Annotated in this window: 51 protein-coding genes (1 of these 51 running past the window's edge); 33 read left to right on the forward strand and 18 right to left on the reverse strand. The window is 43.2% G+C overall.

The window, feature by feature from the left end; translation table 11 throughout:
* The 8 genes from BZA03_RS20710 to BZA03_RS13820 all read left to right on the forward strand — a co-directional run.
* A partial coding sequence (locus BZA03_RS20710; protein WP_375342585.1) for an IS3 family transposase occupies positions 1 to 65 on the forward strand: 65 nt, incomplete at its 5' end.
* Between the two features lie 135 nt (positions 66 to 200).
* Complete coding sequence (locus BZA03_RS13790; RefSeq protein WP_014949455.1) at positions 201 to 1,061, forward strand: patatin family protein; 861 nt, start codon at positions 201 to 203, stop codon at positions 1,059 to 1,061.
* A gap of 786 nt (positions 1,062 to 1,847) precedes the next feature.
* Complete coding sequence (locus BZA03_RS13795) at positions 1,848 to 2,336, forward strand: RNA methyltransferase (RefSeq protein ID WP_258364645.1); 489 nt, start codon at positions 1,848 to 1,850, stop codon at positions 2,334 to 2,336.
* Between the two features lie 96 nt (positions 2,337 to 2,432).
* Entirely contained in the window at positions 2,433 to 3,329 is an 897-nt protein-coding gene (locus BZA03_RS13800) for a PEP-CTERM/exosortase system-associated acyltransferase (RefSeq protein ID WP_110289073.1), read from the forward strand.
* A gap of 122 nt (positions 3,330 to 3,451) precedes the next feature.
* Positions 3,452 to 5,404: an alpha-amylase family protein gene (locus tag BZA03_RS13805; RefSeq protein WP_110289074.1), complete on the forward strand. Its 1,953-nt coding sequence runs from the start codon at positions 3,452 to 3,454 to the stop codon at positions 5,402 to 5,404.
* A gap of 156 nt (positions 5,405 to 5,560) precedes the next feature.
* Positions 5,561 to 7,501, forward strand: a complete 1,941-nt coding sequence (locus tag BZA03_RS13810; protein WP_110289075.1) for a glycoside hydrolase family 13 protein — start codon at positions 5,561 to 5,563, stop codon at positions 7,499 to 7,501.
* Between the two features lie 38 nt (positions 7,502 to 7,539).
* Entirely contained in the window at positions 7,540 to 9,021 is a 1,482-nt protein-coding gene (locus BZA03_RS13815) for an MFS transporter (RefSeq protein ID WP_110289076.1), read from the forward strand.
* 1 nt (position 9,022) lies between these two features.
* On the forward strand, positions 9,023 to 10,720 hold the full coding sequence (locus BZA03_RS13820; RefSeq protein WP_110289077.1) for an alpha-amylase family glycosyl hydrolase: 1,698 nt from the start codon (positions 9,023 to 9,025) through the stop codon (positions 10,718 to 10,720).
* 88 nt (positions 10,721 to 10,808) lie between these two features.
* Here BZA03_RS13820 and BZA03_RS13825 read toward each other — a convergent pair whose 3' ends face one another.
* Entirely contained in the window at positions 10,809 to 11,831 is a 1,023-nt protein-coding gene (locus BZA03_RS13825; protein WP_039227862.1) for a LacI family DNA-binding transcriptional regulator, read from the reverse strand.
* 296 nt (positions 11,832 to 12,127) lie between these two features.
* Between BZA03_RS13825 and glnS the strand changes: the two genes are divergently transcribed.
* Positions 12,128 to 13,795, forward strand: coding sequence for a glutamine--tRNA ligase (glnS, locus tag BZA03_RS13830; RefSeq protein WP_110289078.1), 1,668 nt, complete (start codon positions 12,128 to 12,130; stop codon positions 13,793 to 13,795).
* Between the two features lie 95 nt (positions 13,796 to 13,890).
* Here the strand turns inward: glnS and BZA03_RS13835 are convergent, their stop codons facing one another.
* The gene (locus tag BZA03_RS13835) at positions 13,891 to 14,634 is read right to left on the reverse strand and encodes a YciK family oxidoreductase (protein ID WP_014949464.1); all 744 of its coding nucleotides are present in this window, start codon (positions 14,632 to 14,634) and stop codon (positions 13,891 to 13,893) included.
* Between the two features lie 320 nt (positions 14,635 to 14,954).
* Here BZA03_RS13835 and BZA03_RS13840 point away from each other — a divergent pair, with 320 nt between their 5' ends.
* From BZA03_RS13840 to BZA03_RS13855, 4 genes are all read left to right on the forward strand, one after another.
* Positions 14,955 to 17,552, forward strand: coding sequence for a VolA/Pla-1 family phospholipase (locus tag BZA03_RS13840; protein WP_110289079.1), 2,598 nt, complete (start codon positions 14,955 to 14,957; stop codon positions 17,550 to 17,552).
* A gap of 240 nt (positions 17,553 to 17,792) precedes the next feature.
* On the forward strand, positions 17,793 to 20,315 hold the full coding sequence (locus BZA03_RS13845; RefSeq protein ID WP_110289080.1) for an acylase: 2,523 nt from the start codon (positions 17,793 to 17,795) through the stop codon (positions 20,313 to 20,315).
* A gap of 120 nt (positions 20,316 to 20,435) precedes the next feature.
* Positions 20,436 to 21,482, forward strand: a complete 1,047-nt coding sequence (gene sohB / locus BZA03_RS13850; RefSeq protein ID WP_110289081.1) for a protease SohB — start codon at positions 20,436 to 20,438, stop codon at positions 21,480 to 21,482.
* A gap of 101 nt (positions 21,483 to 21,583) precedes the next feature.
* The gene (locus BZA03_RS13855) at positions 21,584 to 22,207 is read left to right on the forward strand and encodes a TetR/AcrR family transcriptional regulator (RefSeq protein WP_014949468.1); all 624 of its coding nucleotides are present in this window, start codon (positions 21,584 to 21,586) and stop codon (positions 22,205 to 22,207) included.
* A 176-nt stretch (positions 22,208 to 22,383) separates the two neighbouring features.
* Here BZA03_RS13855 and BZA03_RS13860 read toward each other — a convergent pair whose 3' ends face one another.
* Complete coding sequence (locus BZA03_RS13860; RefSeq protein WP_110289082.1) at positions 22,384 to 22,731, reverse strand: hypothetical protein; 348 nt, start codon at positions 22,729 to 22,731, stop codon at positions 22,384 to 22,386.
* Positions 22,732 to 22,961: 230 nt separating this feature from the next.
* On the opposite strand from BZA03_RS13860, the gene BZA03_RS13865 reads away from it, so the two are divergent.
* Both BZA03_RS13865 and BZA03_RS13870 read left to right on the forward strand, forming a co-directional pair.
* Positions 22,962 to 23,723, forward strand: a complete 762-nt coding sequence (locus BZA03_RS13865; protein WP_110289083.1) for a Nif3-like dinuclear metal center hexameric protein — start codon at positions 22,962 to 22,964, stop codon at positions 23,721 to 23,723.
* 15 nt (positions 23,724 to 23,738) lie between these two features.
* The gene (locus BZA03_RS13870; RefSeq protein WP_110289084.1) at positions 23,739 to 24,485 is read left to right on the forward strand and encodes a methyltransferase; all 747 of its coding nucleotides are present in this window, start codon (positions 23,739 to 23,741) and stop codon (positions 24,483 to 24,485) included.
* A 94-nt stretch (positions 24,486 to 24,579) separates the two neighbouring features.
* Here the strand turns inward: BZA03_RS13870 and BZA03_RS13875 are convergent, their stop codons facing one another.
* Together BZA03_RS13875 and BZA03_RS13880 are read right to left on the reverse strand one after the other, a co-directional pair.
* Positions 24,580 to 25,620: a 2-hydroxyacid dehydrogenase gene (locus BZA03_RS13875; protein WP_110289085.1), complete on the reverse strand. Its 1,041-nt coding sequence runs from the start codon at positions 25,618 to 25,620 to the stop codon at positions 24,580 to 24,582.
* Between the two features lie 174 nt (positions 25,621 to 25,794).
* Complete coding sequence (locus BZA03_RS13880; protein WP_061094989.1) at positions 25,795 to 26,280, reverse strand: glutathione peroxidase; 486 nt, start codon at positions 26,278 to 26,280, stop codon at positions 25,795 to 25,797.
* An 88-nt stretch (positions 26,281 to 26,368) separates the two neighbouring features.
* Between BZA03_RS13880 and BZA03_RS13885 the strand changes: the two genes are divergently transcribed.
* Positions 26,369 to 27,244, forward strand: coding sequence for an NAD(P)-dependent oxidoreductase (locus tag BZA03_RS13885; RefSeq protein ID WP_110289086.1), 876 nt, complete (start codon positions 26,369 to 26,371; stop codon positions 27,242 to 27,244).
* Between the two features lie 145 nt (positions 27,245 to 27,389).
* Here BZA03_RS13885 and BZA03_RS13890 read toward each other — a convergent pair whose 3' ends face one another.
* The gene (locus tag BZA03_RS13890; protein WP_110289183.1) at positions 27,390 to 28,973 is read right to left on the reverse strand and encodes a response regulator; all 1,584 of its coding nucleotides are present in this window, start codon (positions 28,971 to 28,973) and stop codon (positions 27,390 to 27,392) included.
* 258 nt (positions 28,974 to 29,231) lie between these two features.
* On the opposite strand from BZA03_RS13890, the gene BZA03_RS13895 reads away from it, so the two are divergent.
* The 3 genes from BZA03_RS13895 to BZA03_RS13905 all read left to right on the forward strand — a co-directional run bounded on the left by BZA03_RS13895 (position 29,232) and on the right by BZA03_RS13905 (position 32,561).
* The gene (locus BZA03_RS13895; protein WP_110289087.1) at positions 29,232 to 30,386 is read left to right on the forward strand and encodes an acyl-CoA dehydrogenase family protein; all 1,155 of its coding nucleotides are present in this window, start codon (positions 29,232 to 29,234) and stop codon (positions 30,384 to 30,386) included.
* A gap of 59 nt (positions 30,387 to 30,445) precedes the next feature.
* On the forward strand, positions 30,446 to 31,576 hold the full coding sequence (locus BZA03_RS13900; protein WP_110289088.1) for an enoyl-CoA hydratase/isomerase family protein: 1,131 nt from the start codon (positions 30,446 to 30,448) through the stop codon (positions 31,574 to 31,576).
* A gap of 136 nt (positions 31,577 to 31,712) precedes the next feature.
* Positions 31,713 to 32,561 carry a putative RNA methyltransferase gene (locus tag BZA03_RS13905; protein ID WP_110289089.1) on the forward strand — a complete coding sequence of 283 codons (849 nt, stop codon included), beginning with the start codon at positions 31,713 to 31,715 and terminating at the stop codon, positions 32,559 to 32,561.
* 345 nt (positions 32,562 to 32,906) lie between these two features.
* On the opposite strand, the gene BZA03_RS13910 is transcribed toward BZA03_RS13905, so the two are convergent.
* On the reverse strand, positions 32,907 to 34,433 hold the full coding sequence (locus BZA03_RS13910) for a DUF3413 domain-containing protein (RefSeq protein WP_110289090.1): 1,527 nt from the start codon (positions 34,431 to 34,433) through the stop codon (positions 32,907 to 32,909).
* Positions 34,434 to 34,441: 8 nt separating this feature from the next.
* Complete coding sequence (locus tag BZA03_RS13915) at positions 34,442 to 34,660, reverse strand: DUF1414 domain-containing protein (RefSeq protein ID WP_014949499.1); 219 nt, start codon at positions 34,658 to 34,660, stop codon at positions 34,442 to 34,444.
* A 159-nt stretch (positions 34,661 to 34,819) separates the two neighbouring features.
* Here BZA03_RS13915 and yejK point away from each other — a divergent pair, with 159 nt between their 5' ends.
* The 3 genes from yejK to BZA03_RS13930 all read left to right on the forward strand — a co-directional run bounded on the left by yejK (position 34,820) and on the right by BZA03_RS13930 (position 37,815).
* A complete protein-coding gene (gene yejK / locus BZA03_RS13920) occupies positions 34,820 to 35,926 on the forward strand; it encodes a nucleoid-associated protein YejK (protein WP_110289091.1) in 1,107 nt (368 codons plus the stop codon).
* Positions 35,927 to 35,992: 66 nt separating this feature from the next.
* Positions 35,993 to 36,868, forward strand: a complete 876-nt coding sequence (locus tag BZA03_RS13925) for a 6-carboxytetrahydropterin synthase (RefSeq protein ID WP_110289092.1) — start codon at positions 35,993 to 35,995, stop codon at positions 36,866 to 36,868.
* Positions 36,869 to 36,906: 38 nt separating this feature from the next.
* Complete coding sequence (locus tag BZA03_RS13930; RefSeq protein WP_110289093.1) at positions 36,907 to 37,815, forward strand: M23 family metallopeptidase; 909 nt, start codon at positions 36,907 to 36,909, stop codon at positions 37,813 to 37,815.
* Positions 37,816 to 37,911: 96 nt separating this feature from the next.
* On the opposite strand, the gene BZA03_RS13935 is transcribed toward BZA03_RS13930, so the two are convergent.
* Positions 37,912 to 39,738, reverse strand: a complete 1,827-nt coding sequence (locus BZA03_RS13935; RefSeq protein ID WP_110289094.1) for a M61 family metallopeptidase — start codon at positions 39,736 to 39,738, stop codon at positions 37,912 to 37,914.
* Positions 39,739 to 39,930: 192 nt separating this feature from the next.
* Here BZA03_RS13935 and BZA03_RS13940 point away from each other — a divergent pair, with 192 nt between their 5' ends.
* From BZA03_RS13940 to BZA03_RS13955, 4 genes are all read left to right on the forward strand, one after another.
* Positions 39,931 to 40,614 (forward strand): PilZ domain-containing protein, encoded by a 684-nt coding sequence (locus tag BZA03_RS13940; protein ID WP_014949504.1) that lies wholly within the window; start codon positions 39,931 to 39,933, stop codon positions 40,612 to 40,614.
* 60 nt (positions 40,615 to 40,674) lie between these two features.
* Entirely contained in the window at positions 40,675 to 41,136 is a 462-nt protein-coding gene (locus tag BZA03_RS13945) for a DUF962 domain-containing protein (RefSeq protein ID WP_014949505.1), read from the forward strand.
* Positions 41,137 to 41,283: 147 nt separating this feature from the next.
* Complete coding sequence (locus BZA03_RS13950; protein WP_014949506.1) at positions 41,284 to 42,357, forward strand: sensor histidine kinase; 1,074 nt, start codon at positions 41,284 to 41,286, stop codon at positions 42,355 to 42,357.
* Position 42,358: 1 nt separating this feature from the next.
* Positions 42,359 to 43,186, forward strand: coding sequence for a LytTR family DNA-binding domain-containing protein (locus BZA03_RS13955; protein ID WP_014949507.1), 828 nt, complete (start codon positions 42,359 to 42,361; stop codon positions 43,184 to 43,186).
* Between the two features lie 112 nt (positions 43,187 to 43,298).
* On the opposite strand, the gene BZA03_RS13960 is transcribed toward BZA03_RS13955, so the two are convergent.
* Positions 43,299 to 44,303: an ATP-dependent 6-phosphofructokinase gene (locus BZA03_RS13960; RefSeq protein ID WP_110289095.1), complete on the reverse strand. Its 1,005-nt coding sequence runs from the start codon at positions 44,301 to 44,303 to the stop codon at positions 43,299 to 43,301.
* 177 nt (positions 44,304 to 44,480) lie between these two features.
* Here BZA03_RS13960 and BZA03_RS13965 point away from each other — a divergent pair, with 177 nt between their 5' ends.
* Positions 44,481 to 45,323 (forward strand): DUF6279 family lipoprotein, encoded by an 843-nt coding sequence (locus BZA03_RS13965; protein WP_110289096.1) that lies wholly within the window; start codon positions 44,481 to 44,483, stop codon positions 45,321 to 45,323.
* Between the two features lie 120 nt (positions 45,324 to 45,443).
* On the opposite strand, the gene BZA03_RS13970 is transcribed toward BZA03_RS13965, so the two are convergent.
* Entirely contained in the window at positions 45,444 to 45,989 is a 546-nt protein-coding gene (locus BZA03_RS13970; protein ID WP_110289097.1) for a hypothetical protein, read from the reverse strand.
* A 19-nt stretch (positions 45,990 to 46,008) separates the two neighbouring features.
* On the reverse strand, positions 46,009 to 47,649 hold the full coding sequence (locus BZA03_RS13975) for a response regulator (protein WP_061485884.1): 1,641 nt from the start codon (positions 47,647 to 47,649) through the stop codon (positions 46,009 to 46,011).
* A 121-nt stretch (positions 47,650 to 47,770) separates the two neighbouring features.
* Between BZA03_RS13975 and BZA03_RS13980 the strand changes: the two genes are divergently transcribed.
* The 4 genes from BZA03_RS13980 (at position 47,771) to BZA03_RS13995 (ending at position 50,786) form a co-directional block, all read left to right on the forward strand.
* A complete protein-coding gene (locus BZA03_RS13980) occupies positions 47,771 to 48,325 on the forward strand; it encodes a VC2046/SO_2500 family protein (protein ID WP_110289098.1) in 555 nt (184 codons plus the stop codon).
* A gap of 149 nt (positions 48,326 to 48,474) precedes the next feature.
* A complete protein-coding gene (locus tag BZA03_RS13985) occupies positions 48,475 to 49,470 on the forward strand; it encodes a rhodanese-related sulfurtransferase (RefSeq protein WP_014949513.1) in 996 nt (331 codons plus the stop codon).
* A gap of 52 nt (positions 49,471 to 49,522) precedes the next feature.
* Positions 49,523 to 49,771, forward strand: a complete 249-nt coding sequence (locus tag BZA03_RS13990; RefSeq protein WP_039220280.1) for an EF-hand domain-containing protein — start codon at positions 49,523 to 49,525, stop codon at positions 49,769 to 49,771.
* 400 nt (positions 49,772 to 50,171) lie between these two features.
* Positions 50,172 to 50,786 carry a sugar O-acetyltransferase gene (locus BZA03_RS13995; protein WP_110289099.1) on the forward strand — a complete coding sequence of 205 codons (615 nt, stop codon included), beginning with the start codon at positions 50,172 to 50,174 and terminating at the stop codon, positions 50,784 to 50,786.
* Between the two features lie 295 nt (positions 50,787 to 51,081).
* Here the strand turns inward: BZA03_RS13995 and BZA03_RS14000 are convergent, their stop codons facing one another.
* The 4 genes from BZA03_RS14000 to BZA03_RS14015 form a co-directional block, all read right to left on the reverse strand.
* Positions 51,082 to 51,615, reverse strand: a complete 534-nt coding sequence (locus BZA03_RS14000) for a hypothetical protein (protein ID WP_110289184.1) — start codon at positions 51,613 to 51,615, stop codon at positions 51,082 to 51,084.
* A gap of 242 nt (positions 51,616 to 51,857) precedes the next feature.
* Complete coding sequence (locus BZA03_RS14005) at positions 51,858 to 53,180, reverse strand: DEAD/DEAH box helicase (RefSeq protein WP_110289100.1); 1,323 nt, start codon at positions 53,178 to 53,180, stop codon at positions 51,858 to 51,860.
* A 262-nt stretch (positions 53,181 to 53,442) separates the two neighbouring features.
* Complete coding sequence (locus BZA03_RS14010; protein WP_014949519.1) at positions 53,443 to 54,096, reverse strand: CoA transferase subunit B; 654 nt, start codon at positions 54,094 to 54,096, stop codon at positions 53,443 to 53,445.
* Positions 54,096 to 54,803: a CoA transferase subunit A gene (locus BZA03_RS14015; RefSeq protein WP_014949520.1), complete on the reverse strand. Its 708-nt coding sequence runs from the start codon at positions 54,801 to 54,803 to the stop codon at positions 54,096 to 54,098. The genes BZA03_RS14010 and BZA03_RS14015 overlap by 1 nt, the downstream gene beginning before the upstream one ends.
* Positions 54,804 to 54,925: 122 nt before the next feature.
* On the opposite strand from BZA03_RS14015, the gene BZA03_RS14020 reads away from it, so the two are divergent.
* On the forward strand, positions 54,926 to 55,810 hold the full coding sequence (locus BZA03_RS14020) for a LysR family transcriptional regulator (protein ID WP_014949521.1): 885 nt from the start codon (positions 54,926 to 54,928) through the stop codon (positions 55,808 to 55,810).
* 37 nt (positions 55,811 to 55,847) lie between these two features.
* Here BZA03_RS14020 and BZA03_RS14025 read toward each other — a convergent pair whose 3' ends face one another.
* Together BZA03_RS14025 and BZA03_RS14030 are read right to left on the reverse strand one after the other, a co-directional pair.
* The gene (locus BZA03_RS14025; protein ID WP_014949522.1) at positions 55,848 to 56,606 is read right to left on the reverse strand and encodes a hypothetical protein; all 759 of its coding nucleotides are present in this window, start codon (positions 56,604 to 56,606) and stop codon (positions 55,848 to 55,850) included.
* A gap of 95 nt (positions 56,607 to 56,701) precedes the next feature.
* On the reverse strand, positions 56,702 to 57,406 hold the full coding sequence (locus BZA03_RS14030) for a sensor histidine kinase KdpD (RefSeq protein ID WP_110289101.1): 705 nt from the start codon (positions 57,404 to 57,406) through the stop codon (positions 56,702 to 56,704).
* A 208-nt stretch (positions 57,407 to 57,614) separates the two neighbouring features.
* Here BZA03_RS14030 and cysB point away from each other — a divergent pair, with 208 nt between their 5' ends.
* A protein-coding gene (gene cysB / locus BZA03_RS14035; protein ID WP_014949524.1) for an HTH-type transcriptional regulator CysB crosses the window boundary here: on the forward strand, positions 57,615 to 57,671 show its 5' portion. It continues 918 nt past the right edge of the window; 57 of the gene's 975 nt are visible here — the first part of the coding sequence; the start codon lies at positions 57,615 to 57,617; its stop codon lies off the right edge, out of view.

Raw genomic sequence — 57,671 nt, forward strand, 5'->3', positions numbered from 1 at the left:
TTAAGCTAAAACTAAAAGGCCTGAGTCCGATACAATATCGAAATCAGGCCTTGGTTGCCGCTTAGAAATGAGTCCAACTTAATGGGGTCACTTCAGTTCGCGGTTTTTTGTTTTTGGCATATCTCTTGATTCTCTAGTAGTATCACCAAGAAAATAGTGGTCGTACCAGAGTGGTTGAATTTATTCAAAAGGAGATGAAAATGAAACGTGCACTTGTTGTTGAAGGTGGCGCTATGCGCGGAGTTTTTGCAGCAGGCGTGTTAGACAAATTCATGGAGCATGACTACCATTCGTTCGACTTCGCGATTGGTGTTTCAGCTGGCGCAACTAATCTTTCAACCTACGTATCGAAAATGCATGGGCTTAGTAAAACCATCATCACGCAATACGCCACAAAGAGGGAGTTTTTTAGCCCGCTTCGTTTCATAAAAGGTGGGCACATGACAGATGTCCATTGGCTATGGCATCACTCTAAACAGTCCATGAATATTCCTGCACCAGGTGAAAAAAGCAGCATGCCACTGTATGTTGGGATTACTAATGCAGAGTCAGGTGAATGTGAATATATACAAGCCACCAAAGATAATGTTGATGATTTAATGGTAGCTTCCTGTGCGTTGCCAACTGCATACCGAGACGAAATTTCAATAAACGGTACGCGATACTTGGACGGGGGAGTGGCAGATGCAATACCTGCTATTCAAGCATACAAAATGGGTGCGAAGGATATCACGGTTATTCTTTCTCAACCGTTAGGTTTTACAAAACCAGAAGTAAAGTCTGTTTGGCTAATGCAAAAGATGTATGGCAACCAGCCTGCGCTACTCGATAAGATGTTGCAGCGTGCAGCCATTTATAACGAAACGTTAGCTTTTCTCAATAATCCACCCGACGATTGCACAATCCGTGTGATAGCGCCTGATGAAGCTTTTTGCGTTAAGCGTTTAACTATGGATAAGAAGAAGTTATTGCGAGGCTATGGTCAAGGGCGGCGCATGGCAAGACGCTATCTTAAACATTGCTATGAGAATTCAGTGGAAAGACAGCGCAAAAGCGCATAGCTACCAGACTAATTTCTTCTTTCTGTACAAAGCCTGTATGCAAATCGCAACAAAAGGCTTATAGAGCTTGGTTTTTTTTCCAAGCTTTTTTTTATCTCAATTAAAACATTAATTTTCAGCAACTTAATCTGTTTCAATTTGGCAACAGTTTAAGCTTAAGCTACTAATTCTTACTTCTAGTACCAGTCTTACACATCGTGAATTGGTGAATTTAGCAACGCTATTTCCCTTACATCGCTTATAACTAGCGCTGCTGACTTCCCGTTTGAACATAAGTTTCCATTTTTCCTATTTTAGTAACATTTTGAAAAAAGTGAATTTTATCGAGTTTATGAAGCATTCTTATGTAAACTTTGCAGGTAATGTGCAATATTTTCATTAAACTGGTCTGCATCTTGCTGAACAGGTGGCAATAAACGCTGTTTTTTTTAAACGATGCGAAGATTTTAGATGGTTCATTTATCTCAGCATTAAATCCTTCTTAAAAAAGGGATTGAGTAAATAGACCAAACTGTCACACGTTATTAAAATATAGAAATTATAATCGACCACGCTTTGCAGCATCACGTGCTTCTCGATAACAAGAGGAGACCAATGCTCATTAGCAGAAGTGCTTATTGGCATAGTTGAATCGCGAGTTTTGTGTCTGCCGCTTTTTTGATAAATTAAATCATACTTAAGGTTAGTTTACGCTAACCTGTCTAGAAGCGTGAGAAAGAACGTGGCAATATCAAATGCTGAATAAAAAATAAAATAAATACAAACGTGCGAATTGCGAATCAGAAAATGTCAATTGGGTTAATAAACCCGAAAAATCCCGTAAATGTTGCTTCTATATTGCGAGCTGCAGGTTGTTATGGTGTGGCCAGCGTTTTTTATACTGGTCAGCGCTATCGATTTGCTAAAGATTTTAATGCGGATACGAAAGCGTTTCATAAAGTCATTCCGACCATTGGGGTCGACGACTTAAAAGAAGTAGTGCCTGAAGGTGCGTCAGTCGTAGCGGTTGAACTGGTAGAGGGTGCTACACCACTACCTTTGTTTGAGCACCCGAGCAATGCGTTTTACTTGCTAGGTCCTGAAGATGGCAGTATTGGCGAAGACGTTTTGTCTTGGTGCGATCATGTTGTCTACGTTCCTACTTTTTCATGCATGAATTTAGCGGCCACGGCAAATGTTTTGCTGTATGACCGTCTGTCAAAGTCTGATTACGAAAGTGGGGATGAACTTATCAGACAAAGTAGAGATACGAATAACAAATCTAAGATTAAATAGTAATTAAATAACTAAGGCTGTCGTTGCGAACAGGAAGTTACCCACAAGCCTAATAATAAATTAAATCAGGGGAGCTTTGCGTTGAAGATGAGAACAATGAGCGCAGTTCGAGCGTTTAATGGCGCCGTGTCTAACAAACTGAGTCGACTACCACAAACATTTTCTAGGGTACTCCCTAGTCGTTTCTCACTCGAAGAGAGTATTTCTAATTTCTTCTTTAGTCGTTACGAACTTGTGATTGCTAACGAAGAAAGTGAAAAGCAGGTGAGTTATAAAACGCGACACAAAGTGTATTGTGAAGAAATGAACTTCGAGCAGAAAAATGCCACTGAATTAGAAAAAGATAAGTTTGATGATCGCGCGATCAATTGCTACATCAAGCATTTGCCAACAGGAGAGTGTGCAGGCACGATAAGGTTGGTCTTGCCGACGGAAGATGGCTTGGCACTTCCATTGGAAGAAAAATTTGCTGAAGCCTTTGAGAAAAATGAACTACTTCCTTCCAGTTGTGACCCTGCTAGCGTTTGTGAAATCTCACGATTAGCAATACCAAGGGAATTCAGGGTTCGTCAAATGCGCTCAAAAATTCTTCCCGCTGAAAAGCTTGAAAAGGTAAAACAAAAAAAGAATCTAACGTTCAATGTTGAGCACTTTCCATACCTTTCAATTGCGCTTTATTTAATGGCAACGAGTATCTGCCAGCATTTAAATGTAAAACATGCCTACGTTTTAATGGAACCTAAGTTAGCGAGAAGAATGAAGGCTTTTGGTATTCATTTTAATTCAGTTGGCGAAGCAATAGAGTTCAATGGTAAGCGTGTACCTTATAGAGTCTCACCAACTGTTTTGGCAACAGAATTAGCAAAACCATTAAAAGGTTTTCACAGAAAGATTCACTCAGAACTAAATAGTGCGTTACAAGCTATTGGCGATGTGGCCGTTCCCACTATTGAGCATACTCGAAAACCGCTTCGCATAGCCCATGCAGCATGACACCATGCTATCTGTAATACTAAGCCGCCTCGTCAGGCGGTTTTTTTATGTTTGAATACGTATGCATGTTTTTTAACATCCAGTTAACGCGTATCCTGTTGGCATAATTTACGTTTATCACAATGATTACCATGCCAAATTTCCAATTTCGTTTTTGTCTTAAACCCTTGTCAATTGCTATGCTGTCAATTGGAATAACAGCGTGTACAGGGCCGACCTCTCCAGTGAATAATCAAAAACCGGTGACCAAAGACGCTAGCCTGAAACCATTTGGTCAAAGCGGCGAAAGTTCGACGCTAAACGATTCGGCTGAAAGGCAAGGTAAACCTGTTGTTTATCAAGTTTTTACTCGCTTGTTTGGAAACACGAATACAAATAACCAGCCTTGGGGCACAATTGAGCACAATGGGGTAGGTAAGTTTAGTGATTTTACTCCCGAAGCGCTAAAGGCCATAAAATCCTTGGGAACCAGTCATATCTGGTATACCGGTGTGCCGCACCATGCGGTGATTAATGACTACACTGATTTTGGTATTTCAAACGACGACCCAGACGTAGTGAAAGGCAGAGCGGGCTCTCCCTACGCAGTTAAAGATTACTACAACGTTAATCCAGACCTAGCCGATGATCCAGCCAAGCGTTTAGAAGAATTTGAAGCGCTAATTGCCAGGACTCACGCAGCGGGAATGAAGGTTATTATCGATATCGTGCCTAATCATGTCGCCCGTGATTACCATTCACTTTCTGCACCTGAAGGTGTAAGTGATTTCGGCGCGCACGATGACACGTCTGTTGAATACGCCCGTGATAACAACTTTTACTATGTAGTAGGTGAAGCGTTTCAAGTGCCCACAGCTGATAACTATCAACCTCTAGGTGGTGAAAAGCATCCACTATCTGACGGTAAGTTCGAAGAGTTTCCAGCAAAATGGACAGGCAACGGTGCTAGAGCTTCGAAACCGGATATAAACGACTGGTATGAGACCGTAAAAGTGAACTATGGCGTGAAGCCTGACGGCACTTACGACTTTCCAGTTTTACCTGAAGAGTACAGTGATAAGTCTTTTGAAGAACATGCCGCATTTTGGCAAGGAAAAGACGTACCAGATTCGTGGTATAAATTCAGAGATATTGCACATTATTGGATAGATAAAGGTGTCGACGGTTTCCGCTACGATATGGCCGAAATGGTGCCTGTCGAGTTTTGGTCGTTTCTAAATAGCAGTATTAAACAAAAGGCACCTAATGCGTTCTTGCTAGCGGAAGTTTATCAACCAGATAAGTATCGCGAGTATATCCACCAAGGCAAAATGGACTACCTTTACGACAAGGTGGGTTTCTACGACACATTAAAAACGATTATGCAGGGGAGTGGAGAAGTAAGCAAACTGGTTACTATTCATGATGAAATCAATGATATCGCCCCGCATATGCTTCATTTTTTAGAAAATCACGACGAACAACGTATAGCCAGCCCCGACTTTGCCGGTAGTGCTCAGAAAGGTAAACCCGCGCTTGCAGTGAGTGCGCTTATTAGCAGTTCGCCTACGTTGTTGTACTTTGGTCAGGATGTGGGTGAAGACGGTAGCGAAGAGACTGGTTTTGGAGATCCAACACGTACGTCAATTTTCGATTATGTAGGTGTTCCTGCCCATCAGCGTTTTATGAACGACGGTAAGTTTGATGCAGGGAAATCTACCGAAGATGAAAAAGCACTTCACCAATTTTACCAAGACGTGATGGCTATTGCTGCCACAAACCCTGCAGTTACAGGTGAATATCAAAGCCTGCACGCACTCAATCTTGATGTGAAAGATTCAGCCTATACTGAGCAGCAATTTGCTTTTGTGCGCGCGCAAGGTGAGCACGGATTTGTGGTTGTGGCTAATTTTAACGATAAGCCTACAGGTGCAATGAAGCTTGTTGTTCCTTCAAATGTTTTAGGTAAAGATAGCGATCGGATCACGCTAGCGCCTATGCTTTCTCATGAAGGCATAACGCTGGAAAAAGAGGGCATTAACTACAACGCTTCGTTCTCATTGGAAGGGCTTGAGACTAAAGTATTCGCCTTCTAATTAGGTTTTATCACATGCTGCTGAGTTAACGCGAAACACCATGTTTTTTTACATGGTGTTTCGTGAATACGTATGCAGAGCATTGGTCAGATCGGACGGGCAAGGTAGTATCTCATCACCATCTTGTACTTAACGTATTTTTAACATGGGGTTGATGTGCCAAAACGTAATCGTGTAACTAATGACAGTGGTAATAAAAAAATCCAAAAGCGCGCAATTCCGCTTCTCCTCAGCTGTATCACTACCTTCCCTTTATTCTCAGTTCAATCATCTGCAAACAGTGGCATTGATGTTTCCCCCCCGAATTGGTGGGTTGGTATGCAAAACAGTAATGTAGAACTGATGCTTTATGGTGATGATGTTGCCGATGACACCGTTTCAATAGCGAAAGGCGATGTAAGAGTTAAGCATAGCCAAGCCCTTGATAGTGAAAACTATCTATTCGTAACGCTAGACACGTCGAATGTTAGTGCCCAGGAACTAGTTATCAGGCTTAGTGACAGCGATGGTACGACCCGTGATTTAACTTACACGCTGAGAAAAAGAGCACAAGGCTCAGCCTCGCGCGAAGGCTTTGGGCCTCAAGATGCTATTTATCTTATTGCCCCCGACAGATATGCCAATGGTAATGTGGAAAATGATAATGTTAAGGGTTATGGCGATCCCGCAGACCGTTCATTCAAAGGTGGTCGCCACGGTGGTGACATTCAAGGTATTGTTGATAACCTCAATTACATTCAGGATATGGGCTTTACTCAAATATGGACAATGCCTATGCTCGAAAATGCCATGGATAAATACAGTTATCATGGTTATTCCACCACGGATTACTACAAAATAGACCCTAGATTTGGTTCCAATGACGATTTTATTGCGTTAAGTACTGAAGCTAAATCAAAGGGTCTTGGCATCATAATGGATATGGTACTTAACCATATAGGCAGTAATCATTTATGGATGAAAGATACGCCGTCACACGACTGGATTAATAACAACGGTAAATTTGTAGGGACAACCCACAAGCGTGAAGCTCTTCACGACCCTCACGCCATAGCAAGCGATATAAAAGGGTTTAGCGATGGTTGGTTTGTGCCAACCATGCCGGACTTAAATCAGCGCAATCCGCATTTAGCGAACTACCTTATTCAAAACGCGATTTGGTGGGTTGAAAGCGCTGGGCTAAGTGGAATACGTGTGGATACGTACTCCTATCCTGATAAGGCGTTTTTGAGCCAATGGACAAACCGCATAATGGACGAGTACCCGAATTTCAATATAGTAGGGGAAGAGTGGTCAGTTAACCCCGCAATCACGGCATATTGGCAGGCGGGTAGCCACCGCCACGATGATTACGATAGCGCTCTACCATCGGTTATGGATTTCTCGCTTCAAGCCGCAGTCGTTGAAGCGTTGAGCAATGACGAAAGCTGGAATTCTGGCTTCATCTCTGTATACGAAACCTTAGCTACTGACTTTTTGTACGGCGACCCGAATAATTTGGTCATCTTTCCTGATAACCACGATATGAGCCGCATTTTTACTCAGCTCGGTCATGATAAAGACAAATGGAATATGGCGATGACGCTATTGCTCACTACGCGCGGTATTCCACAAGTTTTTTACGGTACAGAGATTTTAATGGGTAACGAAGGCAGTGAAGACCACGGTATTATTCGTTCTGACTTTCCAGGCGGGTGGCCTTCGGACAATGACAAAAACGCTTTTACCGGGCACGGTTTAACGGATGATGAGCGTTGGGCACAGCAGCGTGTGAAGGGCTTACTTCAACTGCGTAAATCACACCCTTTGCAGTTTAAAGGCCTGTTGAAGCATTTTGCACCGGAGAATGGGGTTTATACCTATATTCGAGAGGCAAATGTCGATTCAGCCAGTGGTGCAGATAAATCAAATACTAATCAGTCTGATAAAATATTGGTCATCTTAAATAAAAAGCCAGTGGACCTGCCTCTAAATAAGTATGCAGAGGTGCTAAGCACACACCAGACGTTAACACGAGTTAGCGATGGGATATCTTTTAAGACGACGGATACCTTAAGCTTACCAGCAATGTCTGCTAGTGTTTTCATTGTGCAGTAATCGTATTAACTACAGTAAAACAATAAATAGAGCAAAGTATGCAAGCAACTCAACCACGCCTTTCTTTCTGGCAAATATGGAACGTCAGCTTTGGCTTTCTAGGTGTTCAATTCGGTTTTGCACTGCAAAACGCAAACGTAAGTCGGATCCTTTCAGACTTAGGGGCAGACCTTCACTCGCTATCACTATTTTGGCTCGTCGCGCCAATCATGGGGTTAATCGTTCAACCAATTGTTGGCTCAGCATCTGATAGAACGTGGAATCGATTAGGTCGACGCCGCCCGTTCATCCTTGCTGGTGCTATCGCCGCAGTATTGGGTATGATTTTACTGCCTAATGCGCCGATATTTGTTGCCTTCTTGGCACCTATGGTAATGGGCGCGTTAATGGTTGCACTTATGGACGCGTCGTTTAACGTATGTTTTCAGCCGTTTCGCTCATTGGTGTCAGACATGGTACCGCCGTCACAACGGAATGTTGGCTATTCGATTCAGTCGTTACTGATTAATATAGGCGCAGTTATCGGCTCAATACTGCCATTTGTGCTTACCAATGTTATTGGCCTTGAAAATACGGCACAAATGGGCGAGGTTGCACCTTCTGTTGTTTGGGCTTTCTACATTGGCGCTACAGTACTGCTTGGTACGGTCATTTGGACGGTAGTTCGTACCAAAGAATACGCACCAGATGAATACAACCGCTATAAAGGGCTTACCGAAGAGCAGCCTGCAACTGAAAAAGCGCCTAAAGCACCGCTAGGACAACGCTTAAGTGAGTTTTTCACGTTAGTAAAAGATATGCCAAAGACAATGAAACAACTTGCTGTCGTGCAGTTTTTCTCGTGGTTTGCGCTCTTTATTATGTGGGTGTATACCACACCTGCTATTACGCAACATATATGGAATGTAGATAAGCAGTGGTTTGACCCAGCTTATATTGCTGCAGCCCCGATGGTGCCTGAAACCATCATCATGGCCAAGGGAGCTGCTGGTGATTGGGTAGGGATTCTATTTGCTGCGTATTCGGTATTTGCTGCGATTTTTTCTATTTTCTTGGCAAAACTTGCTGACAAGTTTGGTCGCAAAACGGTTTACGCTTCGTCTTTAGCGCTAGGTGGCCTGAGCTACATAAGCTTCTTGTTATTCCAAGACCTAACGATGATCAACGTAAACTTACTGATTACTGAAGTAACTGTACCTTTGGGGGCAGTGAAGCTGTTAATCCCTATGGTAGGCGTAGGTATTGCGTGGGCTGCTATTCTTGCTATGCCTTACGCTATGTTAGCTGGTGCGTTACCTGCAAATAAAACGGGTGTTTATATGGGTATCTTTAACTTTACCGTAGCCGCCCCTCAAATTGTATCGGGCCTAACTGCTGGCTGGATTCTAAGTTCTGTTTTCGACAACGACGCAAAGTACATTATCGTTGTTGCCGGAGTTTCTATGTTAATTGGTGCGGTTTCAGTTTTCTTCGTGAACGAGGCCGATAAGCAAGAAATTGAAGAAGCGCAGGGAGCTTAATATGTCATTTAATCGTACAACAATCGCATTAACGTTAGCTGGTTTATTTTGCTCAGCCTGCTCGAGTACATCTGTTCCTTCATCTAACGATATACAAGAAAACAGCCACGCTATCGTAGGTACCACTACGCCATTTGCTAGCGAAGCGGTGTACTTTGTTGTAACAGATCGTTTTGTAGACGGCGACCCTTCGAACAATCATGAAGAGCAGGGAGGCGATCACCCTACGTGGCAACTGCCCTTAGAAGGCCCTGAAGGTAAGAAAGCCTATGTGGGTTACATGGGCGGTGATTTACAGGGTATCTTAAACAACGCCGATTATATTAAAGAAATGGGGTTCACAGCAGTATGGATGACGCCTGTCCACGATAACCCGGACTATGCGTTTAATGGCGATGAACCCATTATTTATGGCGGTGCCTTTAAAGACGGTGGTAAAACGGGTTATCACGGCTATTGGGCAACTAATTTCTATAAAGCTGACGAGCATTTGGTTAGCGCCAATTTAAGCGTTAGTGACTATACGGCGAAAATGCGTCAGCATGGCCTTAAGTCCGTGTTTGATATTGTGGCAAATCATGGCACACCGAGCTTCACCATGGAAAAGGACTTACCCGGCTACGGGGAAATATATGACAGCGATGGAAATCTGGTTGCTGATCATCAAAACTTGGCGCCTGAAGAGCTTGACCCTGAAAAAAACCCGCTTCATAGCTTTTTTCACAACTATCCAGATTTAGTAAAGCTTTCTAATCTAGATGACGAAAACCCCGCTGTACGCGATTATCTCATCAACAGCTATTTGTATTGGATTTCTCAAGGTGCTGATGCATTTAGAATAGATACAATCAGGCATGTGCCTCATGCGTTTTGGCGTGAAGCGTCAGATCGTATACGCGAGAAAAACCCTGACTTTTTTATGTTTGGCGAAGCATTTGACTATGAGGCGAACAACATTGCCCAACATACTTTACCGAAAAATGGGGGCGTCAGTGTATTAGACTTTCCTATGCAAAAGGCCATGGTGAGTGTATTTGAAAAGCCGCTAGAGAGTGATTTTGCTGACTTAGAAACGGTGCTTCATCTTACGCACGGGCCATATAACAATCCATATGAATTAACTACGTTCTACGATAACCACGATATGGCGCGCATTAATGCCACTGATGAAGGCTTTATTAATGCGCATAACTGGTTGTTTACAGTAAGAGGCATTCCGGTTGTATACATGGGATCTGAAATTGGCTTCATGCGCGGTACGGCGGAACATGCTGGCAATCGTAACTATGTTGGCCAAGAGCGCCTAGACCAAGCCAAGACACATCCTATTCAACAGGCGCTTACAAAGATTGCCAATGTGCGTAAAAACACGGTAGCACTGCAGCGCGGTGTTCAAGTCAACGTTGAACTTGACGGTCATCAAGCGGCGTTTTATCGCGTTGTTGATACTGCAGAAACACAGCAGACTGCACTTGTATTGCTTAATAAGGGTAATGCCGCACAATCTTTTGAGGTTAGTGACTTTATGCAATCGGGCGACTGGACGGAACAATTATCTGGAGAAACGCAAACGGTAGAACTCGGTGATGCGTTAACCGCAACGGTTAAGCCCAATGGCGTTCAGGTATGGGTGCGCGAAGGTCAAGTAAGTAACAGCGCATTACTTGCTCAAATTAAGCATCAGTTGGCCCGCCAATAAAACGTGTTTAGCGCACAATAAAAAAGCCCCGTGGTTGTTTAACGCCCGGGGCTTTTTGTTTAGTTTCTAGCGTGTAATTTGCACACGCTTACTCACTGCCACATGACTGCCTAATAATAATATCCGCAGGCATTAAATAATCCTGAACGTCTTCGTTGTTAATGGCTTTTAATAAGGTGTTTACCAATAACTCTCCCGCCAGTTTGGTATTTTGCTGAACAGTGGTGAGCGAAGGCGTGGTGTAGGCTGAAACCGCAATATTGTCATAGCCAACCACGGCTACATCATCAGGCACATTCACTTTTGCCTGGCGCAGCGCTCTAAGCACGCCCATTGCAATAAGGTCTGATGCGCAGACAATTGCTTGGGGAAGTTCGCCACTTTGCAGCAATGATTTCACCGCTTCTGACCCCGCGTCCTCAGTCGAAATAGCATTGCGTTGAACACTTGACTGATCGAGCCCATGAGAATGAAGTGTTTCAAAATAACCGTTAAAACGCGCTTTGAATTCAGGGGCGTGATCGCCGTTGTCGCCAATAAACGCAAAGGAAGTTTTACCCAAGCCAATTAAATGTGACGTTATGCTTTGGCCACCTTGATAGTTATCACAACCGATACTAACCCCTGGGTGGGCTTCATCTGGCGCACCCCAACGAACAAAGTGGGTGCCCTGCGATTCAAGTTGCGCGACTTTGTTTTGGTAATCAGTATAGTCGCCATATCCTAATAGAATAATGCCGTCAGCCTTATTTGAGTCTTCATATTCTGCGTGCCAGTCATCATCTAAATTTTGGAAGGACACAAGCAGATCATAGTTTGCTTGCGCACACGCGCGAGTAATACTGCCGAGCATCGCTAGGAAGAACGGATTAATCATCGAATCATCGGACGTAGGATCTTCAAACAAGAGTAGGGCAATTGTGCTGCTCTTTTGCTTTCTCAAGTTACTTGCGTTTTTATCCACTTTGTAATTGAGTTCCCGGGCAATACGCTGAACGCGATCTCTAGTTTCTTGATTAACTAGCGGGCTATTATTTAACGCTCGCGAAACCGTCGACTGCGAAACACCTGCCAAGTGGGCAATGTCAAAAGAGGTTGCTTTTTCTTTCATAAACACCATGATTTGCTGCTACGACCTTGTTGTCGCGAATTTAGATTACCATATTTTTATAATGACGCGCGCATTTTGAGACGCAGTCGCTCAAATGCCACGCAAAGTTACGATTTCGTTAGTGCTTATTTATATTTTGGAAGTCATAACGGCATTTAGTTTTAGAAGGTATTTGCAGATCGCTCTTAATTCAATCACTTGTCAGGCTTCTTTGAATAAAACATGGTTGAAGTAATTGCGAGAGTGTTATACTCAGCGAGATTTTGAAATATTACGTGCATAAGGGGAACAAGCGAATGGCCGAGACTGAACACCGTCCGACCAATTTTATCCGTCAGATTATTGATAAAGACCTGTCTAGTGGTCTACATGACGCAATTAAAACACGGTTTCCACCAGAGCCGAATGGCTTCTTACACATTGGCCACGCCAAGTCTATCTGCTTGAATTTTGGTATTGCTCAAGACTACACAGGTACGTGCAATTTACGCTTTGACGATACCAACCCTGCAAAAGAAGACATTACCTTCGTTAATTCAATTAAGGAAGATGTGCAATGGCTTGGATTTACGTGGGACGGAGAAGCGCGCTATTCATCGAATTACTTTGACCAACTACACGCATACGCCGTTGAACTTATTGAAAAAGGCTTAGCCTATGTAGATTTTTCAGCGCAAGACGTTATGCGCGAAATGCGTGGCACACTTAAAGAGCCTGGTCAAAATAGCCCTTATCGCGATACAGACGTTGAAACTAACCTCAGTGAGTTTGCCAAAATGACGGCAGGCGAATATAAAGAAGGTGAGTGTAGTCTGCGTGCGAAAATTGATATGGCATCGCCATTTATGTGTATGCGTGACCCGGTAATTTATCGCGTTAAGCATGCTCACCATCATCAAACTGGTGATAAGTGGTGCGTGTATCCAATGTACGATTTTACACATTGTATCTCAGACGCCATTGAGGGAATAACGCACTCCCTGTGTACACTAGAGTTCCAGGATAACCGTCGTCTTTATGATTGGGTTATCGAAAACATTTCTATCGACTGCACGCCAAGACAGTATGAATTCTCACGTCTTAATCTAGAATATACGGTATTAAGCAAGCGTCGTCTTATTCAGTTAGTCGACGAAAACCATGTACATGGCTGGGACGACCCACGCATGCCTACCATTGCAGGTTTACGCCGTCGCGGCTACACACCGGGTTCAATCGTTGAGTTTTGTAAACGCATTGGTGTGACTAAGATGGACAACATGGTTGAAATGTCCATGCTAGAAGCGTGCATACGCGACGACCTAAATGCAAATGCTCCTCGCGCAATGGCCGTACTAGATCCAATAAAGCTCGTTATCGAAAATTATGAGGAAGGCCAGACAGAAACGCTTGTTGCGCCAAATCATCCTAACGATGAAAGTATGGGTACGCGTAACATCGGCTTCAGTCGCGAAGTGTATATAGAAGCAGAAGACTTCCGAGAGTCGGCGAACAAGAAGTTTAAGCGCTTAGTGCTTGATAAAGAAGTTCGTCTTCGCAACGCCTACGTGGTTAAAGCTAATCGCGTTGAAAAAGATGAAAATGGTAATGTCACTACCGTTTACTGCACGTATGACCCTTATACGCTTGGTAAAGATCCGGCTGATGGCCGCAAAGTTAAAGGTGTTATTCATTGGGTGGACGCAGCTACGGCACAGGCAGCGGAGTTTAGGCTTTACGATCGCTTGTTTAACGTGCCTAACCCAGCAGCGGAAGAGAACTTTACCGATGCGATTAACCCTGACTCGTTGGAAGTAAAACACGGTTGGGTAGAAGCCGGATTGGCAGACAATGTTCCTGAAGTAGGAGCATGGCAGTTTGAACGCACGGGCTACTTCTGTGTAGATAAAGACAGCACAGACGACAAGCCGGTCTTTAACCGCACTGTAGGTCTAAGAGATACATGGGCCAAAATGGGCGAGTAGGCACTGGCCTTTAGCCATTTATGCGCTGTAAATAAAAAACCGCTTAAGTGCTGCTTAAGCGGTTTTTTTGTTTAATGGAACATTGCTTTCGTTAATTACTTTGGTTGGCAATCAAGTGACTGTCCGGTTGTTTCCTTACTGTCTTCGCCCATAAGATAAAGATACGTAGGCATAATATCTTCAGGTGTTTTTAGTGTATCAGGGTTTTCTGCTGGAAACGCTTGAGCGCGCATTTGTGTGCGGGTACCACCTGGATTAATACAGTTAAAGCGCAGTGACTTATTTCGATATTCATCAGCAAGGGTTTGCATAACGCCTTCTGTTGCGAATTTTGATACGGCGTACGTTCCCCAAAATGCGCGACCTTTTCTGCCTACGCTAGAGGTGGTGAAAATTACCGATGCACTTTCTGCCTTCTCTAAAGCGGGAATAAGCGCTTGTGTCATGAAGACCATACCATTTAGGTTAATTTGCATCACGTCTTGCCATTCTTGCGCATCAATATCTTTAAATGCACTTAGGTGGCCTAAAATACTCGCATTGTGAAGAACACCATCTAATCGGCCAAACTGGTCAATAATGGTTTGCGTCATTTGCTGATAATGAGAGGGCGTTGCGCCTTTGATATCTAAAGGAACAATGGCGGGTTCTTGTCCACCTGCTGCGACAATGTCGTCGTACACAGCTTCAAGTTTAGACACGGTGCGGCCTAATAAAATACAAATAGCGCCATGTGCAGCATACGTTTTTGCGGCTTGTGCACCAATTCCATCGCCAGCCCCGGTGATAAGAATAACTTTATCGCGCAATAAATCCGCTGGTGCGTTGTAATCGTTCATCATTTTCCTTCAAAAGGTTCATTTATATCGCAATGATTGGGGCCTGTAGACCCAATTAAGAATCAAACACCAGATCATACTCAGCCTGACTCACAAGTAAAACAATGAATGAAAATTTCTTCAAACGTAAAAAAAGTTAACAAAAGTAGTTAACAAAACTTTGCAAAGTTGCAACAAAGTCAATAAGATTGAGGAAGATACAACTGGTCTAACATGTTTAAAACTATCATCTACGCCTGTAAAGACAGGGTAGACCAAGCTACTTTTAATAGAGTTAAGTTTTAGACACAGAATAACAACAATGCTTGTAGGGAGTAGAGATGAGAAAACTCGTATTAAGTTCCAGTGTGGCCCTTGCGCTGGGTCTAGCAGGCTGTGGTGGCTCCGATGAAACCCTTTCCGACATTCAGGCCGAAACAGAAGTCCAAACACCATTTTCACGAATCGTTTTTGACCCAGCTAATGGGAACTTGAACATTCCAAACGACCTTCTGATGCTTCCAGGCGATGATGGTTTCTTTGATTACACACTGAATATTCCGGTCGATGACCCTACAGATTTTGCTGACCCGCAAAATGCACTCAACGTGTTAGACGGTTGGTCAACTCAACACCCGTTTGTAATCAATGTAGAAACACCTGCCGGCACATCGCTTGATGCAAGTACATTATCTTCTGGCGTGTTGCTTTTTGAAGCAACGTTAGGTCTTGACCAAAGTGATCCTGACTGCGCGCAGGTTACAACACCTTCTGCGGGTTGTAAGCTTGGCGATCAACTTACCTTTGGTGTTGATTACGTACTCAGCCTTGCTGATAGCAACACAATCACTTTTGTTCCTCTTAAGCCGCTAAAAGCAGCTCAGGGCTACATGTTAGTAATGACCACTGATTTGAAAGACTCTTCTGGCAAATCGGTTCAGGGTTCAACTACGTGGGACTCAGTAAGACAAGACATCGACACTAATCCTCTATCAAGTGCAGCACAACTTCAATTACAAGGCTTAGTTAATTCGTTAGTTAATCCAGTGCTTGGTGCGGGTTTCGACCGTGAAGACATTACTTACGTGTCAGCTTTCACCACACAGTCTATTGCCAACTCGCTTGATACCATCAAGAAGGTCATGATTAGCCGTTTTGCACAACTGGCTGCTGGCGGTGACCCGTCCGCTCCAACTGCACTACCTGCAATCACGGTAAGCGATGTATCTGCAGCGCCTAATGCCATGGAAGCACTTGGTCTTGTAAACGCTACTGTTGTAGCTGGCGCAGTAGAGCAGGGTAAACAAGGTCTACCAGATAACATTCAAGCAGCGATTGACGCTACTGATTTCAGCTTGTTAGAAACTTGTGCAGGACTTGCGGGTACGGCGTCTGGTCAACTTTCTGCTCAATGGGGTGCGCTGAACGAATTTGCTGTTGGTGTTTCTACGGGCATTTTAGCGCAAGCCGGTCCTTTCTGTGCAGCTCAACGTTATGAAGGTAATATTGCATTGCCTTATTTCTTGGGTGTTCCAAGTGCAGAGAACCCACTTGCTCCAGTAAATGATTTCTGGAAGGCAGCTTGTGACAGCGGAATTGTTTTAGCTGGTGCTCCTCAAGAATTACTTGCAGACGCAGAGCCAGGTCCTAATGCAGCAATGTGTTCTTCACTAGGCCTTGCTGACGTTCGTATTAACGGCGAAATGTTAGATAGCGCAAGAAACATTACTAAATTCAACCCATATCCACAGCCTACTGGCGGAAACATGGGTACAGAAACGTTAGACGTTCAGGTTACTATTCCTGACCCAGCAATTGCAGGTGCTTTAGGTTTTCCTATCAGCATGCCTGAAGCCGGTTGGCCAGTGGTTATTCTAGCGCACGGTATTACCAGCCAAAAAGAAGATATGCTTGCCATCACTGGTACTCTGTCTCTAGCAGGTATTGCGTCAGTAGCAATCGACCAACCATTACACGGTAGCCGCGGTTTTGACCTTAATGGCGACGGTACAGATGAACTGAACGCGACTACGGTTAGCGCAACTCACTATATGAACCTTGCCAGCTTGCCTACGGCTCGGGACAATCTACGCCAAAGCGTGTCAGATTTACTTGGTCTACGTTTAGGACTAAACGCAGTTGTCGATACCACAGCAGCGCAAAATGTTAAGTTTGATATGTCACGTGTATCGATTATGGGTGTGTCTCTAGGCGCTATCACTGGTGGTAATTTTGCTTCAGTGGCAAACACGTCGATGGGCGGCGATTTAGCAGCACTTGATGGCATGTTTGCTGTCAAGCAAGCTTCTCTTGAGTCTCCAGGGGGCGGTGTTGCTCAGTTCCTAATTGAGTCAGCCGCGTTTGGTCCTCTTATCAAAGGTCTGTTGCTGTCTCAGGCTTCTGAAGAGTTTGTTGCCTTGCTAAATCAACTGTATGAAACCACTGATGTGAGCGAAGAACAACTTCGCGCAGCGGTAGCGATTTTCGAAGAAAATCTTACTGCTGAGCAGGCTGCCGAAGTAAATGCAGTATTTGCAGAGTTTGCTTTTGCTGCGCAAACGGTAATGGATGCTGGTGACCCTACTAACTACGCTCAGACACTGGGTAGCAATACGCCAGTTCATATGATGACGGTAGTGGGTGATGGCAGCGACGCGAACCTTCCGGATCAAGTTATTCCAATTTCAACAGCGTTACCATTGTCAGGTCAGCTTCCTCTGGCAGCGACCATTGGCTTAGAGCAAGTGACAACCACGCAAGGTCCTGGTACAGATCCAATTAGCGGAATTGTACAGTTCAATAGTGGTGCTCATGCTTCTAGCTTAAGCCCTGCGGCGAGCGCAGCGGTAACAACGGAAATGCAAAAAGAAGTGGCGGGTTATATTGCGTCTGACGCACTTGTACTGCCAATTTCTGATGAAAGTGTTGTAGCGAACTAGCCAAGGGTAGTTTGCTCCAATGGGCAGCGTTACAACTGCTTACATTTTACAGAAAGAAAGCCGGCGTTATTGCCGGCTTTTTTGTAGAAAAATTATAATGTTGTTTGAATGTTTTCATTTGTTAATGTAGTGTGAATTCAGGTCGGATCAGTTTTACTTATGCTGTAATTAACACCGCTTTGAAGACGCGTGCGGTAAGAGTGGTTGACCTTTTTCATTTATCATTAGGGAACATTTGAGATGATTGACAACACCTTTAACGCTAAACGGACGCTTATTGCGTTATCACTCACTGCACTTCTCGGTGCGTGCGGCGATAACGATAACGACTTTTCTAACGTAGAACAACCAGCGCCCACAACGCCTACGACACCCGAACCAACACCAGCACCAATTCCAGCATTTTCTCCTGACGGTACACTGTCCGCGGATGTTACCTGGACCACCTATGGCGTTCCGCATGTGAAAGCCGATAACCTAGAAAGTATGGCTTACGGTGTGGGTTATGCGTTTGCACGCGATAACCTTTGCGTACTGGCCGACCAGATTGTTAAGTATAACTCTGAGAGAGCTAAGTATTTTGGTCCAGATACTGTACCTGGTAGCGGTGATTCAGAGCACCTTATTAACGATTTCGGTTTTCTTACTCTAGGTATTAGAGAGTTAGCAGAAGAGAACTTACCTCGGTTGTCTGCTAATTCACGTGCAATGTTTCAAGGCTACACTGCTGGATACAACCGGTACTTAGCTGAAACTCCTGTAGAAGAACAAGATCAAAGCTGTGCTGGCCAACCATGGGTCACTGAAATTGATAGTGTGGATCTATTAACGTACTCATTAGGCGTGGCGCTATTACCTGGGGCCGCTAATTTCTTAGGACCTATGTTTATTGCAGCGCCTGAAGGTGAGAGTTATCTACCTACTCCAGCTGCGTCCTCAAGTGACGTTGCTTCTACCTTTAAGATTTCACCAACGGTAGGTCTGCCTGAAAAAAATCCTCAAGAAATGGGCTCTAATGGTTGGGGGTTAGGCAGCGATAAAACGACCAATGGCAAAGGTATGGTTTTAGGCAATCCGCATTTTCCTCACACAGGAAACCTACGCTTTTGGAATTTCCATGCTCAAGTACCCGGACACTTGAATGTAACAGGTGGCTCGTTGATGGGATTGCCTGGTGCAGTAAATATTGGATTTAACGAAAACGTTGCATGGACACACACCTTCTCGACGGCTGAACATTTTGTTGTGTATCAGCTGACCCTCGACGAAAATGATGAATCTGGCCTTACCCATATGGTTGATGGCAACAGACGCACCATCTATGAAAAGCCACTTCAAATTGATGTCGCTGTGGGTGGAGGGCAAACCATTAAGCTTAATAAGACCGCGTATTACACCAACTACGGTCCAATGATTGAAGTGCCTGGTAACTTTGATTGGAATGGTAATAATGCCTTTGCCATAAAAGACGCAAATCTGCCTAACTTCGATATTGTAGACCATTGGCTTGCCATGAATATGGCGACATCCATGGACGAGTTTAAGCAGGCGTTTAAAGATTACGACGGTGTTATTTTCAATAATACAATGGCTGCATCTGATGATGGTCAAGTCTTCTACATTGACGATTCAACCGTGCCGAATCTAACCGAAACCGCAATTGAGCAACTAACCACAAACCCGTTACTTATTCAGACTAAAGCAGCTGCTGGCTTTACCGTATTACCGGGTAACATTTCGCAGTTTGATTTCGAAGGACCCGTTCCATACGAAGAAGCGCCTAAGTACGAGGGCACGGATTCAGTTCAAAACTCGAACGACAGCTATTGGTTAACGAATTTAAACTCACCAATTGTTGTAAGCAATCCGCTATTTGGTAGCGTGGAATATCAACAAACACTACGCTCAAGAATGGGCCAACAGTTTATTGAAAACGAAGCGGGAAGTGACGGAACCTTTACGCCAGACGAAGTGGAAGGCTTACTGTTTAATAACAGAAGTTATTTAGCAGAGAATATTTTGCCTTCATTGCTTTCGCTATGCGCAGCGCAAGGTTCAACACCTGTAGATGTAGACGGAAATAGCGTTGATGTTTCACAAGCCTGTGCTGCGTTGGAGGATTGGGATGGCACCATGAACCTTACAAGTACTGGTGCACACGTGTTTAGAGAATTTGCATTCCAGTTTAACCAAGCGCCACAGTGGGAGACGCCGTTTTCACTAGAATCACCAGTCACTACGCCTTCTGGCTTGATGCAAAATGACGTTACTCTTGAACAATTGGCAAGAGCAACTCAAGTTATTGAGCAAGCAGGTGTCGCATTTGACGCGCCGCTAGGGGACGTTCAGTTTGTTGAGCGAAGCCTGCCAGATGGCACGGCGTCTGGTATCAAACTACCATGGGCTGGTGCACACAATATTGAAGGTGGCTTTAACGTGTTTGACGTTATAAGCAACAGGAACGGTACGTTGCTTCCACGTCATAACTACGAGCCTGTGAATAGTAACACCATAATGAGTGCAGAAGCTGAGGGCTACCATATTAACTATGGCACCAGTTGGGCTATGGTTATTAACTTCACTGATGAAGGCCCAAAGGGACGGGGTATTCTGACCTACTCACAATCTCGCAAGTATGGCAGTGAACATTTCTTAGACCAAACTCAGCTTTATTCTACGCAGCCTACGCTAAGAGATATCTTCTTTACTGACGAGGAGATAGAGGCTAACAAGATAGAGCAAGTTACCCTATCGTCAGAATAAGATGAGACTGGTATTATAACGTAATTAGCAAAGCGGCGTTGCTTTTCACAAAGCAAGGCCGCTATTTACGTTGTGGGTAAACAACGACGCTTACCCGTTTTATTTTACTAGGAGTGAAGTTTGGAGTTTTTGTACGAGTACGGTTTGTTTGTTGCCAAGGCAGTAACGCTAGTTATCGCTTTTATCGTGGTTGTATCTACCATTGTTGGCTTAGCGAGTAAGCAAAAGCATGGGAAAGGGCAACTTGAGATCGTGTCTATTTCTGAGCAGTTGAAAGACATTACAAATTACGCGAAACAGGTTCTGTTAGATAAAAATGCGTTAAAGAAATTAGCCAAGGAACAGAAAAAAGAAGCGAAAGCTAAAAATAAAGCAAAAAACAAAGCCAAAATCACAGAACAGGGCGAAGAGTCTGAGAAGTCCCGTCTTTATGTCATCGACTTTAAAGGTTCGATGGACGCCAATGAAGTGGAACACTTACGAGAAGAAATTACCGCTATCTTATGTGTAGCGAATAAAGAAGACGAAGTCTTGGTTCGACTTGAAAGTGGTGGGGGTGTTGTACACGGCTATGGACTTGCAGCGTCTCAACTTCAGCGTATCAAGGAAAAGGGTCTTAAACTAACGATTGCGGTAGATAAAGTGGCGGCAAGCGGTGGTTACATGATGGCTTGTGTTGCAGACAAATTACTGGCGTCTCAATTTGCTTACATTGGCAGCATAGGCGTTTTAGCTCAGTTGCCTAACTTCAATAAACTATTGAAGAAAAATGATATTGAGTTTGAACAACACACCGCTGGTGAATTCAAGCGTACTCTAACCATATTTGGTGAGAACAACGATGAAGGTCGCGCGAAATTTAAAGAAGAAATTGAAGAGATTCATGTACTGTTCAAAGACTTCGTTCAAAGCCAGCGTCCAGATATGGACATCGATAAAGTCGCCACAGGCGAGTATTGGCCAGGTATTAAAGCTAAGTCGCTTGGCTTAATTGACGACATCACAACCTCAGATGACTATATTCTTTCTCATTATCCCGCACGCGAAATATTTAGTGTTAAGTATGCTGTGAAGAAAAATGTAGCAGAGAAACTGGGGATGTCTGCAGCAAATGTTGTTGAGCGCGTGTTTATGAAATCAATGAGCAAAGCGCGTCACTGGTTTTAATAGCGACAATTTGTCTGTGTTGATAATTCAGGACCGATAAAACGATTGTTAACACAGACGTACGTTAAATTTTTAACCTACAAAAAGATAATAAAAAGAATATGGCACGGCATACTAAAACCGATATATTAGATGCGGCAGAGTACTTATTTTCTCAAAGCGGGTTTACTCAAACATCCATGCGCGAGATTACTGCCAGAGCAGAAGTGAATTTGGCGTCGGTGAACTATCACTTCGGCAGTAAGAAGAATTTAATTCAAGCCGTGTTTAAAAGGTACTTTGATCACCTAATGCCGCAGGTAGAGTCTTGCTTGGCGTCTTTGACACCTATGGAAGGTGCGAAGGGCGTTGAGCAACTCTTGTATTCGTTGATCCCTCCTATGCTTAACCTCAACACCATTTCAGAGCAGGGTACTTCTACGTTTGTTAAGTTGCTAGGACGTGGCTACAACGAAACTCAGGGGCATTTGCGTAAGTTCTTAATGAATGATTATGGTGATTGTATCCGTGCACTTGTCGATGCTATAAGGCGTTGTCTTCCTGATCTACCTGAGGAAGAACTATTCTGGCGCTTGCATTTTGCGATGGGAAGTTTTGTATTTTCAATGGCGTCGAGCCAAGCGCTAACAGAAATAGCTGAGTCTGACTTTCACAAGCATGTCGATATAAAAGAAGTTATCCAGCACCTAGTTCCATTCGTAGCCCAAGGGCTAGCAGGCAAATAATTCAAGCGCGCTCGTTAAATACTCAGTTGAGAAAGAGTGGTAAGCTATTATTATTTTCATAATAAATAGTGAAGGGGCCACATAACATAAGTGCCTCAACGACACTTACGGTATGCGACATTTATTGCGTTTTTACACCAGTAGCTAAACTAGATATTAAATCAGGTTATGCAAAATTATCGAGGAAGGGTTGCGCCAGGCGCCTCTGCATTGAGCTTTTCTGCCCAGAAATCCTTTACCGAAAATCCTGACTTTTTGGATGAAGCTGCCTTTTTCTTCGCTGGTTTCGCTGCGGCTTTTGCCTCTTTCTTTGGCGCTTTTTTCTCTTCGCTTTCACTCGTGGCGTCAGAAGAGCCAGAAGCTAACGACGCTGTCATCTCTTGAAGCTGTGCTAAACGGACGTTCTTACCGCCATCTACACTGTACCAACCACTTTTACTCTCAATAGATGGTGCTTTGCCGTTCGCCTTTTTATAAGCTTCGGTAAATGCTGCTACCACTTCGTCTTTGTCTAAGTTTGCCATGCTTTTTTGCTCTTTATTTTGTTAAGATGACGAACGCTATGCGACGTATGTAATTGCTATAACGCTGAGAAAAACTCGCCCAGCGTAACGACCAAGCCAGCAAGTGTCGCAAAACTAAAATTGGATCTACTCACCACTCATAATTGTCTAATTACAGGTATAATGCTAAACGTTCGCGTCTTTTTATAACGTTTTTTGAACAATTTGTCTAACTTTCAACCGGAGGACTTGTGTCTATTACCCGCCTAGAACTACAAAATTATCTTGATGGAATGTTAAGGGTTAGCGAGATCAGTGATTATTGCCCCAATGGATTACAGATAGAGGGCGCAAGTAAAATTGAGAAGATAGTTACCGGTGTAACTGCGTCACAAGCACTCGTTGATGCCGCCATAGAAGCTAAGGCAGATGCGCTAATTGTTCACCATGGTTATTTTTGGAAAGGTGAGTCACAAGTGATTGCGGGCATGAAAAAGCGCCGCCTTCAAGCGCTACTGTCAAATGATATCAATTTGTTTGCTTATCACCTTCCACTGGATGTACACCCTGAATTTGGCAACAACCGACAACTTGCATCGCTATTAGGCATTCAAAATATAAGTGCGGTGAGCGGTGTGAAGCCTGTTGGCGTTGTTATGCACGGAAATTTTGAAGAAGAAATTGAAGGGTCAGCGTTACAGGTTAAATTACAGAAGTTGCTGGGGAGAGACGTGCTGATTGAGGGGCCTGTATCAAAACCTATATCGAAGCTTGCTTGGTGCACGGGAGGTGGACAAGGGTTCATCGAACAAGCGGTTGAACTGGGCGTCGATGCATTTATTACCGGAGAAGTGTCTGAACAAACTGTACACACGGCAAGGGAAATGGGGATAACTTTTTTTGCTGCTGGTCATCATGCTACTGAACGCTACGGTGTGAAATCCTTAGGAGAGCACATTGGGCAGCAATTCGACGTGCCTGTCGAGTTTATTGATATTGACAATCCTGCTTAGCGATGACTTTAGTATATGAATAACGATCGTATCTTCGATGGTATTGCAGAAAAATTCTCAAGCAATATATATGGCACTACTAAGGGGAAGCTCAGGCACACCTTGTTATGTGATGTTCTCGAGCCTTATTTAACCACGCCTGTTCGCGCTATTGAAATAGGCGGGGGTACAGGTGTGATGACAGCGCATATTGCTTCTAAAGGGTATTCTGTTGTGTTAACTGACGCGTCGAAGGATGTACTTAAACAAGCTGAGACACTACTTGCAGATGCACCAAATATTACAATTAGGCATCAATATTTGCAGCAGATTGAGGATTTAGACAGTTTTGATTTAGTGATTTGCCATGCGGTTTTAGAGTGGCTGGATGCGCCCTTTGATGCTATCGATTTTATGTATAAGAACATGAAGCCAGGGTCCCGTTTAAGCCTAAGCTTTTTCAACCAAGATGCGAATTTGTTTGCCAATGCTATCTACGGAAACTTTGATTACATCGCGAAAGGGATGAAAGTTAAAAAACAAGTTAGACTGAATCCAAAACAGCCGTTAAGTGCAACCCGCGTGGTTGAACATTGTGAATCATTGGGTTTCAAAATTATCGAAAAAGCAGGCATTCGTTGTTTCCATGATTACATGCGAGATATAACCCATCAAAGCAGCAAATTTGATGACTTACTTGCGCTAGAGCGGCAGTATCATAGGCAAGCGCCTTACCTTTGGTTAGGAAAATATTTTCAGCTGATTCTAGAAAAAGAGAAATAGAAAAAGCCAGTAAAAAAGAGTTTGTTGGGATATTTACGTGGCGGACTACATAGGGTTACGAGCGCGCTAATACGTAGATAGTTGTAGTGACGCCTTAGAGCGCGTTCTCACCCGTCATAATATTATTGACCGTGATTTTTGCGATTTCCTCTAAGGCTTCGAGCGTGAAGAACCCTTGGTGGCCCGTTATTAAAACGTTCGGAAACGTAGTTAAGCGCTGAAAAATATCATCCTGAATTATGTCTTGCGAATGATCGTTAAAAAACAGTTCGGATTCTCTTTCGTAGACATCTAGCCCTAAATATCCAATTTTTTTCGACTTAAGCCCTTTAATGATGGCATTGTCATCGACAAGCCCGCCTCTTGACGTATTAATTAGCATGACGCCTTGAGGCATTTTATCAATACTCTTCGCATTGATTATATGATGACTCTGTTCGTTGAGCGGGCAGTGCAGGGTAACAATAACGCTTTTTTCAAGTAGTTCATTGAGCGTTACATAATGGGCTCCCATTGCGGTTACATCACTATTTGGATGCGGATCGAAGCAAAGCACATGACATCCAAACCCCAATAGTATGCGAATAACAGCTTGCCCAATCTTTCCTGTGCCAATTACCCCTACGGTTTTACCGTGAAGCGTAAAGCCCATCAATCCTCCAAGATTGAAGTTGCCTTCGCGTACTCGGTTGTATGCTTTATGTGTTTTTCGGTTTAACGTAAGGATTAGCGCAATTGTATGTTCAGCTACGGTTTCAGGGCTATAAGCGGGTACGCGGCTTACAGTGATACCTGCCTTTGCTGCTGCATCCACATCAACATTGTTGAAGCCAGCACATCGAAGCGCAATATGTTTAACCCCACAGTGTTTTAGAACTTCAATGGTTTTCCTATTAATGTCGTCATTTACAAATACAACAACATCGCTGAATCCACTGCAACTCGCTGCGGTTGAAGCGTTCAGTGGGTGCTCAAAAAATGTGGCATTGATGGTTTTGTAACTAGCACCGTTTAATGTTTCCAGCAATTCAGAAAACAGAGCGTGTTCATAAGAGCGAGTACTAAAAAAAGCGATGTTTTTGTGTTGTTGGTCGCTGAGGTTATCGTGCGCTTTTTTAGGTGCAGAGGTATTCATTTTAGTACCCAGTTAAGTCACTTAGACGGCAAAAAATTACCACATTCACATACAAACTACATAGATGTAGATCAATAAATCTAGCGGGATGTATTGAGCACTAACGCATTAGGTATATTTCAAAACGCTCGTTCACTGCCGCCATGCCGGCGGCTATCTAAACTGCAAAGCGTACTAATTCGCTGATAAAAGCTTAGCGATGTCTTTTTCAATGGCTTCTGGTTTTACAGTAGGTGCATAACGTTTTAGCACCTTGCCTTGAGCATTAACTAAGAACTTAGTGAAGTTCCATTTTATACGTTTTGTGCCAAGAAGACCGGGGGCTTCGTTTTTCAATTCCTCAAAGAGCGGATTGGCATCTGGACCATTTACATTTGTTTTCTTAAATAATGGGAATGAAACGCCAAAATTAAGGCTACAAAATTGCGCAATATCTTCGTCGCTACCTGGCTCTTGATGTCCGAACTGATCGCAGGGAAACCCTAAAATTTCAAAGCCCTTATCGTTGTACTTTTTATAGAGCGACTCTAGTCCTTCGTATTGAGGAGTAAAGCCACATTTGCTTGCCGTATTAACAATAAGTAATACCTTACCCTTGTATTGTTCAAGGGTAGTTTGTTCACCGTTGTTCAACGTAATAGCGTGTTCATAGAGCGCCAAAATTATTTTCCTATATTTTTGTTGTTGTTAAGTCTGTTACTCTTAGGTAATCCAACCATCTTTGTTAAGTATCTAGAGTATATTTTGTATGAGTAATTTGAAAGTAAGTTTTTTGGGCTTGGGTGTAATGGGCTATCCTATGGCAGGGCACTTGAGCAAAGCTGGCTATTCGGTCACTGTTTATAATCGTACCTCTCAAAAGGCACAGGATTGGCTAACAACCTATAACACTGGCGACGCTAAAGTCAGTGCTAGCAATACCGTTGCGCAGGCGTGTGAAGGCGCTGACATCGTATTTATGTGTGTGGGTAACGACAATGATGTAAGAGATGTGGGCACACAGGCGTTAGCAGTGATGAAGACGGGCAGTGTGCTGGTCGATCATACGACTGCATCAGCAGATATTGCCAGAGAACTATATAAAAGCTGCCAAGATAAGCAAGTTTGCTTCTTGGATGCACCGGTTTCTGGTGGCCAGGCTGGGGCTGAGAACGGGCAGCTGACCGTTATGGTGGGCGGCGATGAAGACGTATACAGCACGGTTGAGCCGGTAATGGCACATTATGCACGACACAGTCAGCTACTTGGTAAGAGTGGCAGCGGTCAACTAGCAAAAATGATGAATCAGATTTGTATTGCCGGCATTGTACAAGGCTTGGCTGAAGCACTACATTTTGGCCAGCGTGCTGGGCTTGATTGTAATGCGGTTGTCGATGTTATTAGCAAAGGCGCAGCTCAGTCGTGGCAGATGGAAAACAGAGCCAGCACGATGCTAAATAACAGCTTTGATTTTGGTTTTGCTGTTGATTGGATGCGTAAAGACTTAAGCATTGCATTGGATGAAGCGCGTAAGAACGGCTCGACTTTGGCGCTTACGGCACTTGTTGATCAATATTATGCAGATGTTCAAAAGCTTGGTGGCGGCCGTTGGGATACATCGAGTTTGCTTACCCGACTAAAATAACGCTAACAGACTAACAAGAATAAAAGGCCCGCTGGTTTACAATAAAATGTACTAAACAGCGAAAAACAGTGGCGTTCTGGAAGCGGTGCGTTGTTATCCATAACGCAGGTTATGGATGTTACTTTAGTCATTTGCTAATTAAACATTACAGCGCCTGTTCTTGAGCAGATAGCGTAAGCTGTTCCAAACGGGCCTTGTTAACGTCATTCAAGGGGAGTGACATTATCTTGTCGAGTAGCTGTCTGACGTTAAATTTTCGGTAAACACCTGCGTCTGACTCAATCATGCACTGAAGAAGGTTTAAGCCAAATGCTGCGGTATCGGGGGAGAGTTGGAAAGCATCATAAAAATGCCTCATTGCCTTGTTGAATAAGCCTTCGATAAAGAGTTGTGTGCCGGCCTCGTTTATAGAAATGGCCTGTTCGTGATTTAAACCTAACCTTTCTCCACCCGAAAAAATCAGCTCGTCATTCATAACCTGTTCTGAAATAGCTTGTAACTCTGCGTTTTTGCGCTTAGCCATCAAGAGTAACTCACCAGCTTTGCGTTCATCTCCAAGACCGTGATGTACTTTTGCGGCAATAACGAGGATAGACGGCTCAGTGCGAAGGTAGTTGTCGACGTAGTCGCTTTCAAGCAAATGTACTGCTTTTTCTAAGTCGCCGTCCAGGACAGCCGAGAAAGCCAGAAGGTAGTCTCTTTTTTGTAAAGTCTGCGGGTCGCCCTGACTTCTTCCGGCAATGCCTACTAATTTTCTAGCCTGAGACAAGCTTTCTTTTCTATTGGTTTCAGGCGACTCTTCTGCAAGAAACAAATAGAACTCAGCGAGCTCAAACGTAAAGTCATTGAACCTGTCTTTTGCACTGCGATGCATAGCCCGTTTCTTCTGTAAGAGATCGATGGCTTCTACAACCTTGTCCTGCTTTTGATAGGCAATGGTTTTTAACTTTGCAGCCGGTAGGCTTAATTCACTAAACTTAATTTCATTTAAGTATTTTTCTACTTGATCGTAGGAATCTTGTTCAAATGATATGGATGCAAGCCATTCAAATGCCTTGTCTCGAGCCAAGCTAGAGTTAACCATTTGGCTCAAATGGCTTTTGCAATGTGGCCATTGACCCGAAGCGTACTGGCACTTTACTTTTCCCCATTGTGCCCAAAGGACTTTGTCAGAGCGGGTTAACACGTCGTCATAAATACTCAACGCTCGTTGTAAATCACCATTCTCGAAAAGAAGACGCGCATAAAGCTTTCTAATTTCAGCAACAAGCCGAGGAGGAATGCCTTCGGTGATCTTGGCTCTAACGACACTAATTGCTCGGTCAAGTTGTTTGTTATCCAGCGCGTGCAATACGTTTTTAACAAAGTCTCGATAACTTAAGTAATGGTTAATTTGGCGGGTTAGTGAAGCAATGGTGTATGGCTTAATAAGCAAAACGTCAGGCTGTAAATCCATTATACGGCCAATAATTTGCGGTGAGCGATCAGACGTTAAGAAAATAATGCCTGTGCTAGGTCTTATAAAGCCTGCCTCTCTTAAACTCTGGATCCATTCCACGCCTGTTTTGCCTTGACCTAGGTGATAGTCCATTAACAGGAGTTCAAAGTTTTGCTTTTTAAGTGCCGCTTTCAGTTCTACACCAGACGCAAAGCTGCTTACCGATAAGTTAGCAATTGACATCAAATGTCCTCGAAGCGCAGTTCGAGCAGTAGCATTGTCTTCTACTATAGCTATTCTGAATTCCACGGCGACCAAACAAGGTTTACTTACATCAACCTAGCTTATCAGCGGCGAGATAAAAGTGCATTATTAAAAAGGATAACTTTTTTTGCTTCGTGCTGGAATCTATAGAGAAATAGTATTTCTCGTCACAAAATATTTACGTTAACCCTCAATGTTTTTAAATAATAATTTACCTTTACGTTTACGTAAGGGGTAAGTATTGGTTATTGTAGTCCAAAAGCAAATCAATTGAGGGTATGCCTAATGAATTTTGAATTAACCGATGACCAGTTAGCCTTTGAAGACACCGCCCGTCAATTCGCTCAGCAAGAGCTAGCACCTAACGCCGCTATGTGGGATAGAGAACATCACTTCCCAGTAGAAGCAATAAAGAAAGCGGGTGAATTAGGCTTCTGTGGATTGTATGCGCCTGAGAGTGCAGGTGGGCTGGGTTTATCTAGGCTCGATTCCTCCATAATCTTCGAGCAGCTTTCAATGGGATGTACCACGACTACAGCTATGTTAACCATACATAACATGGCAACGTGGATGATTGCCACTTGGGGCACCAGTGAAGTTAAAGATATGTGGTGTGACCAACTGGTAACCGGTGACAAGCTGGCATCATATTGCCTAACCGAGCCTGGCGCAGGTTCTGATGCAGCGTCGCTTAAAACAAAGGCGACGAAAGCTGACGGTGGGTATGTCCTAAACGGGTCTAAGGTGTTTATCTCTGGTGCTGGCAGTACGGATGTTCTTGTTGTAATGGCGCGTACAGGGAAAGATGGTCCTAAGGGCGTATCTGCATTCGCGGTTCCGGCTAACGCCGACGGAATTGAGTACGGTAAAGCCGAAGAAAAAATGGGGTGGAATGCACAGCCCACTCGTATGATCACGTTCGATAACGTGAAATTAGATGCTAGTTGGTTACTTGGCGAGGAAGGACAAGGCTTTAAAATGGCCATGCAAGGGCTTGATGGCGGCCGAATTAATATTGCAACTTGCTCGGTAGGAACTGCACAGCAGGCGCTAAACGTTGCGCGTGACTACATGAATGAACGTGAGCAGTTTGGTAAACCTATTGCAGGTTTCCAGGCATTACAGTTTAAATTAGCTGATATGGCTACTGAACTTGTTGCAGCGAGACAAATGGTACGTATGGCGGCTTGTAAGCTGGATAATAACGACCCAGACAAAACCACCTATTGCGCTATGGCGAAAAGGTTCGCGACAGATGTTGGCTTCAATGTATGTAACGATGCCCTTCAGCTACACGGCGGGTACGGTTATATCAAAGAATATCCGTTGGAGCGTCACTTCAGAGATGTTCGCGTACATCAAATATTAGAAGGCACCAATGAAATTATGCGCGTTATCATTGGTAGACGTTTGCTGTCAGATGAGAGAAGTGTACTGTAGTACACTTCTCTAACGAACTAATTCAGGCACGATTTAATGGACTATGGGAAGGAGTGAAAATGACAGATGTGGAATCGGTAGTCATTGTTGATGAAATCAAGACGTCTAGCAACGACTACACAATAGGCCGTTTAACGCTTAACAAGCCAAAGGCATTAAATGCATTGGATTTGGAAATGGCTGGCATCATGCTTGACGCGCTTCAGCAATGGCAGTCTCGCAACGATATCGTAGCTGTTGTGATCGATGCTGCTGGCGAGAAAGCATTTTGCGCCGGTGGTGACATAGTGTCTATGTACAAATCGATGGTGGAAGCTAATGGGCAAATTCCAGCTTTTTTGGAAACATTTTTCGAAACTGAGTACACGCTAGATTATACTATTCACAATTACAGTAAGCCCATTGTTGTATGGGGCAGTGGAATTGTTATGGGCGGTGGCATGGGGCTTCTATGCGGTGCAAGCCATCGAATAGTAACCGAAACCTCTCGTCTTGCTATGCCGGAAATTACGATAGGTTTGTACCCGGACGTAGGCGGAAGCTATTTTCTACCTCGCTTACCAGGAAAAGCAGGTCTCTTCCTAGGTTTAACAGGCGGTCAAATGAATGGCTCCGATGCTTGCTTTGTAGGGCTTGCAGACAGTTTGCTGGCGAGTACCGAAAAAGACACTTTGCTTAATACCCTTGTAGAATACACGTGGGAAAAGACCGACAGCGAAAGTTTGGCTTCTAGTGTTTCGCACATTATCGACACAATGAAAACGCCTGAAGAACTTCCCAATGGCAACGTTGAGCCGAATATGGCACTTATTAATGACTTGTGTTCGGCTGACAATGTTACCGACGTAGTTCATGCCATTCTTAACGCAGACATGAGTGAGAATAAGTGGTTACAGAGAGCGCAAAGCACTCTAGCCAAAGGTTCTCCTATCACTATGCATTTGGTGTTCGAGCAATGTAAGAAAGGTGCGAATATGACGTTGGCTGACTGTTTTAGAATGGAAGCTGATATGTCCTGTCGATGTGGAGAAAGTGGTGAGTTCCAAGAGGGGGTAAGAGCGCTTTTGATTGATAAAGACATGTCACCACAGTGGAAATACAAAACAGTAGATGAAGTGCCGCAAAGCGCAATAGCACATTTCTTCACTTCGCCATGGGCTGAAGAGCAACATCCATTGGCAAAGTTGTAGTGTAAAAGTTCTCCAAATAAGCACGAAAGCGCCCAGTATTAGTGTTAACTCGGCGGGTGATGTTGTTACGCTTATTGCCGTAAAGGTGTCGGGTTTGATATCCTTTACGGCAAATTCTCAGTAAAAAGAACCTGTCATGTGGCACTGCCCACTTTGTAAACTCCCTATCTCATTACATACAACGCCTATTCGCTGCGAAAATAACCATACCTTCGATAAAGCGAAATCTGGTTACGTTAACCTTTTGCCTGTTCAATTTAAAAAATCGAAACTTCCGGGTGACGACAAAGCAATGGTGAGAGCCAGAAGGGAATTCCATCAATTAAATGCCTATAAGCCGTTGAAAGATAAATTAGTGGTGCTGGTGGAAAAGGTACTAAATGAAACGGCAGCCAATGAAGAAGCATCAAAGAATGCCATAAAGGTTTATGACGCGGGTTGTGGTGAGGGGAGTTACTTGGATGCGATGGTACAAGGACTTTCAGCGAGTGGTTTAAAGGTTGAAGGAGCAGGTAGCGATATCGCCAAAATCGCAGTAGAGCTGGCAGCTAAAGCGTACAAACAATCACAGTTCGTTGTTGCTAGCAGTTTCGATTTACCCCTAAGCGGTAACTCGCAAGACGTGATGATTCAAGTTTTCGCACCTGGGAGTAATGAAGAATATGTGAGGGCTCTTAAAAACAATGGCCTTTTAGTGACGGTCGATCCAGCGCCTGAACACCTGTTTGAGCTTAAACAGCAGGTGTACGACAATCCAAGACAGCATGAAATCGACAACCAAGAACGAGATGGGCTTACACGGGTTTACAATGAATGTTTTTCCTTTCCTATCCATTTCGAAAGCGAAGAACATGCGCTGGCACTTATCAGAATGACGCCGTTTTACTGGAAACTGCCAAACGGCAAAATCGATGAGATTGTTGAAACGTTGAAAAGCGTAACTGCAGACTTCCATATTCAGCTATGGCAAAAAACACCACAGTAATATCTAATACCAGTCCGCATAGATCAATTACCCACTCAGCGAGAGTTAAAATGTTCGTAATCGCGGCGTGTTACCGCAGGTATAGTGGATTACCCATCGGATTCAATGGTGGGTAGACATCCACACCTCTAGCTAGATGGCCTAAAACTATAGTCTTTATTAGTTTGCGTCCTTAACACAGTGTGTTGCGAGAACCCGTTTGGGCCGGTGTTTCGTTAAGTGCTGGCTTTCTAGATTATTTTTGCAAAACAATCAGATGGGTGGTTATGCGTAACCTATTTTGGGTAGTTGTACTTAACACCGAAGCGCTTAGCGGCAGACTTTCCTTAGTCTGCCGCCAGAATTTTAATTCTGTGTTGAGAATCGTGATAGGTGTTTAATAGCCTGACTCAATAAATCGACATTTAGCGCTTCTTTACTGCGCTTGCCGGTTGCCATGTCGCTTATTTCATAGCTGCCGTTACTAAGTACGTCAGTACGCTTATTGTCATGGAACACAACAATGCGTTCACCAGAGGTGCTAACTAGCCATGGTCTTGAAGGAGAAAGTAAGCTTTGGCCAGTAGAATAAAACGTAGCAGGGGCGTTGCACCCCAATGCTCCTAAAATAGTAGGCGCTAAATCTTCCGTGCTGGCTAAGCTAGCATTCAGTTTAAGGGTACTGTACAGCGTGCCTTTGCCACTTTCGCTACCAAAGCCAGTTGCTACAATCACATCGTGTTTGCGCGCTAACGTGTTTTTCACATAGCTTTCGATATCAGCACTCTTCAAAAACGCAATATGCAAACCATCATGATTGTTGCTCAGTGGTTGCAAATATCCCGCTAATTGAGGCAACGGTAACGCTTCATCGCTGTGAATAGAGACCGGCATGCCAGACCCCAATGGAAGCGCTAATAACACCGGACGCTTTTGAGATAAAGCGTCTTGGTATATTTCGGGAACACCAAATAGCGTTGCAGTCATTAAGCCTTCTATGCTACTGGCCGTCGAATAGTAATTGGCTACTTTGTTTAAGGTGTTGCGCTTAATGTTACTTAAGTCCACCGCCTGTTCGTTATCAGTCTGGACAACCACGGTTAAGTTTCTATTAGTTTCAATAGAACAATAAACCGGCTCGGCTGGGTAAGTGATATTGTGAATATCGGGGTTGAACTGAAGTTGTTTTCGTTCTTCATAAGCCGCTAAGTCAAGCAAGCCATAACGCGACATCGTCGTTTTAGCAGTCGCAGGATAAGAAAGCGGAAACATGTTGTCCTGCTTGATGATAGGTTGATACAACTTGGCATCAGCCCACACGTGTATAGCGTGACTGGTAACAAAACAGCTGACAAAAAATGTAGTAACAGGGATGCCCACTTTATGGCGTGTGAAGCGTTCAACACGTTTCCAGATTGCATTGGCTAAGACCAACTGGAAGCCAAGCCAAACGATAAACAGAAGAAATAAAAATGCCCACTGTTGCCAGCTTTCTATCGCCATTGTTGACTGAGCTTCACTGCGCAGTAAGTCAGCGGCGTGAAAGCTAATATGGAAGCCTGTGCGATTAAATAGCAACGCATCGAAAGCCAAGAGCGCTAGCCCCACAGCTGCAATAATAGACGCGCTGACCTTTATGACTCTGGGGTTGTTAACCAAGTAGCAAAGAGGGAGGATAAAAATAACAAAGCCAAAAAAGGTCATAAAACCAATATGACCGAACCAGTTGGCTAGAAGATACAAGGTGCCGACACCTGTGCCAGGCATAGGTGATGAGAAAACAAAAATCGAGGCAATAACTATGGCGATGATAATGTTCGCCAAGGCAAACCAATGCCCCCAATTTACCAGTTTAGTAACACGCTGGCGACGAGGTGATTCGGCAAGTATCATGCAATCCCTTAGCTATTTTTAACGCTTTTCTTGAGTACGTCGGCAAATTGCGTTGCCATGGCTTCGCGATTTTCAGGGGCTACCTGAGTATTTAAAATGTGCGTAATGACATTTCCTAACACCATAAGTGAAAGATCACGGTTTGCACCGCCTTCTTCAAGGGTTAGAATAACGTTATTCATTAGCGTTTCGAATTCGTCGTTGCTATAGCGGCTCTGTTGGGGCATTGCTACGCCTCTTTTTTATGATTTCTTTGATAAAAAGAATGGTTTTACACGTAAAATGATTATAATCGTTGTTTGAGTGAGTACAATCATTCATTCTAAAATCCCGCAATTCTTTGGATATTTCTGACACTTTTTAAGCAACAGGACACCCGATACTCTATGAGTGCACTGATTCATCACTTTGTTGTACATCGTTTGATTGTAAACAAAGAAGAGAAAATTGAAGCTATTCCACGTGACAACTGCTTAGCTGTTACTCCGGAAATCGAGCTTCTTGCCCATCAAATAAACCACAGTTTCAATGCTAAACCCGGAAAAGGGGTTGGCCACTTCGTGACGGAAGTTACCCGTGAAACAAAAGTGGAAAACGAAGAAGGCGAAGCGACGACGCAAAAAAGCACCGAAAACGTGGCTGAGTTTGCGGAAGGTCTTAGGCAATACATGGATATCCACAAAGCGGCGGGTGATAACGTTGAAGATGCATTCCATGCGTTTTCGGTATCAGCGACCAATCGCTTAGTTCGCACTTTGGCAGAAACAGGTACGGTTGAGACCGGTTTTCTTATTTTCTGCCAGTATGAGTATTTAGCCACACAGTATTTGATGATTGCATTGTTAAATACTCGCTCGCACGTTGAAGTGACAAACTCTTTGGATCTTTCTGCGCGTGAACACTTAGATTTAGCAAAAATGCAGCTCGCTGTGCGGTTCGATTTAACTCAGTGGGATATTCAGCCAGAGCAGCAGCGTTACGTTAGTTTTATTAAAGGTAGAATGGGACGTAAGGTATCAGACTTCTTTATGCAGTTTGTAGGCTGCGAAGAGCTGGTTGATGTTAAACAGCAAAATAAACAACTGATTTCTACGGTCGATGCCTACCTAGCCAGTGAGTCACTAGACCCGCAAGAGCAGCACCAGCATAGAGAAGAAGTTAAATCATACTTTAAAGAAAAGATTGATGCGGGCGAGAGTTTATCGGTAGATGAACTGGCTAACCGACTTCCACAAAATGAAGAAACTAGCAGTAACTTTTCTGCGTTCACACAATCTATGGAAGTACCGCTTGAAAAAGAAATTCAGCCAGACCCTGCAGCGCTGAAACAACTTGCTAAATTTACCGGTCAGGGCGGTGGTATATCGCTTAGCTTCGAACGCAAACTAATGGGCGATCGGGTATTTTACGACCCAGCTACGGATACGCTAACAATCCGTGGAATTCCACCTAATTTAAAAGATCAGCTTAATCGCCAATCTTCAATGGACTAGTCGCTGCGAAGCAAAGATAAAAAACGTATACTAGTTAGTAGAATATAAACTCGATTCAAGGGTGTTATGCAATTATTTGTAAATGATTTGACAGTGATGGACTTCTCTTACCTTTGCCCAAAACGCGGCATGGTAGGGGAAAGCTGGATTGTCGATGTGATTTTGGACGGTGAGCTCAACGAAGAGAGCATGGTTCAAGACTTTGGTCACGTGAAAAAGAACTTAAAGCGACTAATCGACGAATATGTTGATCACAAGTTGCTTGTACCTGCTGAATACAGCGGTTCAGAGGTTATTCACGACGACGATTCTGAACAGGTAGAAGCGCGCTTTACCTGCATTGATGGGCGTAGCATCATGCTACATTGCCCCGCTGAAGCTTATGCATTTGTTTATTCTGATGAGATAAACATGGAATCTGTTGGCGTTTACTTAAAAGAAGTATTGGCGACTCATCTTCCAGAAAACGTTGAAAACATTACGCTGCATTTACGTGAAGAAGTCATTAATTCTCCGTATTATCACTATACCCACGGGCTTAAAAAGCACGACGGTAATTGTCAGCGCATAGCGCACGGTCACCGTTCGCGAATCGATATTATGCTTGACGGCAAAGTGTGTGTTGAAAGTCAGCAGTATTGGGCTGACCGTTGGGCCGACATCTATATAGCCACCCGTGAAGACGAAATAGCGTACAGCGACAGAAAGCTTAAAGGTCAAGTTTCAAATGAAGCGGATTACTACTGTTTTGCTTACGAGTCGTCACAGGGCTATTTTGAACTATTAATTCCTAAGTCAGATTGTGAAGTCATCGAAACCGACTCTACAGTTGAGTGTTTGGCGCAGTATCTGCTTGAAGAGCAGAAGAAACGCACGCCTGATGGCGTTTGCCAAGTTATCGCTTATGAGGGCGTAGGTAAAGGCGCCACAGTAAAGGGTTAACATTCGACCACAGCTCGTTATAGGGAAAGGAAACATCTATGGCATTCACGCTTTCAAAAAACACATTGCATAGCGCACTATCTCGTGTAATGAGTTGTGTAGTGGCAATTAGCACAGTTGCCTCTATGCCATTTGCTTACGCAGATGTAGAGTTAAACGGCCAAAACGAAGCGTTACCTAGTCAAGAGCAAGTAAACGTTGTGTTGAACGGTAAGTTTACGCAAGGTGCCTTACTGCGCGGGCAAGCTCCCGCTGGGGCCAAAGTAACGCTTAATGGCGAAACTGTTCAAACCAACAAAGACGGAAAATTTGTTGTTGGCTTTGAACGGGAAGCGCCACTGCAGCAAACGTTGGTTGTAAAATTAGACAACGGCCAAAAGTGGCAGCGAGACATTACCCTTGAAAAACGCGAATACAACATTCAGCGAATTGACGGGCTAGAGCAAAAAATGGTTTCTCCGCCAGCAGAAGTGACGGCGCGTATTAAGCAAGACAATATCAACGTAGCTAACGCGCGAAGCGGTAATACTGATTTAGATGCATTATTCACCCGGTTTGAGTGGCCTGCGAAAGGCGTTATTTCTGGTGTTTACGGTAGTCAGCGCATTCTAAATGGCGTGCCGAAATGGCCGCATTATGGTTTGGACATCGCCAATGAAACGGGCACGCCTGTGTATGCACCTGTTGATGGTGTGGTAACAATGGCTGATGATCTCTATTATTCGGGTAACACCTTGATTCTCGACCACGGCATGCGCGTGTTTTCAACGTTTCTTCATATGGATACTATAACGGTAGAAGTGGGTGAAACCGTCAAGCAAGGAGAGCAGATTGGAACGATAGGTTCAACAGGGCGCTCTACAGGCCCGCATCTGGATTGGCGTATTAATTTGGGAAACACTCGTTTAGACCCACAGACTATCATTTCGGGGTCTCCCGAAGAGTAACCATTAATTTGATTTAGTTTTAACAGTCATAAAGAAAAAGGCGCTTTCAGGTAAACTCTCAAAGCGCCTTTTTAGTTTTTACGCTACAGGGCGGAGTTATTTCCCCAGCCACTGATTAAGCTTTTCTTCATCAGTGATTTCAAAGTAAGCCATTTCTTTTCTTGCCTGAGTTACCTCAAGAGGCAGGGTTAGAAGCCGCCCGTCTCGAATAAGCGTTAACTCCACCTGCGACGTTTGGGCATTATCTAATAGGCGCTGAAGCTTCTGGGCATTGACGATATGACCGTCTAACCCAATGATGACATCGTTTAAAAGAACACCTGCCTTCATTGCGGCAAGACCCTCAAATACCTGCATTACCGTAAGTCCGAAGGTAGCTGGCTTTAACGTGGCGCCAAGCTGATTTTTAATAGCAGACAGCGAGGAGGCACCGCCTTTATCTTCAACTGACACGCGAGCACGAACCGCATAGTTAACGCCCATTTCAGATACTAACGAAGCCAATTCTACATCGTCTGTGCCATACACCACGCGATTTAAGTATTCTGAAACATCAATGCCAAAATGCGTTGTACATAGATTTTGGATCACGTCATCAGGCGTACCTTTTTCATCCACGCCATAGTGTTTCCACAATAACTGCATCAAGGTATCTAAATTCACTTGTTCGTTTGACTGCTTACGAAGGAGTAAATCTAACCCAAGGGCGATAATGCCACCCTTTGTGTAATAACTGACAATATTGTTAGTAGCGCTTGCGTCTTGCTTATAAAACTTTGTCCATGCGTCGAAGCTACTTTCTGCTACACTTTGTTTAAAGCGACCTGCGTTTTGCAAAAGTCGACTGACATTTTGCGCAACAATATCGAGGTATTTCTGTGGTTCAATAACGCCGGCTCTAGCAAGGGTGACGTCATCATAGAAACTGGTAAAGCCTTCATAAATCCACAGCTGGTTCGTGTACGTTTCCTGAGATAAGTCTGGTTTCACCATTACGCTAGGTTTAATGCGCTTAACATGCCATGTGTGGAAAAACTCATGGCTGCACAGACTTAAGAATGTGATGTAGCTGTCGGTTTTTTTCTCACTTTCACCAACTTGAGGAAGGTCGAAGCGAGGGTAAAGAAGGGCAGTAGAATACTTATGCTCTAAACCGCCAAACCCATTGTCGGCAAGCAGCGTCATAAACAGGTAGTTATTAATAGGTTGTGGAGCACCAAACAAATCTAGGTGGTGCTTGCAAATTGGCGTTAAGTCATTTGCTATGCGCTCATAATCAATATTGTTGTTACCAGAGAAAAGTAACGTAAACGTAACGCCGTCAACCTCAAAGCTGTGAGTGTCTGCAATGCCCACATAAATGGGATGATCAATGAGCTCATCGTAATTTTTTTCAACGAAGTGCCACCGAGACGGGCTTGTGCTTTCACATCGAGAAGGCATTGACGTATAAGCCTTCCATTCTGCGATTGTCGAATCGCTGTCGTTAAGCTCAATGTCCACCTCACACGGCACATTCTCGAAGCCGGAAACGTTTAGAAACGCACTGGTGCCATTTATAAACGCATATTGGTCGTTTATAAAAGCAGAGCGAATAGATAAGTCGTTGGCATAAACCGAGTAAACGACCGTACATGGTTTTCCAAATGTGTCTATACGCCAAGTTTGTTTATCGAGCTTATTTACCGAAAGGCTATAAACGCTTCTATCGCCAACATTTTCAGTACTATGACCTTCAGAAGTGTTTGCAGTTAGCTCGATAATGCTTTTGGCAAAATCGCGCACCATGTAGCTTCCCGGGATCCAGCTTGGAAGGCTAAGCTCAATTGATGAGCCAGAATGCTCAGGTATTTGCAGCGCGACAGTAAATTGATGGGCACGCCAATTGGAAATAGTTAACGTATAGCGAAGAGCAGAGGTCATAAGCGTCCGAAAAGATAAGCAAAACTATCTCTCAACTATATCAACCTATTGAGTTAATCCCAATAGATTGCCTGCTACTAAGGGGCAATTTTTACGTTTATTGAACATGGTTTTCAATCGTAGTATTGATAAGTTTTTGTTTGATGCGTACATTGAGTTAAATGACATTAAATCCAGCAATAACAAATACAAATGGCTGAAAAAATACAAAGCAATTTACTAAGCGAAGATAATTTGGAATCGTTGCGTACGCTGGTACCCGGCGATACAGTAGATTTACAAATTGCTATGCCTGCAGCGCCAAAGCGTGTGAAGACTGACTACATAGGCATGCTTATTGATGAATGTTTGCTTTTTCATATTCCAACATCGGCGAAGTGGATTACCGTTAGGGATGCTCTGACTGTTGGCAACGATATCGTGGTGCGTTCTGTGCTTGAGGGCGATACTGGCCAGGTTATTGCGTTTAAAGTGAAAGTACTCAAATTGCTTTCCAAGCCATCAGGCTTACTTATTACAACCTTTCCGAAACGTATTGAAAGTATAGGGCTTCGCGCTGTAAAGCGTGCTCAACTTGGCGTTTCAGTAACGTTAGAAGCTGACGTTTATCCCAGTGACGAAAACGTAACGGGGATCATCATAGATTTAAGTGAAAAAGGGTGCAAAGTAGCGTTACAGGTCAAGCCAAATTGGCCGGTAATGCTCGATGAAGCTGAGGTTAAGCTAAACTATTCGTTGGACGGTAAAGAAGTAGCGCTTACTGCAAAAGTTAAAAATCATAAGCTTGATAGTGATGTGGTTTATTATGGGCTCGCCTTTACCTGTGAAGAAAAATTGATAAAAACGCTGTTGTCCCGACACACATTGTTAACGTAGGAAAACAATAGTTGGGTGCTCTTTAGATAATAATCAAAATAACAGGCTAAGGGGATCTACATGAGAAGTATTGAGCGACTTTTAATGCAGTACGGTGAAAGCCACCAAAACAAGACCAACGTTATCATCCATGCTATTGCCGTACCCAGCATCTATTTTGTAACGATAGGTTTGCTGTGGAGTTTGCCGGTACCTGAAATGATAGCGCAGTTCGATATAACGTGGGCGCATATCATAGCGGTTCCCGTATTGTATTATTATTTTATGTTGTCTGGTCCGATTGGGGCTGCAATGACCCTCTTAACCATACTGTGTTTCGGTGCAGTTAATACCCTAGACCACTTCAGTATCTCAGTATGGTTATTTTCTCTTGTACTGTTTGTCGTTATGTGGATTTTGCAGTTTATTGGCCATCATATCGAGGGCAAAAAGCCTTCGTTTTTTGACGATTTGCGCTTCTTGCTGGTTGGCCCAGCCTGGTGGTGGGTGCACTGGCTGAAAAGAATGAATATCAGTTACTGAGCTTAATCAGCGAATTTATATAGCCAAAACATGTCTAATTTCAAGATTTTGCCCTGCGACAAGAAGCATAAGGGGCACGACCAAGGCGCTTGGGTCGTGGCAAGGCTTGCGTATAATCTTCTTATAAGTTTTTAAATTGGTAATATTGTGAGTCGCTTTCAGCGTGTAATAGAAAGTAATGAACGTTTATTTTGGACATTGCACAGTGCAGGCTGGGCAGGGTTCGCAATAATTTATTACATCGGATCTTTTCTCCATGATGTTCGACCCATTTGGGTTTTCATCATCATGCTTAATGCATATGCAGGATGGTTGCTAACCATTCCGCTTCGCTACATCTATCGATGGGCAAGAAAGCAATCACCGCTCAACATGATCATCATAGTGATTGTGTCGTGCTACTTAATTGCTTTGCTATGGGCCGTGGTAAAAAACATTAACTACTGGGAAATCTACAAGCACGGATATCGGCCAGACGAATGGTATATGTATTTTACCAACACTATTAACTCGCTTATAATGGTGGGGTGTTGGAGTGGTGTGTACTTTGGCATCAAGAACTTCCAAATGCTTCAAAAAGAGAAGCAGAACGCGCTAAAGGCGAGTACCATGGCGCACCAAGCTCACATAAAGATGTTGCGCTATCAACTCAACCCGCATTTTCTCTTCAATACGCTTAACGCTATCTCAACCCTTATTCTTTTAAAAGAGAACGACACAGCAGAAGCGATGGTGTCGCGTTTGAGTGACTTTCTACGTTATTCATTAGACAACGACCCGATAAAGCGAGTACCGCTAGGTCAGGAAATAAAGGCATTACGACTCTATCTAGAGATAGAGAAGGTACGTTTTGACGATCGTCTAGAAGTACTATGGGACATCGATGAAGGGTGTGAAAGTGCACTTGTGCCGAGCATGATCTTGCAGCCCATTATTGAAAACTCAATAAAGCACGCCATATCTAAGATGGAAAATGGTGGTCGTATAGCGATTACGGCACGTACATTTGGCAATGATTTGTTAATGGATGTTGCCGATAACGGCCCTGGTGCAGATATCAAAGACGGAACACTTAGTCGAGAAAACGGCGTAGGCCTAGCCAATATAAAAGAGCGTTTGCAATCCCTCTATCATCGTAATTTTGCATTCTCTATAGAACACAATCAGCCTTCAGGCGTGCGAGTTAGAATACGCATTCCCTATGAAGTTAAGGACGTATAACATGACAAAGCAAGTGATTAAAACCATTGTAGTGGACGACGAACCTTTAGCACGCAAGGGCCTTCGTGCCAGGTTAGAGCGTCATGATGATGTGCAGGTGCTTGCAGAGTGTCAGAACGGCCTGGAGGCTGTAAGTAGCATTTCTCAACATCGTCCAGATTTGGTGTTTTTAGATATTCAAATGCCTGGCTTAAACGGCTTTCAGGTTATTCACAAGTTGCGCGAACTGAAACAGCCCATTCCCATGATCGTTTTCGTAACTGCTTATGACAGCTACGCAATAAAAGCATTTGACGTGCATGCTTTAGATTATCTGTTAAAGCCAGCAGACGACGAGCGCTTAGGTGCGGCGTTAAACAAAGTACGTGAATATTACTCAACTCAGCATCAAGATGAGCAGTCACAAAAATTAGTAAGCCTTGTTGCTGAACTTACTGGCGATGATTGCGAAGAGATTTTACGCAAGTTAGCTAATGGTGAGCCGGTTGAAACCAATCCATACCCAGATGTATTGGCTATTAAAGATGGCTCAGAAGTAACGCGCGTAAACGTTCAAGACATTCAATGGATTGATGCTGCAGGTGATTATATGTGCGTTCACGCACTGGATGGCATGCATATAATGCGCAAAACCATGAAAGAACTTGAGCAGGAACTCAACCCACAGTTCTTTGTTCGAGTGCACCGTTCAGCTATTGCTAATATCCGTTTTGTTAAAAAGTTAGTGAGCCATATTAGTGGCGAATATCATTTAATACTTCAAAATGATACAGAACTTAAAGTGAGTCGCAGTCATCGTGATAAAGTGAAAGCGGCAATGAAGATGTAAAGAAGCTTGAGCATGAAGTACTAAAAGGCGGTGTTTTATTATAAAGCACCGCCTTTTTTGTTTTTTACAATCTATGAAAGTTTCAAGTTAAACAGCGTCTGAACCATCTTACTTAGTCGCAGCTGTATCTTTCGTTCATTAGGGTACGCATAGCGTCAACCCGGGCTTGATTGAGAGGCTTTGTTTCTTCCCAAGTTTTGGATAGGGGTACGGTAATAGGGCGCTGATTAACTTCACCAACCATTATGTTGGTGACGTCGCTTCCTACTAAGCTTATGGCGAATTCGCCAAGAGTAGTGGCGAGTAGTCGGTCCTGTGCTACCGGCGAGCCGCCACGTTGGACATGTCCCAAGGTTACTGGCCTAACGTCGTTGATATTGTGATACTGCAAAGCTTCGGTTAATCCTGTTAAGCCATTAGGCCAAACGTTTTCAGCTACTACAACAATAAAACTGACGGGCCCTTTCAAAGCACGCTGCGCTTTGATCTGGTTTACGATCTTTTTGATTTCAGTCTCAGCGGATTCAAAAAACTCAGGAACAACTACATAGTCAGCCGCAGCGGAAAGGGCACCATTTAATGCTAAAAAGCCAGCATTGCGACCCATTACTTCTACAAGGAAAATACGTTCGAACGCATCAGCTGTATCACGAACTTTATCGATAGAACTCATGGCGGTATCTATTGCGGTAAAGTAGCCTATAGTCGCATCAGTACCCGCTATATCGTTATCAATTGTTCCCGGAATACCAAGAATCTGGCCATCCCATAGTTCGCTCAACTTTGCTGCGCCGCGAAAAGATCCGTCACCACCGATTACAATAAGTGTGTCGATCTCGGCCTGTCTCAAGTTATCAGCCGCTTTTATAAGCCCTTCACGATTTTTAAATTCTTTACACCTTGCGCTGTGTAGTATGGTGCCGCCTTGCTGGATAAGATTGTGCGTTGAATCAAGAGATAGAGGAATAAACTCTTGCTGTAGTAATCCGTTGTAGCCGTGCTTGTAGCCAAGCAAGCTAAAATTAGCTTTCTGACACGCAATAATTGCGGCACGTATACATGCATTCATACCTGGGGCGTCGCCACCAGAGGTTAAAATTGCGACACGTTTTGACACATTAAAGTCCTTCTTTTTACAGGCAATGCCATTAAAGTAGAGTAAAGGCTGTGCAACGTAAAGTTCTCTATTGCGGATATTTATTGCGTAATATCAAAGTAAAATTCAATTTTTCAGTACACAGCAATAAGCGTTTTTGCTTGTCACGACGTAACTAACGTAAAAAAAGGAAATACTATGCGTTCATTGTTGGTTGTTGTCTTTATTATTTTTCTTACTTCATGCAGTTCTAAGCTGGCTTATAACAACCTGGATTGGTGGGTGTATTGGTACATGGACGATTACATCGAGCTTAAAGGTGAGCAAGAGGAGAAGTTTGATGCGCATTTACAAAATTGGTTGAGCTGGCACAAGAAGAGTGAACTTACTCGTTATAAAGCGCAATTAGAGGATATAAAAAGGCAGATTCAGAATGACACCCTTAATTCGAGTATTGTTTATAACAACCTTGAGTTAGCTAGATCGCATTGGGAGCGCGTACGAGACGAGGTCAGTCCTGAACTAGCGGCTATAGCTAAAACACTCGATGATGAACAAGTTGTCACCCTATTTGCGGCATTAGAAAAAGACAATAAAGAAGAAGAGGAAGAGCGACAAGAGGCGCTGGAAAAGTCTGAAGCAGAGAGACTTAAAGATAGAATTGAGCGAATACAAGAAACAATAAGTGAGCGTATTGGAGATCTAAGTAAAGAGCAAAAACAAATTGTTAGCACCTACGCACAACAATTTATTTCTACAGGTGACGCTTGGATAACGTATCGCAGAAACATTCAAAATGCGGCAAGAAAGCTATTCGTTTCGCGCAAGCAAAACGAAAGGTTTGAGCAAGAATTGGTGTCACTAATGCAAAATCCGGATAATTATAAAAGCGATGTGTACAAGCAAAGTAGTGCTCATAATATGACTGTGACGGCAACGCTACTGGCCGAGATATTTTCAACTCTTTCAGAGAAACAGCGTCAAACACTGATTGAAAACGTGGATGAGCTAATCGAAACGGTTGATAATTTTATGGATTAATTAGTAATACTCTGGCTCAGTACACATTCAGGTCGGTCGATACAGTACTGGTCTTCTCGTAATACAAGACGAAAACTCCGACCTATGGTGGTAGCACTCAGTACTAAATAAGGTATTAAGTTATAATTCTTTCCAATCGATTTTAAGAACTTTACCTTCTTCGTTAGCAACGAAAAGGGGAAGTTCGGTCAATTTAGTGTTTTTTTGTTTTAGTGTTTTAAGGCTCTCGTAGGAATACTGCCTCTGTATATGCCACTCTACCTTATTCCTTGATTTGTATTCTAAATCAATATTCCACCTACCCAGATAAGAAACCGCGCTTGGTTGAAGCGAGAAAAAGCAGCCATCGCATTCAGGTTTTTTAAAACGTCTTACCCCAATGTTCGAAAAAGCTGGAGTTATCGATTTTAGATAGTATTTGCCAGTTTTAACTTTGACAAGTTTTGGGAGGTGTTTCTCGTTAGCTTGACTACCCTCGAATTGCTGTGTGCTAGGTACTTTTAATCCGCGAATAACAAATATTTCACCACTGTTTAGCTCTTCAAATGTCATTCTGTGAATACCAGCATCGGCTAGTACAAAAGACTCGTTCTGACTTAGCGCCTGTTCATTGGCGCTAACCTCGTCGATTAAAAATGCCACCAGTAAAAAAACTAACAACCTCATAGCTCACCAGTTTTCTAATTCAAAAGCCAATATATTTAGAGAGTTCATCTCTAAGGTTGGTGTATTTTTCTTTGTAAGGCGCCTTAAGTGACATATCGTCAATCAATTTAAACAGCCGCTTACACTCATTAATGAGTTTCATTTCGGCTTTATCTTCTTTGATTGCAATTTGTAGAAGACATTGCAATAGATTAAGCGCAACCCCTGTATTTACAGGAGCAAAGCCTTGAGCAAGGGCAAACGAAGCTTTAGCACGTTCGTAATCTTGCTGCTGATAGTGTTGAATGCCTTCGCGGTTGAACTGTTGATAACTAGCTAAGTTTTTCTGAGCATTGAGGGCTTGCGCATCAAGCATGTTTAGACTGTTTTGGTCGAGCTCATCCTGTCTTGAAGTCAAAAGTGCATTCAACTGTAGCGCATCATCAAACTCACCCAGTTTATACATAACGTTAATACTGTCAGGAATAAACGCGGTAGGAACTTCCGTGTACTTATCGTCAAGAAGTGTTTGTGACGTTGTTAAGTGGCGTTTGGCATCAATCAGTTTGCCGTCTATAGCGCTAATTCTAGCGTTGACGATTGTACCAAATATATCTACGTCAAAATCTCTGTCCATTTTTTGAAGATGTTCATCAAACTTTCCTCTTTGCAGAGTTAGTAATGCTTCTTGCTGATACTTATTGCGCTGGCGCTTGTCGTCTGCAAACTCTGCGACATCTAAAAGGCTTCGGATAATACCGCACCAGTGTAAACTTGTTTTGTGAACGGTTCGTTTCGATAAATCCCAGATCGCTTGGCTTGAACTCGCTGCCAGCACTAAATCGTCATTTTGCCGACCTATTTCACAGGCTTTGAAATGCCTGGGTAAGGAGTAGGGTGACAGTTTTATTGCTTCTTTTATTGCATCTAGTGCTTTGTCGCCAGCTGTGGTGGCTTGGTGTGCTTGCGCAAGAATATCGTGAGCGTCTGCATTGAACCGGTTACGCTTTAGCGTTCTCTTGGCAATTGAAATCGCTTTCTCATATTCCTTTAAAAGCAAGTAAGTTTTTCCAATAGCTATTTGCGCCCACAGCACGGGTTTTCCGTCAATGTAGTCACGTAACACATCTAGCGCTTTATCGGGTTGCTTTATACGCCAATATAGCTCGACTAATAGCTGTTCACAGTGACCTTTATAGTGGGAAGGGGCGTCAAGTAACGCTTCGATATGGTCGATCGCACTGTTTATTTCACCCTGTTCAACGAGACTAAACGCTTGCTGGAGAAACTGTCTTTTTTGCCACGCACGAACGATACGAGACTTCAGCTGAACTTGAGAAAAGGGCTTAATTAAAAAATCATCTGGTCTACGTTCAATACTGCCCAACACTATCGGTCGAGCGCTATCTGCGCTTATCAGAATGAACACCGATGTGGGACTGATAAGCCTTCGAGTGCGCAACTCTTCAATGAGCTCATAGCCATTTTTGTTGTCAGCTCCCAAGTGTAGATCACAAATGACAATATCAAACTTATGCTTTTTACATAGTGATACCGCTTGTTCAGCAGATGACTTCGTAACTACATCAGATGCGCCCATCGAATGCATCAGCCCCTTCAATAAAAGAAGGAAAGGGCGTTGGTCTTCAACAATCAGTACTTGTTTGTTGCTAAATTGCATTTCAAATCCATGAATGAGCGCGCGATTACTTTATAGGAGTATATCTAATTCTAGATAATAAGCTTAAGAAAAACATTATCTTGCCGAAAACATAAGTATACAAATGAAGTTGTAAATAAGAATGTCGCAAGAAACTGTCGAAGCTCGTGAGCAAATACCTATTGACCCCAGTATATACTGGGAGCGCAGTGGTGTGCTTGCTAAAGCATCTGCGCAGGGAGCGTTGTTCTCTTTATATCTTGCTATGCAGCAACATAGTGTTGCCGAGCCATTTGAAATTGAAGCGGTAGCGTCAGAATCTGATGATAAAAGCAGCATCGAATCCAAGCTTGCATCGTTAAATTATTATAGAAGGCCATCGCTAGCCGCTAATGAAAGCGAATGGGGCAGAATGCGCGTTTTGTCTGAGTTAGTATCTCAAGACTATGCAGCAGCAAGATTATATTTAAGTATGAATCCCTCTCCACTATCACAAACTGATGATGCTAAACGTCTACCCGACGATGTAGTAGATAATTGTAGTTTGGCAACACAAAAGCGGTTGAAAAAGGAATACGCTAACACCGTGAAGGAAGATAATACGATGCTATACGATATCCTCTCATCACAAGATAAAGAACACCATTCACAACATGAAAATTCGTCACACTTCACATCTTTTGAGAATATTGCATAGCAGTTATTTCAATTCGTTGTTGCGTGCTAAGTTTGGGTTGACGTACGAGCGCTAATTCGTATCCGCCCTAGTTTTTATCATTCCTTTTTGTTATATTGCGCGCCGCATTTTTGCACTGGTCTTACGCTCCAATCAGCAAAGGTTAAAATATGTCTAAATATATTGTATGCGCAATGTATAAATTTGTTGCGCTTGAAAACTTCAAAGAAATCCGCCAACCGCTTCTCGAAACAATGGAAGCTAATGGCATTAAAGGTACACTTCTTCTTGCCCACGAAGGGATAAACGGTACGGTTTCTGGTACCCGCGAAGGTATCGACGCATTACTTGCTTATTTAAACAGCGACGAGCGTATTAATCCTATTTCTTGCAAAGAATCTCTTCACGATGAACAGCCTTTCTATCGCACCAAGGTAAAACTGAAAAAAGAAATTGTGACCATGGGCGTTGAGGGTATTGACCCTCGCAAAACCGTTGGTACTTACGTAAAACCTAAAGACTGGAACGCACTTATTAGCGACCCAGATGTTACGGTTATTGACACGCGAAACGGTTATGAAATTGAAATTGGTACGTTCAAACACGCTATCGACCCTAAAACCGAAACGTTTCGTGAATTTCCTGAATACGTAGCGAAAGAACTCGACCCGTCAAAAAATAAAAAAGTGGCTATGTTCTGCACCGGTGGTATTCGCTGTGAAAAATCGACGGCTTACTTGAAAGAGCAGGGGTTTGACGAGGTTTATCACTTAGAAGGCGGTATTCTACAGTACCTTGAAGATGTACCGAAAGAAGAGTCATTGTGGGAAGGCGATTGCTTTGTATTTGATAATCGCGTTGCAGTTAACCACGACTTAGAGAAAAGCCATTATGAGCAGTGCTACGCGTGCAGACTTCCAATTACTGAAGAAGACAAGCAGAGTGATAAGTATGAGCCGGGTGTAAGCTGCCCGCACTGCTTTGGTACCCATACCGACGATCAAATTGCTCGCTTTAGAGAACGTGAAAAACAGGTTCAGCTGGCAAAAGAGCGCCAACAAGAACACGTAGGAACGGAAGCGCGTTTGACCATGGAACAAAAGCGTCAGGAAAAAGCAGAAGCTCAACGTTTACGCGCACTTAAAGCAAAAGAAAATCAGGCGTAGACAGCTAGAAAGAAGGGCGTTACACTCGTGCTTATTGCAGTTGAAATAAGGAATGCGAGTGAGCACTCAACTTTCAGAATCTAAAATTGAAGAAATTAGAAAGGACTTCAGCTTTTTCGATCGTGATGGCAACGGCCAAATCGATTTGCCGGAGTTCATCGAGCTTCTAACCGTTATTTCACCAAAAACGAAAGCTAGCCACGTACAAGAAGGCTTTAAGCTTATCGATAGTAACGACGACGGTTACATCGACTTTGAAGAGTTTTTGGAGTGGTGGCAAGAAGGATGGTGGGAGTACTAAGTTTAAACTTAGTAACACTTATCGTCGACTGAGGCTTTTCGACACGCTAGGCTAAGTGTGGAAACGAGGGCTAGGCCACGTAAAAGAGCCAATTGAAAACGAGTGCTTTTAAGCACTCGTTTTTTTGTGTGTTGAGTTTGGCGTTTCGTTTTGGGAGTGAGATATAGCTTCCTTTGAATGGCCTTCAATGTCGGCTTCGAGCGTAAAGCGGACCTTGACCACAACCAATGCGCTGGTCCGCTTCAGACAAGGAGCTGACATTACTAATTGTCATTTATTTATTGTTTCTGCAAACCTAGATTCGTCGAATAACAGAACATCGTTTTTTCGGTTAGCGTATTTTTAGTTAACCTAAAATGCTGTAGTATGAATCGTTAAAAACATAACAGAAAACTTTTATATGTCTCAAAAGTCCAGAATGCTCGCAGGCAAATTGTACCTTCCATTCGATTCGGAGTTGGCAAGTGATAATAAAAAAGCAAGGGAGCTAACCCGACAATTTAATACCACGGAAGGTAAAGGGGGAGAATTTCGCAAAAGTATTTTAAAAGAACTCTTTAAAAAAACAGGTAACAACCTTTACATAGAGCCTCCTTTTAGAACGGACTATGGTTGTCATACGTCAATCGGTGAAAATTTCTATGCAAATTACGATTGTATAATTATTGATGTATGCCCCGTTAATATTGGGAATAACGTTTTCTTTGGCCCCAGAGTTTGCATATATACAGCTACACATCCGATTGATGCAACAGTCCGCAACTCTTTAATTGAATATGGGAAGCCTGTAACGATTGGTAATGATGTTTGGATTGGTGGAAACACTGTGGTAAATCCGGGGGTCACTATTGGTAGTAACGTTGTGATTGGTTCCGGTTCAGTAGTCGTAAAAAGTATTCCTGATAATGTAATAGCCGCAGGAAATCCAGCTAAGGTAATCAGAGAAATTAGTGATTCAGACAAAGTTTACTGGGAAGAAATGGCTCAAAACTATAGGGAAGAACAAGAACCGTAGAGTAGTTTAAAGCCAAGTAAAATATAATCTTGGTTGTCTGAAGTAAAGCCATTTGGCTCTCTGAAGGCTTTAATAGTCGATTATTGCAAACAATAATTTTCTATTTGCTGAACGTCTGCAAAACGTACTTTTCTGCCGTTTAATTACAAATATTCGAACGGCTGCTACTGGCACAAAGCAGAAGTAGCTAGTCAATAATCTATTCGTCCACAACTTGTCTATAGCAGAACTTAAAGCCTCGACAGATGAACCTACACGTTGGGCGAAGCTAAAAAAGTATGCTATGTAGTAAAGACTACCAATCAGCGCTGTATACTTTGTTGGCTGCGGACGCTTCTACTTCTAGTGGGGCTTTATCGTAACCGTATTCAGCCATGTCGAAAAAGTGTTGGGTGACAACTTCATCTAAACTGGCTCGTTCAATCTGTAACACATGCACTAATTCGTGGGCTAACTTGGGTCTATTAAGCTCGAAATCTTTACGAGCATAAATCGAATAGCCGAAAACTTGTGCGTTATTTATTATTCCTTCTCCAACAAGTCCAACGGCTTCGCCAAACACTTTAAGCGCGAAGTTTTCGTAGGGATATGGCACTTCATCTACATAAACAATTCTTACTTTCTTAGGCTGTTTTATGCCTATCTCCGATGCTAGCGCCAATTCTTGTTCGTTCAACGGTTGACCTATTTTTAAGCCTTTCATATCTGTTTCATGTGCCCACTCTATGTATTGCGGCAACAATACGCGTGCTATTATTTTTTCATAGGAAAGTGCCACAACGACTATTACTACAAACAAGGCTAACGATACGAACTTTATAAATTTCATGTGGTTAAAATCCATTTTAAAGGGGGAGTTTATGCCGCTTACACGCTTTGTTACAAACAGTTGAAGCGTGTAGTCAGCACAATCGACTTGTTTCTATATGCGTAGTAGAGCATATGATGGCGAAGTGTTCCATCAAAGGGCTGCAGGAAATGTGATTAAAAACAATGTGAAAGGTTACACACCGCTATTCAATAGTGAATTGTGACTAGCGGCGGTGATGGTTCAAACTACGATATAGAGTTTTACTCGTCGTCAGACAGAGTGTTTCTTGGCTTGCGTTTCACAGGAACCATACCAATGTCTTCTCCAGACATGGTATCGACACGTTTTTTAGTGCCAGGTTTTGCTGGTTTCGCTACGCGCTTTTTACCACTTTTCGCATTTGATTGTTTCGATACTTTTTTCTTCGGCGTAAAACCTTTGAAAGACGCCGAGAATTCGTCATGCGGTGAACACTCTAACGCATATTGAAGGTGATTCTTAAGCCCCTCGAAACTGTTCCAATCACGAGGGCCAATTAGCGAGAATGCTTCGCCTTTTTGCCCAGCACGGCCTGTACGGCCGATACGGTGAATGTATTCATCCGCGTTCTTAGGAAGGTCAAAGTTAACCACCAATCCAACTTTTGATAGATCTAGTCCACGAGAGGCGAGGTCGGTAGTAACCAGAATACTGTGCTGTCCACGAGCAAACGCACTCATTACTGCTGCGCGTTGGCTTTGTAGCATATCACCACGAAGCGCAATAGCTTCTAAGTTTTGTTCGTTAAGCAGTGCTGCAATTCTATCGGTATCTTCACGGGTAGCTGTAAATACGATAGCTTGGTTGTAGGTACGATTGGCTAGTTCAAACTGTAAAATTTGATCTTTGTTATCAACATTGTCTGCAAAGAAGCACTTCTGTTCGATATCGCCATGCTCTGCGGTTGAGTCTCCTACAGCTACACGGACAGCGCCTTTGGTTAACTGCGTTGTCATATGCTTTAGCTCAATATTATCGAGCGTGGCAGAAAACAACATAGTTTGACGCTTTCTGTGATCAGCATAGTCGTTAATCATTTTAAGCTGAGCAGAGAAGCCTAAGTCTAACATTCGGTCGGCTTCATCAAAGATAAGCAACTCTAAACCGTTTAAATACACACTTTTATCTAATAGATGGTCGGCTACACGACCAGCGGTACCAACGATAATGTGAGGGTTACGGCGAAGCGCTTTAACTTGGTCGTTATAATTTTCGCCACCCACAATAAGTGAACAAGTAAGATTTAGCCCGGTACACATTGATTTAGCTTCAATGAAAACTTGTTTGGCTAGCTCTCGAGTTGGCGCAAGAATAAGTGCGCGTGGGTCTTGACGACTAAGGGCTTTTTGCGACATTAGCCTGTTTATAGCTGGCACTAAAAAGGCGAAGGTTTTACCTGACCCCGTTTTTGATGACGCAATAATATCTTTGCCCTGAATAGCTGGCAGCATAGTGCGTTCTTGAATTTCGGTTAGCGTCGAAATGTTTTTCGTTTCGAGCTTTGAAATAATTTTGTGGTGAACAGGTAAATCAGTAACTAGCAAGAAGGTATAGCCTTTTTAAAATGACATTCGGGCGCATTATCCCTTAATGCACGGTGCATTTAAAGGTTTATTGGAAAGGCTTATGAGTTTGCAGACTGAAGGCAGGTGCTTGTAACAATCGTTACTCAACGAAGAATATAAAGTTAAAGCAAAAATGTGAGTTAACTCAATGGTGCGCGCTTACCACAAGAGCATAAATGCTGAATGATAAGCGCGACATTGCGAAGTACAATTAAATGAAAAGCACAATTAAACGCAGAGTTTAAAACTGCATTTCAGGTACATTTTCAGGAACAACAAGCTTTCCGCCCGTTTTCTCTTTAATTTCGTCAACGCTGACGCCCGGTGCACGTTCTTGAAGCACAAATGCGCCGTCTTCAACACTCAGCACTGCTAAGTCGGTAATAATGCGCGTAATACAGTTAACACCGGTTAACGGTAAGGTGCATTCGCCAAGTAGTTTTGGGTTACCGTGTTTGTCGGTATGGGTCATAGTAACAATTATGTTCTTTGCTCCAGCAACTAAGTCCATAGCGCCGCCCATGCCTTTAACGAGTTTGCCCGGTATCATCCAAGAGGCAATATTACCCGATACATCAACCTCAAATGCGCCAAGTACAGTAAAATCAACGTGGCCGCCGCGGATCATGGCAAAGCTCTCAGCGCTACTAAAAATAGATGCGCCTGTGATAGCCGTTACCGTTTCTTTACCAGCGTTTATCATATCAGCGTCAATTTCACTTTCAGTCGGGTAGCGTCCCATCCCCAAAAGACCGTTTTCTGATTGCAGCATCACGCTGATGTCATCTGGTACATAGTTAGCTGCAAGGGTAGGGATACCAATGCCTAAATTAACGTAATCGCCATCTTTAAATTCCTGAGCGACGCGCATTGCGATTTGTTCTCTACTAAGCATTACACTGACTCCTTGCTAACTACACGGCGTTCAATACGTTTTTCAAATGAACCTTGAATGACACGGTTCACATAAATGCCCGGGGTATGGATCTCGCTAGGGTTCAATTCACCAGGCTCTACAATTTCTTCCGCTTCTACCACAGTGATTTTACCTGCAGTAGCCGCCATAGGATTAAAGTTTTGTGCTGTATGGCGATAAATACAGTTTCCGTAAGTATCTGCTTTCCACGCTTTTACAATGGCAAAATCTCCAGTAATAGCATGTTCTAGAATATAAGGGCGACCGTTGAATTCTTTGACTTCTTTCCCTTCACCAACAGGCGTGCCATAACCTGTGGCAGTGTAGAAGGCAGGAATGCCAGCACCACCCGCGCGCATTTTTTCCGCCAGCGTTCCTTGAGGTGTAAGCTCAACTTCCAGCTCACCGTTAAGCAGTTGTTTTTCAAACAGGGCATTTTCACCTACATAAGAAGACACCATTTTTGCTATTTGTTTGTCTTCTAGTAAAAGACCCAAGCCAAATCCGTCTACACCACAATTATTAGAAACTACAGTAAGGCCAGATACGCCCATTTTCTTAATTTGGCCTATCAGTCCTTCGGGTATACCACACAGCCCGAAACCGCCCGCAATAACTGTCATACCATTTTCAAGGCCAGCCATTGCTTCTTCGTATGAGGATACAACTTTGTTAAATCCCGCCATTCTCTATCTCCAATGCATTTGTTAAAAATAAGTATCGACATTGTTGCTTCATTTGTAAAATCGAATTAATCTTGCGATTAATAAAAACTATTTATTAATCGCTGAGATCAGTTGAAAAGTTTATGGATGTTTCATACCGTCAAATAAAAGCGTTTGTAGAAGTGGCCAAGTCATCAACCTTTGCTGAAGCCGCGGTAAATCTACATTTAACACAGCCAGCTTTGTCATCGGCAATTAAAAAAATGGAAGAGCAGTTAGGCGGTAAGTTATTCCAACGCAATACACGCAATGTAAGCCTGACACCAGAAGGAGAGGTGTTGTTTCCAAATGCTTTGAGGCTACTGCACGACTGGGACAATACTTTTTCTGATATTCAAAATTTGTTTGCTATGGCGAAAGGGCAGCTTACCATTTGCGCTATGCCGTCATTTGCCGAGTCTCATTTACCGAATATCTTGTCAGTATTTCATCAACGAATTCCAAACGTAAACTTACGAATTGTCGATGTAGTAATGGAACAGGTAATTCATGAAGTTACTACAGGCCGCAGCGAGATTGGGTTCTCGTTTGAGCCAGAGCGCAAAGATGGTTTAGTGTTTAAAAGCCTTTTTGCTGATGAATTTGTTGTTGTGACCAACAAAGCACAATCAGCCCATTTAGGGGACAAGTTGCATTGGCAGGACTGTCTAAAACTTCCATTGGTAATGATGAATAGGGGATCTGCGGTACGCCACTGGACTCAATCTAAGCTAGCACAATATGGTGAGCTGAATATAATCGCGGAAACGGGGCAGCTATCTACACTAGGAAAGCTTATTCTAAATGGTTTAGGTATATCTATTATGCCGGCGATTTGTAAAGCGCAAATGGAGGGATTGGGGCTAGTAACAAAAGAAATTAGTGACATGCCTCTGGTGAAAAATATTGGAATAATTCGAAATGCGCGAAAAGGGTTATCGCTGCCGGCTCAATCTATGTGGGACATGGCCGTAGCGCATTATGAGTGAAATAATGCGCTTGATAGTTTCTAAGAAAAGGTTCGACCTACCACTTCTTCTTAGGTGCGAACAACTCGTCTAATTCGTCTCTTTCTTCTTCTTGCTTCTTGGCGCGATCTTTTTCGTTCACGCTCTTAAGGTTGCTTTGGATTTCGTGTAACCACTCGTTAAGTGTAGCAAGTTTAGACATTGAGTATTCGTCTTGGGGATTTTGATTTTCTAGTGCGTTTTTCGCCTTTTCAAAATACTGTCTGGCTGACCCAAGCATATTGGTTTGAAGTGCAGCGCGGCCGCGCTTAATCAATGTTTCTACATTTACTTTTACCTGCAAGCGTTCAAGCTGCTTATCTTCATCCATGAATACTTTAGAATCAATTTGCCCTTTACTATGTTCTGAACGAAGAATAATGCGCAGTTTCTTAACGGCCTGAATGTATTGAATGATCATTTTGTCGTTGTCGGGTAACGCGAAATCGTTAGTGATACCGCTATTGTCCGAAAGAGCAGCGGCGGTTGCTTGCTCACTGCTTGAGATACGCTGTTTTAGTTCAGATGTACTCGATAAATCGTTCATTGCTTTCAAGGCATTAAGAATACGATTGTGAAGTATGCCCATAATGCGCGAAGAAACAGGCATGTTTACACAGGCGGCAATAACGTTCTCAGTTTCGTCGACAATAGTACGCTGTTTGGCAAGTTCAGTTCTGCGCTCAGCCTCTTGCTTTTGACGATGTTGTTGCATTGCATTGATAAAGATAGCTGCGATTAGCAAAACAACAATTAATATAATAATAATCACGTACATGCGTGTGTTTCCGTCTGTTTTTTATTTTTTATAACGTTAACGTATTACTACGTACGAGCGTTACTTTTTGTATTGCTTAATGTTATCGGTCAATCTTACGGTATTTTTACTTCAAATACACTTCCACCGAGACTCCCGCCGTTGGAAAGGGCGATTGAGCCCACTTTATCTCCTTGAGAATGCGCGTTTGCAATTAACTTCGCAAAAAATAACCCCAACCCCGTTCTTCCTTGGCTTAACTCAAAGTCACAGAGCTCTTCGTGGCTTTTAGTTAACATCGCTTCGGGATAGCCACGACCATCATCCTCTATTTTAATGGTCATGAAGTCGTTCTCGTCTGCCTTGGCACTTACTATTATTTTGGATGTTCCATAGCGCATTGCGTTAATGATTACATCGTTTAATAACAAATAAATTAACTCACTGTCTAAGTACCAGCTAAGGTCATCTTCGATAGCGATGCTTATATCAATATTTTTCTGAGATACATATAACGCATTAGAGCCAACAACATCTTCAACCAAATCTTTGATGAAACTTTCGTCAACGGTAATGGGTAAACTTTCTAATTCAGCCCTGTACAAAGAGAGTACTTGAACAAGATTGGTGTTGAGCCTAGATGCTTCATAATGAACACTCGCAACCTGCTCTCTAGCTTTCTCGTCGTGAGGAGAAAGGGCGTCGCTGAGTGTTTCAATAGATTGAATAAGGAGAAAAAGTGAATTTTTCATATCGTGCACAGCAGCTGCCAACACCGATGAAAAATCAATTGTGGATGTAACTTGTTTACTGCTATTCATTATCTATCTAACACCGTGCTTTTTAATCACCTACCCATAATGTAGAAGAAATCGGACAAAGGCGAATAAATCCCACTCGAAAATACAAAAATTCAATTATTTTCAACTTTATAATGCCAATTTCGTAATAGCAACTAGTAAAAAAAGGTGGTTTTGGTTATAACGGGGGGAGTACAGTGTCAGTCTATCGCATTAAACGGTGTAAAATATGAAGCTACAGCAACTACGGTATATCGTAGAAGTCCTCAATAACAATTTGAACGTG

Source organism: Alteromonas sp. I10 (genome assembly GCF_003201515.1).
Classification (GTDB): domain Bacteria; phylum Pseudomonadota; class Gammaproteobacteria; order Enterobacterales; family Alteromonadaceae; genus Alteromonas; species Alteromonas macleodii.

Excerpts from the sequence above, each read along its gene's own strand:
- BZA03_RS13985 (WP_014949513.1), top strand. The coding sequence starts at position 48,475 with ATGTCTAAATATATTGTATGCGCAATGTATAAATTTGTTGCGCTTGAA.
- BZA03_RS14020 (WP_014949521.1), top strand. The coding sequence starts at position 54,926 with ATGGATGTTTCATACCGTCAAATAAAAGCGTTTGTAGAAGTGGCCAAG.
- BZA03_RS13925 (WP_110289092.1), top strand. The coding sequence starts at position 35,993 with ATGCAATTATTTGTAAATGATTTGACAGTGATGGACTTCTCTTACCTT.
- BZA03_RS13885 (WP_110289086.1), top strand. The coding sequence starts at position 26,369 with ATGAGTAATTTGAAAGTAAGTTTTTTGGGCTTGGGTGTAATGGGCTAT.
- BZA03_RS14010 (WP_014949519.1), bottom strand. The coding sequence starts at position 54,096 with ATGCTTAGTAGAGAACAAATCGCAATGCGCGTCGCTCAGGAATTTAAA.
- BZA03_RS13855 (WP_014949468.1), top strand. The coding sequence starts at position 21,584 with ATGGCACGGCATACTAAAACCGATATATTAGATGCGGCAGAGTACTTA.
- BZA03_RS14015 (WP_014949520.1), bottom strand. The coding sequence starts at position 54,803 with ATGGCGGGATTTAACAAAGTTGTATCCTCATACGAAGAAGCAATGGCT.
- BZA03_RS13805 (WP_110289074.1), top strand. The coding sequence starts at position 3,452 with ATGATTACCATGCCAAATTTCCAATTTCGTTTTTGTCTTAAACCCTTG.
- BZA03_RS13995 (WP_110289099.1), top strand. The coding sequence starts at position 50,172 with ATGTCTCAAAAGTCCAGAATGCTCGCAGGCAAATTGTACCTTCCATTC.
- glnS (WP_110289078.1), top strand. The coding sequence starts at position 12,128 with ATGGCCGAGACTGAACACCGTCCGACCAATTTTATCCGTCAGATTATT.
- BZA03_RS13945 (WP_014949505.1), top strand. The coding sequence starts at position 40,675 with ATGAGAAGTATTGAGCGACTTTTAATGCAGTACGGTGAAAGCCACCAA.
- BZA03_RS13790 (WP_014949455.1), top strand. The coding sequence starts at position 201 with ATGAAACGTGCACTTGTTGTTGAAGGTGGCGCTATGCGCGGAGTTTTT.
- BZA03_RS13860 (WP_110289082.1), bottom strand. The coding sequence starts at position 22,731 with ATGGCAAACTTAGACAAAGACGAAGTGGTAGCAGCATTTACCGAAGCT.
- BZA03_RS14030 (WP_110289101.1), bottom strand. The coding sequence starts at position 57,406 with ATGAATAGCAGTAAACAAGTTACATCCACAATTGATTTTTCATCGGTG.
- BZA03_RS13980 (WP_110289098.1), top strand. The coding sequence starts at position 47,771 with ATGTCGCAAGAAACTGTCGAAGCTCGTGAGCAAATACCTATTGACCCC.
- BZA03_RS13835 (WP_014949464.1), bottom strand. The coding sequence starts at position 14,634 with ATGAACGATTACAACGCACCAGCGGATTTATTGCGCGATAAAGTTATT.
- BZA03_RS13900 (WP_110289088.1), top strand. The coding sequence starts at position 30,446 with ATGACAGATGTGGAATCGGTAGTCATTGTTGATGAAATCAAGACGTCT.
- BZA03_RS13795 (WP_258364645.1), top strand. The coding sequence starts at position 1,848 with ATGTCAATTGGGTTAATAAACCCGAAAAATCCCGTAAATGTTGCTTCT.
- BZA03_RS13845 (WP_110289080.1), top strand. The coding sequence starts at position 17,793 with ATGATTGACAACACCTTTAACGCTAAACGGACGCTTATTGCGTTATCA.
- BZA03_RS13870 (WP_110289084.1), top strand. The coding sequence starts at position 23,739 with ATGAATAACGATCGTATCTTCGATGGTATTGCAGAAAAATTCTCAAGC.
- BZA03_RS13930 (WP_110289093.1), top strand. The coding sequence starts at position 36,907 with ATGGCATTCACGCTTTCAAAAAACACATTGCATAGCGCACTATCTCGT.
- BZA03_RS13840 (WP_110289079.1), top strand. The coding sequence starts at position 14,955 with ATGAGAAAACTCGTATTAAGTTCCAGTGTGGCCCTTGCGCTGGGTCTA.
- BZA03_RS13940 (WP_014949504.1), top strand. The coding sequence starts at position 39,931 with ATGGCTGAAAAAATACAAAGCAATTTACTAAGCGAAGATAATTTGGAA.
- BZA03_RS13935 (WP_110289094.1), bottom strand. The coding sequence starts at position 39,738 with ATGACCTCTGCTCTTCGCTATACGTTAACTATTTCCAATTGGCGTGCC.
- BZA03_RS14000 (WP_110289184.1), bottom strand. The coding sequence starts at position 51,615 with ATGAAATTTATAAAGTTCGTATCGTTAGCCTTGTTTGTAGTAATAGTC.
- BZA03_RS13815 (WP_110289076.1), top strand. The coding sequence starts at position 7,540 with ATGCAAGCAACTCAACCACGCCTTTCTTTCTGGCAAATATGGAACGTC.
- BZA03_RS13875 (WP_110289085.1), bottom strand. The coding sequence starts at position 25,620 with ATGAATACCTCTGCACCTAAAAAAGCGCACGATAACCTCAGCGACCAA.
- BZA03_RS13800 (WP_110289073.1), top strand. The coding sequence starts at position 2,433 with ATGAGCGCAGTTCGAGCGTTTAATGGCGCCGTGTCTAACAAACTGAGT.
- BZA03_RS13895 (WP_110289087.1), top strand. The coding sequence starts at position 29,232 with ATGAATTTTGAATTAACCGATGACCAGTTAGCCTTTGAAGACACCGCC.
- BZA03_RS14025 (WP_014949522.1), bottom strand. The coding sequence starts at position 56,606 with ATGTACGTGATTATTATTATATTAATTGTTGTTTTGCTAATCGCAGCT.
- BZA03_RS13905 (WP_110289089.1), top strand. The coding sequence starts at position 31,713 with ATGTGGCACTGCCCACTTTGTAAACTCCCTATCTCATTACATACAACG.
- BZA03_RS13975 (WP_061485884.1), bottom strand. The coding sequence starts at position 47,649 with ATGCAATTTAGCAACAAACAAGTACTGATTGTTGAAGACCAACGCCCT.
- BZA03_RS13915 (WP_014949499.1), bottom strand. The coding sequence starts at position 34,660 with ATGCCCCAACAGAGCCGCTATAGCAACGACGAATTCGAAACGCTAATG.
- BZA03_RS13825 (WP_039227862.1), bottom strand. The coding sequence starts at position 11,831 with ATGAAAGAAAAAGCAACCTCTTTTGACATTGCCCACTTGGCAGGTGTT.
- BZA03_RS13955 (WP_014949507.1), top strand. The coding sequence starts at position 42,359 with ATGACAAAGCAAGTGATTAAAACCATTGTAGTGGACGACGAACCTTTA.
- BZA03_RS13970 (WP_110289097.1), bottom strand. The coding sequence starts at position 45,989 with ATGAGGTTGTTAGTTTTTTTACTGGTGGCATTTTTAATCGACGAGGTT.
- yejK (WP_110289091.1), top strand. The coding sequence starts at position 34,820 with ATGAGTGCACTGATTCATCACTTTGTTGTACATCGTTTGATTGTAAAC.
- BZA03_RS13990 (WP_039220280.1), top strand. The coding sequence starts at position 49,523 with ATGCGAGTGAGCACTCAACTTTCAGAATCTAAAATTGAAGAAATTAGA.
- BZA03_RS13965 (WP_110289096.1), top strand. The coding sequence starts at position 44,481 with ATGCGTTCATTGTTGGTTGTTGTCTTTATTATTTTTCTTACTTCATGC.
- BZA03_RS13820 (WP_110289077.1), top strand. The coding sequence starts at position 9,023 with ATGTCATTTAATCGTACAACAATCGCATTAACGTTAGCTGGTTTATTT.
- BZA03_RS13910 (WP_110289090.1), bottom strand. The coding sequence starts at position 34,433 with ATGATACTTGCCGAATCACCTCGTCGCCAGCGTGTTACTAAACTGGTA.